Genomic DNA, 57,671 nt, shown 5'->3' on the forward strand with positions numbered 1-57,671 from the left:
TTAAGAAAATATATGTCTACAAGCTCAGACTTGAAGATAAATTAGGCCATAGCATTCATCAAATACTGTCGAATATTTTATAACGTATTTTTGATTTTTACTATTTTCACATCTTTGCGATGTGGTGGACGCCCTACGCCCGAAAGCAGGAGGCTATTATGAAAAAACCTAAGCATTACTCACGCATTGCGATAGCGGTATCAACCGCGTTAACGTCAATGGTATTTTCAACCCACGCGGCCTGGATTGATATTGATAGTCTTCCTGCCAGTGGAATGGTGAGCAGTCTTTCGCCGGAGTTGCAGGCTTTATTTCCTGCACAGGCGAATGCCAGTTTCGAAAAAAAAAGCGCAACGCCGAATTATGTTTATCAGTGGAGTGCCGGTACCATTCCCGTTTTTGGTCATGGGTTAACGCTCAATGGGCCCGGGGCTGAAGCTTTTGAACACTCTGTTACCGTTATTCAGAACAGCGCAACGGGTAGCCCGGGCGTTATTTTCGGTGACGACCTGACGATTCGCACACAGTCAAAGAATGCCGCTAATAATGGTAAAGATGTTGACGGTATCCGCACGCACGGGGCTAATACGCCGGATAATCCAGTCTTTATTATCACCGGGGATCGCACCAGTATTTATGTGGACGGCCAGGATGGTGATGGTATTAACGCCGGTTACAACGCCTATAATGGTGGGCAGGGTTGGAAAGGCTCGGCCAACATTTACGTCGGCGACGATCTGTATATTCAAACCACCGGTAACCAGGGGCGTGGCATCACGGCAAACGCGATGAGAGACGAAACGCTGGCTAAAAATACGATTATCGTCGGCGACCGGGCACACATTGTGACGACCGGTAGCAGCTCAGAAGGTCTCCGCACCGGGCAGAGCGGGTCCTCAATCCGCCTTGGCAATGACGCCACCATTGAGACGTCGGGTGCTTCCTCGACAGGGATTTATGCCGCCTCATCTTCCAAAACGGAACTGGGCAACAACGCCACGATTACGGTCAACGGCGTCAGCGCACATGCGGTTTATTCCACCAATGCAACCGTGAATCTCGGCGAAAATGCTACGATCAACGTCAACAATTCGGCGAAAGCGGCGTCATACAGCAAAGCGCCACGCGGCCTGTATGCGATTTCACGCGGTACGATAAACCTGGCAGGTGGCGCCGCCATTACCATGGCGGGCAATCACAGCAATGAAAGCTATGCCATCAGTACAGAAACGGGCGGCATCGTCGACGGTTCTGCTGGCGGGCGTTTCCTTATCGACGGCGATCTTCACGCCGCCGGTGCTACTGCCGCAAACAACACCCAGCCGCAGCAAAACAGTACCATCAACCTCAATATGACCGACAACTCGTTGTGGAGTGGGGCGTCATACGTCACCAGCGCCACTGCCGGGACGGGGGTTATCTCGCTGCAAATGAGCGATGCGACCTGGAACATGACCAACAGCTCAACGCTCACTGACCTGACGCTGAACGGCGGGTCAGTGGTGAACTTTGGGCATGCTGACGGCGAACCGTGGCAGACGCTTACTATCAATGAAGATTTTACCGGCAACGGCGGAAAACTCGTTTTCAATACCGTCCTGAATGACGATGCCTCCGAAACCGACAAGCTGAAAGTGCTCGGCAACACCGCGGGTAACGCATTTGTGGCGGTGAACAATATTGGCGGAACCGGGGCGCAAACCGTTGAGGGAATTGAGATCATCGAAGTGGCCGGTAATTCTGACGGTACTTTTGAGAAAGCGGGCCGTATTGTTGCCGGTGCGTACGACTATAACGTGGTGCAAAAGGGCAGCAACTGGTATCTGACCAGCTTTATTCCTGCTCCGCCGGATCCGGAAGAGCCGGACCCCGTCGATCCGGACCCGGTTGACCCTATTGACCCAGACCCCGTTGACCCGGACCCGGTTGACCCAGGTCCTGTTGACCCAGACCCGGTCGATCCTGTCGACCCGATTATCCCTGAGCCGGAAGAACCTGTTGCGCCCCCTGTCACTGAGCAGCAGTACCGCCCGGAAGCAGGCAGTTATCTGGCGAACAACTACGCTGCTAACACGCTGTTCATGACCCGACTCCACGATCGTCTGGGCGAAACGCAGTACGTCGATATGCTGACGGGCGAGAAAAAAGTCACCAGTCTGTGGATGCGTAACGTCGGGGCACATACCCGCTTCAAAGACGGTAGCGGGCAGTTGAAAACCCAAAGCAACAGCTATGTCTTGCAGTTAGGCGGTGACCTGGCGCAGTGGAGCAGCGACGGTCTCGACCGCTGGCACCTCGGCGCGATGGCTGGTTATGCCAACAGCCAGAACCGCACGCAGTCCAGTCTGACCGGCTACCATTCACGTGGTCAGGTCACCGGTTACAGCGTGGGGCTGTACGGCACCTGGTATGCCAATGACGCTGACAAGACCGGCACTTATGTAGACACCTGGATGCTGTACAACTGGTTCGATAACAAGGTGATGGGTCAGGAGCAGGCGACGGAGAAATATAAATCCAGCGGGATCACCGCTTCTGTTGAAGCCGGTTACAGCTTCAAACTGGGTGAAAACGAGCGCAACAGCTATTGGCTGCAACCGAAAGCGCAGGTGGTGTGGATGGACGTGCAGGCCGACAGCCACCGGGAAGCGAACGGTACCCGCGTGAAGGACAACACCGATGGCAACCTGATGACCCGTCTGGGGGTAAAAGCCTTTATCAACGGTCACAACGCTATCGACGACGGTAAATCTCGTGAGTTCCAGCCGTTTGTTGAAGCCAACTGGATCCACAACACGCAGACGACTCGCGTGAAGATGGACGATGTGAGCAACGACATGCGTGGCACCAAGAACATTGGCGAGCTGAAAGTCGGCGTTGAAGGTCAAATCACTCCGCGCCTCAACGTGTGGAGCAACGTGGCCCAACAGGTCGGCGATAAAGGCTACAGCGATACCCGCGGTATGCTGGGCGTGAAATATAACTTCTGACGTAGTTGCAGGTAATGGAAAAGCCGCTGATTAATGGGTCAGCGGCTTTATTTTTTGTGGGGGGGAGGCCGGATAAAGATTTCAGCAATCCCCCCACCTGTTGCGCCAAAGCCGTTTTTTTCTGTGGAGTTCCTTAAAGATATAGAAGAATAATTTAAGGAAAATTGTATGTATAAATCATCAGGACTATTTTTTTACTTTCAAAGCAAACTGCTTCGGTGTAATGCCAAAGAACTCTTTAAAATTACGAATAAAATAAGATGTACTGGTGTAGCCCACTTCATTCGCGATTCTATTAATATGCTTCTCGGTAGTGGTGATGAGTTTTGCCGCCTGATGCATGCGAATATCCAGCACTAGTGTATTAAAATTATTACTCTCTTTCTCCAGCTTTTTACGAATCGACACCTCCGACATATGTAAAATGCTCGCCAGATCTGCCAGCTTCCAAGATTTAGAGAGATCAGCTTCAATGATTGACTTCAGCCGCTCAGTAAAGGTGGTATCCGTTGATACTGACAAGGAATAAACTAACGATTCTATATCCCTCATTTTAGAAAGAAGATAAGTTATTTTATAAACTTGTCGGTGTTGTGGGACATCGCTTCCAGTTAATCGTTTGAAAATTTTTGTATCTGTTTCATCAACAGGACAAGTAAATATTTTACGCCGCATCTGGTTAACGCTTTGCGGATCCAACAGAAGCGGTTCCATCACTTTACAGATACAACTCAATACATCACTGTCAACTTGATAGAGCTCATAGGGAACACCTTTGCCTAACACTTTTAATGCAATATCAATCACGGTGTTTTTTTCGACGTAACAAAGTGATTCAGGGGGAACATTAAAGGACTGCCCATCTTTTGTTTTTATAAGCAGTTGCGCATCCCGCAGATAGATAATCGCACAGTTATAAAAACGGATTTTTTTCAGCACCAACAGATTGTTGTGTGCAAAATTTTCCTTAGCCGGAAAAATAAGGTTACTTAAAGCACTTTGGCTATTCATACAGTCACCCCCATGCTTTGTATGCATATAATTTCATGGGTTATCAGCCATGTAAACTCGGAATTTTTTAATAATAGGAAAAATGTATAATTCTAATTATTTGTTTTTTAACTATGTATTTCTTTAAAATACAAAGAGTTACCCAGTGGCTTTGGTGAGATAATTAACAATTTTAATATTTTCAATGAGAAATAGTGCGAAAATATGGCAATCACACATTCGGTGCAAGAAAAAAATTCTTAAGCAATATCGGAAGCTTTCGGCTGGATTCTGCCCCCAGTTTGCGTTTAATAGATTGTATTTTATAATAAATACTGCTCTCTTTTAGCTGCGTTAGCGTCGCGATTTCTCCGATTCTCTTCCTCTTAAAAAAATACAGATAGACTATTTTTCGTTCATCATCCGTCAAGCCATTGAACACTGAAGCAGGCGAAGGTGTTCGGCTTGAGAACACACGCAGCTTCTCATTCTGGTATGATACCTGCTTAAAGCAGAGGCAGGTTACCGGGAATTTTTCCATCAAAAAGCAGTAAGATAAGTAATCATCCCTGTCACAAACCAAATAGACTTTTTTATATTTATTCAGTATTTCATGAGCAGAATAAAAATTCCTGTACTCGTAACATTTAAAATCTGAATTGTCATTGGCGAGCAATGATAATCCGTAATTGAAAAAAGCATTTTTACTTGCCAATAAAAAAGCAGTGGACATAAGAACTATTCGCTATCAAATGTATTAGACACCTTAACTAAAAGTGACTATAAGGTATGAAAAGTACAAAAACCACCCTAAAAAATAATCCAATGCGATAAAATTATGTACCACAACTTATAGTGTAAATGGATTTAATTATCACTTGCAATTAATCCATAAAAAAGCCTGAACTATCGATTCAGGCTTTTACTTGCTCAAAATTTAAAATCAAAATGAATAACGAATATTGGCGTTAATTGCCTTATCAATATCGTAATGACCAAACGCCGAACGCTCAACATTAAGACTAATCCTGGTGTTTTCTTTTATTTCAGCATTGACACCGAAATTAAAGTTTACCCGGCTATCTTTACCATTTCTGATGGACGTTTTCCCGGCAAAATCACGAATGACCGTCTTCGCAGGATTAAACAGGTCATACTGATAATGAACGCCCGTCAGCGCGGTCAACTTCCAGTCTTTACCTGTGAAGGTTTTACCGATATCAACGCCGGTACGACCTATCAATGGATTATCCTGCTTACGCTGCATACGGATGTCTGAGCCTGCAGACTGCCAGTCAAACCGGTTTCCTGACACCGAGCCATAAACCAATTCCGTCTGCGGCTGAATAAAGGTTTCGTCAGGTAACGAGAAGCGCCAGCCGGTTTCTGCGCCCAGATACCAGGAATGTGAGCGGTAATCCTGCTCCGGCATTTCGATTTCGCTTGCCGAATAGTGGTTATCGTGGCGGACATATTTACCGATTGCATCCACATACAGCCCGGAGTCAAACATCGCGGAAGCATAGAAACCGATACCGGTTGATTTTGTCTGACCGGACCAGCCATCACCATGGCTGCTATTGTGAGTGAACGTTGCCGTCACACCGGTAAACAGATCACCGCCGTCAAACGCGTGCTTTCTGTCGGCTCCAATCTGCAGATGTGTCCAGCTGTTGGAATTGCCCGCCTCAGCGGAACCCGTACCGCTGAAGATTCGCGCCCACGCCCCGGTTTCACCGTGGGTGTTGCGCAGATCGCCCATGCGGTAGTTCAGGTTGTTCATCTCTGTCAGGAAGTTTTTAAATCCCGCATTCATAATTGATTTGCTGGCCTGCAGCGCCGCGTTGTCCTGCTGCACGTCAAATCCTTCCAGCCGCCATTGTTTACTGTTTTCGCTCTCCACGATGCCCAATTGCGGCGTGAAGGTATGAATACCCGCGCGCTGTGTCACTGGTTTGAGCGTGAACACATCGGCAGCCGTCGTTTTCGGCGCTGTGACTAACGCTACGGATGACATTCCCTGGCTCACTGAAGCCACAGACGGGACAACAACTAGCGCATTGTTTTTACCGGACAGCGACTGGTTAACCGTTACCGTATCTGCCGTTTTTCCATCAGTGTTCATGACGAATTGGCTGTTGCTTGCAGTCAGGGTGTCTACTGTCAGAGAGCCTGGTGAGCCGGCTTTGCTGAAGCGCACTTGCGAACCGTCCAGGTTGAGGGATTTCACCATGGACTGTCCGTCTGCCTGCCAGAGAGTATTCGTCATCGTCGCACCGGCGAGGGGCGCATTCAGGTTGCCACCATAAGCCGTGAACAGATTCTCACTGGCTTCCTCTGCTGTACCAAAATTCAGGTTGGCAGTATCATTCGCCTGAATATTTCCCGTTATTACGCTACCCGTGCCGACATTCAGCGTGGTGCCTTGGCCGTTAAAGCGCCAGCGCTCAGCCGAGTACTGTCCGGACAACAGCGAAAGTGTCGATCCCGCACCGGCAGCCACTTCACTGTCAGAAATCAGACCCAAGGTTGCCGTCAGCTTCGCGCCATCCGCCAGCGACAGCGATGAGTGGCTGAAGCTGCTTTTCTGGTTGAGAACGGCATCGGTGGACGCCACCGTCACCGAGCTGTCTGCGCTGTCAATCCCGCCGGTAAAATGCTCATTAATGTTAAGAGTAGAACTGTTATTCAGCTGTACGCGGCCGGTGAAACGGCTCCGATCGGCGTCGTTTGTCGCTTTAGACTGCCCGAATGACGACGTGGTTTTCACACCGTTACCGTCATTGAGGTCGATATAGAGATCTTCACTACCCAGCGTCACGGCAGAATGGTCTGCAAAAAGCGTTGTATTGAGGCTGGCATTCCTCGCCAGACTGAAATCAGTATTGTAAAGATTAAGCTGTTTCAGGCTGAACTGGCGGGTCTCCCAGTCACTTTGGGTAAAGGAAACCGGCTGAGTGAGGACAGAATTGTCGCCAAGCGCCTTCAGCTTATCCGCGACAGCCTGAGTACTGACGGCATGTACAACCGGATGCCCCTGAATAAACAGGCGGCCATTATGCTGGGTGAAGTTTCCCTCCGTGTTCATCCCACCATCCATGACAAAGTCGTTCTGCGTTCCGGGCGTCACGGTATTTTTAACATCAACATTACCGGTAAAATGGCCGTGCCAGATGTTGGCAACCGCCGTCGTGGCATCTGGCTTGTTGAAATCCAGGTTGACGGAGGCCTGACTCCCGCTGTTGGTCAGAATCGCCCCATCGTCGGCGCCGTTCAGCTGATGGAAGGTGAGGCTGTTACCGTTGATATCGAGCTTACCGCCGCGATAGCCCCATTTGATATTGTCGGGATTGACCTGTTTGTCATCGCTTAACACAACGGTTGGGCGACCGCTTACAATACTGACATTATTAAAGGCCTGAACATTACCATCGCTATCCGGCCGTTGTGCCAGGACGACAGTTCCTTCGCCAACATTCAGCCCTCCGGGGTTGATTCCCGTGCCGTTAACTTTTAATGTCCCGACACCAAGTTTGTGCAGGTTATCGCCCTGAACACCATTTACTTGCCAGTCAACGCTATGATCGCCGTTGATAATGATCCCACCACCTTTCCAGGTCTGAGAGTCGAGCGGTTTGACCGTATAATCGTCATCAAAAGTCAGCGTTCCTGCACCCTGGTTAACGGCATGTTCTAATACAACGGTGCCACCGCCCTGGAAGGTGAGATCTTTACCGCTGTTTAATGAGGTTGGCGCAGTAGGGCCGAAATTGCCATGCATTGACCATGAGGCTGCACCCTGGGTTAATGTGCCAACGCCTGTGTTATCATCATATGACCAGCGAATATCTCCCTCATTTTGTTGTGATTTAATGGGAGCATCAGCGTCCTGTTTCATGGTATCAGCCACATCTCCGACAGGGATGATCGTATACCAGTTAGTTTTTCCATTCACACCCGCGTAAGAATTGAGCACGGCAGTGACAACCCATTTATTTTGCTTAGCATCCCAGGCAAAAAGTGGGGAACCACTGTCGCCAGGTGTGCCATAGGTGGAAAGTGGCGTATTTGTTGTATTAGTGACAAAACTCCAGTCCGAAATAAACGGATGATTTACGATCCCCCCGGTTTTATACGAGTATGCCCCTGACAGCTTAGTCAGTTTACCACTCTCATCTTTTACATATTGCGTTCCCGTACCGACCCGATAGAAAACGGGGAACCGTTCCTGATTCTGATATGTGCCTTTGGCCGTTCCCGCGTCAGTCATATCCAGAGCGCTAACCTCTGTCACAATTTTGTTTAGTCGGGGGGTATGGAAGTCTCGCTTGTGGTTATTTCTGTCAACCAGGGTGTAGGTAGTGTCGTCGTTGTAACCAAACTTCACCTTTTTATAGCCCACATTGTGCTTAACGCTGACGATATATTGTGGCGCAACTAATGTAGCAACCCCAGTCCTGTCATTAGAACTGAAATCTATCATGGGCGCTTTATTTAACGTGGTGACGACATTTCCATTTTTATCATATAGCGGGATGTTTTCTGCATCTGGTTTAAACGAGCCTTTATTTTCAGCGAAATCGCGATATGTTTGATAATTAACCCCACTGCTGACAACAGAAGCATTTGATGCAGCAGAACATAATATCCCCAACATACTCACTAGCAGTACGCTTATTGATACTCGTGGAGTGATGTTCTTCCTTATACCTTCACTGACTTCTGAAACGACAACCGCCTCACCTTTACTGTTCTTTTTTATCGCGTATATCTTATTCACGTTTCCCCCAGTCACTATCCGCTTAAATAAATGACATTTAAATGAAAATCAGATCCAGTCAATAAAAAAAAGCGTCTTTTTATTTTTTTATCCTGAAAGAGCATTGTAATGAGGAATTTACTGCCACCTTTTTCTATTTTTATCAGCTCTATTGAAAATAAAAGAGTTAGTTATAAAAATTGAAACAATACAATTAACCGAATCGCAAATAAAAAAAACCGATAAAAAAGTAACGATTGCTATTTTGGGGTTTGCCAGAGAGTTTCCAGAACAATATATTCTGTCTCGCTCATTAAGATTGTTATGAGCTTGACTTAAGAATTAAGCCTATTAATGGAGTATAAAATGAAAAAGCTGATTTTAGGTTCGGCAATTGTGGCAGTTCTGGGTGTAGCGTCTAATGCTATGGCTGCGCCAAACAGCGGTACTGTAAACTTTACGGGTAGCGTTACCACTGCAACCTGTGACTTTTCTTTAAAAGATAGTACCAACGGAGATATTGCGAATGTTGATTTAGGTCTATTATCAACGACAAGTGCAGGTAATGGCACTCCGGTTGTGTTTAAGCTTGTGCCTTCAGATAATGCTTGTGTTAGTAAAACTGCTGCTAATGTAAGTTGGACATCTCCAACGCTGGCTCCTACTGGTATTACTAATGACATAAAAACAGGCGGAACCAATGCCTATCTGAAGGTGGCTGCAACAAACGCCACCCAAAAAGGTAACGCAGCTTTCATTCAGCAAGGTCAAACCGTCTTCGATTATACAGCCACGGCAGGAAAAATCCCATCATTTGATTATTCTGCAGTACTTACAAAACCAGCTACTGGTTTAACTGCTGGTGCATTTAACGCGTCAGCAAGCTATGTTGTAGCCTATAAATAATTATCTTTTGATTAAAAGGGAGTTACCGCTCCCTTCTTAAATAAGATACATGTCGGCAAGGTTTTAAAATGAAGATAAAAGTATTATGTGTCGCTATCATTTTTCATTTATGGTCGAATGAAATTCTTGCCGACGATTTTAACTACAGTTTTATCCGTGGTGGCAGTAAAGATGTACCTGAGGTGTTGAAGAATACCGGGCAAAACATACCCGGAAATTATGTTGTCGATTTACTATTTAATGGCTCCAAGACAGCGACCTCTGTAGAATTAGCTATCAGCAATGATGATGTTGATCATATTTGCCTTTCTGATAAATGGCTACAGGAAAAAAACATTCATATCAATAAAGAATTCTATAAACTGTATCTTAATCCCGCACGCAACTGCTATCTTATCGATAAAGAAAAGAACAGTCGGGTAAAATTTGATCCTTCCTTGCAGGAGTTATCAATTGATATACCTCAGGCCGGTTTTATCGATTCAAAAAAGGAAGGCGGCACCTGGGATTATGGCAGTACCGGTTTCAAACTCGCCTATGATCTTAATACGTCAAAATCTACTGACCAGGATCGGACAACATACGGTAACATCGAAGGCCAAATCAATATCGGCGAATGGGTCCTGTTGGGTAGGGGATATGCATATCAGGGAGAAAAGTTTGAGAGCAATAACCTGCTGTTAACACATGCGATAAAATCGATTAAATCAGATATTCTTATCGGTAAAACCCAGTCCTACAATACCCTGAACGATGGTTTTACCTTTTATGGCGCGCAGTTAAAGTCTAATCAGGATATGTATCCCTGGGACTCGCAGTCTTATGCTCCGGTCATTAATGGTATTGCCAGAACACATGCCCGTGTCACTGTCGAACAAGGCGGATACACATTAAAGTCGTTCGTGGTTCCACCGGGTCCTTTTGTGATTAACGATCTGACCGGCGTATATTCTGGCGACATTATCTTAAAAATTTATGAAGAGGATGGTTCGGTAAAAGAACAGCGATTCCCCGTCGCCGTGCTGCCAAATTTATTAAAACCCGGAAATTATAATTACAATATCGCGGTGGGGAGTAAAGTTGACCAATACAGTAACAAGCGTGATGATGACAGCTTATTCGCGCAAATCACTTATGATTACGGTTTTGAGCCCTTTACGCTCAATACCTCTGCACTGGTCGATAAAAACTATAACAACATTGGTCTGGGTCTTATCCGCTCTTTCGGCTGGTTTGGCGCGGTGGCAATGAGTGGCAATCTGTCACAGGCAAAATACCATAATGGTAAAGCCATGAACGGCTTTAGCGCATCGGTGAAATATGCCCGCACCTTAGGGGAAAACGCAAATTTACAGTTGATTGGTTATCGTTTTAACTCAGAAAACTATATTGATTACACGGATTTTAACTATCGCTATTACAGCCTGTTAAACAACAGGCCTAAACAGCGATACGAATCGATTATCACCTATCAGCTTCCGGAAATGAATGTGTTCTTCAACATGTCGGCCTGGAAGGAAGACTATTGGGACAGTTCCAGTGAGGTAGGTGCAAACCTGAATCTCAGTAAGAGCTTTAATAATATTTCTGTCTCTCTGAATGCCGGGTATTCCCGACTGCAGGGGATGGATAACGATTATAACACCGGTATTTCACTGAGCGTGCCCTTTAGCGTGTTTGATAAATCGCACTATAGCTTCTCTGGCATAAATTACGATCGCCGTAATGGTACGAATTTCAATACCGGTGTTTCGGGAAGCATTAATTCTCGCCTGAGTTATAACGCATCCATCAGTCAGTCACGCAACACCACGGGAAGCGCGATTTCAGCTTCTTATCTGTTTGATGAGGTTCAAACCTCGGCCAGCTATTCGCAAACGGGGAGCTCGTCCAGCTCTTCCTTCCAGGTTGGCGGAAGTGTTATCGGACTGCCAGATGCAGGTATTCTTTTTACGCCAGTGAAAAATGATGAAATTGCCGTTGTACAAATGGAAGATGTTCCAGGCGTCAGATTTAATGGTTCCATGCCTGGCGATAAAAAAGGGCGCGCTGTCATACCGTTAACCGCGTATAACAATAATACCATCACCGTCAATGCGGATAACTTGCCACAGAGCGTTGAGTTAACAGAAAACGCAATCAATGTGACGCCGACGGAAAACGCGATTATCTATAAGAAAGTGAAATACAGAAAAATTAACACGTATATCGTAAAAGTCATCAGCAGTAATGGTTTTGTTATTCCAATGGGAAGCATCGCTAAAAATGCAGAAAATCAGGAAATTGGTTACGTCAACAACGGCGGGATTCTGTTAATGAATCTTGAAGATAAAGATGAAGGGATCATTTCTGTTGGTGATTGCAAATTCGATTCACGATCGCTGCAGAAAGATATGGGTAAAGTACAGGAGATTAAGTGTGGCTAAGAACAATAAACTGAGAAAGTTTTTCATTTCTGCATCACTGTTGTTATTTACAGCATCAAGTCATGCGGCGTTTGTCCTTAACAGCACACGTTATGTGTTTGATGAAAAAAGAGAGAATATCTCTGTACAGGTTGATAACCAGTCTACTCAGGAATATGGCGGACAGATATGGATTGAAAACCAGGACCAAAACGACAAGAACGTCTATTTTGTACCCAGCCCCACGTTCTTTAAAGTGGCCGATCAGCACAAACAGATCCTGCGTATCCTGAAAATTAATGATGCGCTACCAAAAGATAAAGAATCGCTTTTCTGGATCAACATCCAAGAGATACCCAAAGCACCAAAAGACGGCGTGAATGCATTATCCATTGCGCTACATACTCAGGTCAAAATGTTTTATCGGCCTGATGCCCTGAAAGAGAAAAGGGAAAACGCCGAACAGAATATTAAAATGATAAGCAGTGAGGACAATACCGTTCTCTGGAACGACACCCCTTATTATTTTGCAATCATCAGTGTTAAACAAAACGGAACGCCCATTAAAGTTAGCGATGATATTAAAGATAAACTGTCTGTTTTTGCTCCAGGTGAAAAAATTTCGCTGGGTAAGTTAATTTCCAGTAACAGCCTCAGTATTGTAGCATTTGATGATTATGGCGTTGACAAAGAGTATAAATTAAACAAATCCTGATTCGTGTAAGGTTTTTATTATGTGTAAATTCATATTTACTCTTTTTATCGCTTTATTATCACTATCTTCCTTACCTTCCAAAGCAGCTAACTGTAGTGGAGGTTCCATACTTTTTGATACAGATCCCAGTGATAAAAGTTACTGGAGGTATGGTTATACATCAGCAAATGATGATCCATTGTTAATAATGCGAGTAATCCTACAAGGTAAAATGACTTGTGATCCGGATTATACTGATGGTGCTGGACGATCGGTGAGTGAAATGCGCATGAATCTAACCAGTGGAACTTGTAAAAACTCTACCACCATAACGACACCCTATCCAGGTATTGAATGGAAACTGGAGGGGATGCGCTGTGAAGGCAATAATATTATCTCCAACAATGTTCAATCTAAGCCATGGGGGGATAATAATAGATACAACTGGCCCTCAGGCACTGTCTTGGGGAAAGCCAGTATTGTCGTAAATGATCAATATTGGATACAAAATAAGCAAACCGGGCAATATACGGTTAATATCCAGCCGCTTTCGCAAGGAAATACACTAGTATACAGCACGGCGGTTAATGTAAGTTCTAAGTTAGGGGGATCGATTCCTTTTATTTTTAAAGATACTGCGACCTGCGCAATGTCACTTTCTACAGAAAATTTAGATTTTGGTAAATTAACACCAAGTAATGTCAATAGTAACTCTTTATATAAAGAGTTAAAAGTCTATTATTCGTGTAAAAATAAAGCACTGATAAATGGATTATATGTTCGATTCGACCCGGAGAATGTAGTTGATGCGGCAAATGGTATGTTTAGTGCCAGTGATAGTGATGGACGGAAGCTGAACTTCCAAATGACCAGGGTGTATGGAGATTTTCATACCGTCCCCCTTAATGCGAATTATAAAATATATGAGCCGTCCAAAAAAGATCTTGATGCTACTGCGACATTCAGAATCTACGTCAAGCCTTCAACCCCATTTCCCGCCGGTAAGGTTTCTACCTACCTGAATGTTTCGCTAATATACCGATAGGCTGGATTAATTATGCACAAATGGTTAATCTTTTTTTTGATAATTTTTCCATTTCACAACGCATCTGCGTCGAAATCAGTGCAGAGGAGAGTGACGATAAACGCCGAGTTAGCCTTAAACACGTGCGCATTGTCACTCTCTCCGGCAAACCTGAACTTTCAACAAATCAGCTTTAGCCAACTTGAAAACAACGCAACTACACCACAGACAGTTGATTTGAATATTGCTTGCAGTTGGCCCGCAACCGGGATCTCACTAAAATTCTCGCCTGCTGCTGGCGTTTCCAAGAGCAGCACTAACCTGATGAATACGGGGTTATCCGGCGTTGGGCTTGCGTTGTCATGGAAAGATCCAGCCGGCACAGATTTTAAGTCGCTAGAATTAAATAAGCCTTTTGCGCTCCCAACTGCATCAAGTAACAAAAATGAAACGCTTGGTCAGTTTCAGCTGTTGCCTAAACAAATTCCGGGTGAAACGCTCCAGGCAGGGAATATTTCCACCAGTCTGACTGTCGAGGTGACCTATGATTGACAGGAGATGTCTTTTTTTCCCATTGCTGGCGGGACTGTTAAGCACATTAACGGCGTTTAATAACCAGGCCGCACAAAAGGCAAGCGTAAGTCTCCCCATTGCAATGCAGGTCACTAATCCTCAGTGCCAAATCAATAAAGGGCTTGGCCTGCCTGAAACCGTGCAACTTCCGCTAATCACAACTTCAGGTGCCTTATTAGGTGATAGTAACGTTGAAGTTCCCATTGTGATTGACTGTGCCAGTGATATCACCAAATTTGAAGTTACTCTGGCAGGGGGCAGTAATTCGAAACTCAGCACGTCAAATAATAAGGTTGATATCACCTTGTCATGGAAGAAAGGTGGAGGAGCCGTAGAATTCGGGAAGCCGATCGAGCTGAGTAAAGCACCGTTTCTTGTGAGCCAAAAGCAATTTGATGGCTCCTTATTGGCCAGAGTGTCTCCACATACAGGGAACATACCGGCAGGTAATTACACAGCCAGTTTACCGGTGACGTTTACTTATTATTGAGATAGCATAATAAAAGCTGGGGAAATTCCCCAGCTTGTTAATCAATTAATCAAACACGCCATTGATAATTGCGGTCACTACTGAGGTACTCAGTGCAATAAGAACGAAATCATTCCTTACTATTTTCCATTCATAGCCAGGATAATAAGGCCGTTGCCCCAACATCGATGCCGGAACCGTTTTTTTCGCAATGCCTGGTGGTAAGGAGCCACACCCCGTCAGGCCATAATTCACCGCCAAATGTCGGGCAGCCGAAAAACTGATATCAGAATCGACATGATCCGGTTTGCCATATTTTTTACGGTGATCGGATGATGCGTTATTTTTCTGACCCGCATTGCCTTTCTGCGCATTCCCTTTATTTCCGTGATTATCACTATTATTGCCATGGTTGCCACTATTACCATTGCCGTTCCCATTGCCTGGATTCGCCAGTGCCGTGGTGGCAAAGAGCGAAAGAGAAATGAGGGTTGCCAGTACAACTTTTAAACCATGCCGTGTACCTATGCCCCTGTTCATCACCCGTGCTGAGTGGCAGGTGCAGCGCTGAATCATCCAGTTTGCGGGTCGCCACCAGCAACACCCGGAATCCTTGCGCGTTGTAATCTTTCGTTTTCGCCAGCAGTAACTCACGACGGTTTCATTCAGCGCGACCACCTTGTCACCATCAGCATCTCTTCCACTGCGCCTTTGCAAATCAGACTATTATCACCGTTACGTACATCCTCTACCGACGCAGATACTAGGGTTATTTCTCTTTTTTTATCAGGTATTACAGGGGTTTTGTTGACTTCGAGGGAGCTCAGGAGAGGCATTTTGGCGGAAGATCACAGGAGTCGAACCTGCCCGGGAACGCTGGCGTCCCCAACTGGATTTGAAGTCCAGCCACCTCACCGGAGATGACGATCTTCCGCGCCTCGATTGCTACATGGAGGCGGGGCGCATTATAGCTACTTCCAAACGTTTCCACACCCCCTCACTCACTTTTTTAACTTCCGTTTCTCTATACCATGACCAGTTTCAAATAAATCCCCGCAAAATCCATTACTTACACTTAGACACATTTTTAGACGCTACGCTGATCACAGAAAACAAGAATCGTAATTTGATAACGAGATATCGGAATACCCGCGCTCACAGGGATGGTTTACAAGAACTGTAACCGGTATCAGGGCGTGTGAAAGTGCTAACAAGGATGCGTAATGAAAAGTGAAATTCTGTCTGTTAAAGAGAAGATTGGCTACGGAATGGGCGATGCGGCTAGCCACATTATCTTCGATAACGTCATGTTATATATGATGTTCTTCTATACCGATATTTTTGGTATCCCAGCCGGATTTGTTGGCACCATGTTCTTACTGGCCCGCGCGCTGGATGCCATCTCAGACCCTTGCATGGGGCTGCTGGCCGACCGTACCCGTTCGCGCTGGGGGAAATTCCGTCCGTGGGTGCTGTTTGGCGCACTTCCGTTTGGTCTGGTTTGCGTGCTGGCCTACAGCACGCCGGATCTCAGCCTGAACGGCAAAATGATTTATGCCGCAATCACCTACACGCTGCTGACCCTGCTTTATACCGTGGTCAATATTCCCTACTGTGCGCTGGGCGGCGTGATCACTAATGACCCTACGCAGCGTATCTCTCTGCAATCATGGCGCTTTGTGCTGGCGACGGCGGGCGGCATGCTCTCCACCGTGCTGATGATGCCGCTGGTGAATCTGATTGGTGGCGAGGATAAAGCGTTCGGCTTTCAAGGTGGGATTGCGGTGCTCTCCGTGGTGGCGTTCCTGATGCTGGCGTTCTGCTTCTTCACTACCAAAGAACGCGTGGAAGCGCCGCCGAGCACCACCTCTATGCGTGAAGACCTGCGCGACATCTGGCAAAACGACCAATGGCGCATCGTCGGCCTGCTGACCATCCTCAATATTCTGGCCGTCTGCGTTCGTGGCGGGGCGATGATGTATTACGTCACCTGGATTTTGGGTAAGCCGGAGGTGTTTGTCGCCTTTCTCACCGCCTATTGCGTCGGCAACCTGATCGGCTCTGCGCTGGCAAAACCGCTGACCGACTGGAAATGCAAAGTCAGCGTCTTCTGGTGGACCAACGCTGCGCTGGCGGTGGCGAGCCTGGCGATGTTCTTTGTGCCGATGCACGCCAGCATCACCATGTTTATCTTTATTTTTGTCATTGGTGTACTGCACCAGCTCGTTACGCCAATCCAGTGGGTAATGATGTCCGACACCGTTGATTACGGCGAATGGTGCAACGGTAAACGCCTGACGGGGATCAGCTTTGCGGGCACGTTGTTCGTGCTCAAGCTGGGTCTGGCGCTCGGCGGGGCGCTGATCGGCTGGATGCTGGCGGGCGGTGGCTACGACGCCGCCGCGAAAACCCAGAACAGCGCCACCATTAGCATCATCATCGCCCTGTTCACCATTGTCCCGGCGATTTGTTACCTGCTGAGTGCCGTGATTGCCAAACGTTTCTATACCCTGAAAACGCCGTATCTGACGGAAATTATGAGTCAGTTGGCTCAGGGCGCGCGCCGCAACCAGCAGGATTTCACGACGAAAGAATTACAGAACTAAGGAACTGACGATGAAAATTAGCGATGGAAACTGGCTGACCCAACCTGGCCTGAATTTAATACACCCAATTCAGGTGTTCGACGTTGAACAGCAGGGTAATGAGATGATTGTCTACGTTGCGCCGCGCGACGTGCGTGAACGTACCTGGCAACTGGATACCCCACTCTTCACCTTACGCTTTTTCTCGCCGCAGGAAGGGGTGGTGGGCGTACGTATGGAGCACTTCCAGGGCGCGCTGGATACCGGCCCACATTACCCGTTGAATGTGTTGCAGGACGTCAATGTTGAGATGCGAAACACCGCTGAATTTGCCGAACTGAAGAGCGGCAATCTGAGCGTTCGGGTGACCAAAGGTGAGTTCTGGTCGCTGGATTTCCTGCGTAATGGTGAACGTATTACCGGCAGTCAGCTAAAGAATAGCGGTTACGTGCAGGATACCCACAGCGGGCGTAACTATATGTTTGAGCGTCTGGATTTGGGCGTGGGGGAAACGGTGTACGGGCTGGGGGAGCGTTTTACCGCGTTGGTACGTAACGGCCAGACGGTGGAAACCTGGAACCGCGATGGGGGCACCAGTACCGAGCAGTCTTACAAAAACATCCCGTTTTATCTCACCAACCGCGGCTACGGCGTGCTGGTGAACCATCCGCAGTGCGTGTCGTTTGAAATCGGCTCTGAGAAAGTGTCGAAAGTGCAGTTCAGCGTTGAAAGCGAGTATCTGGAATATTTCGTCATCGACGGCCCAACGCCGAAGGCGGTGCTGGATCGCTATACCCGCTTTACCGGCCGTCCGGCGCTGCCGCCAGCCTGGTCGTTCGGTCTGTGGCTAACCACGTCATTCACCACCAATTACGACGAAGCGACGGTGAACAGCTTTATCGACGGCATGGCCGAGCGCAATCTGCCGCTGCACGTCTTTCACTTCGACTGTTTCTGGATGAAGGCCTTCCAGTGGTGCGACTTTGAGTGGGACCCGGTGACCTTCCCGGACCCGGAAGGTATGATCCGCCGCCTGAAAGAGAAAGGGTTGAAGGTGTGCGTATGGATAAACCCCTACATCGGTCAGAAATCCCCGCTGTTCAATGAACTGAAAGCGAAAGGGTATCTGCTCAAGCGCCCGGACGGTTCCCTGTGGCAATGGGATAAATGGCAGCCGGGCCTGGCGATTTATGACTTCACTAATCCACAAGCCTGCGAGTGGTATGCCAACAAGCTGAAAGGTCTGGTGGATATCGGCGTAGACTGCTTCAAAACTGACTTTGGCGAACGCATCCCCACGGATGTGCAGTGGTTTGACGGTGCCGATCCGCAGAAAATGCACAACCATTATGCGTACATCTACAACGAACTGGTGTGGAACGTGCTGAAAGAAACCGTCGGTGAGGAAGAGGCGGTGCTGTTCGCCCGTTCGGCCTCCGTGGGCGCACAGCAGTTTCCGGTGCACTGGGGCGGCGACTGCTACGCCAACTATGAATCGATGGCGGAAAGCCTGCGCGGTGGCTTGTCTATTGGCCTGTCCGGCTTTGGCTTCTGGAGCCATGATATCGGCGGCTTTGAGAATACCGCTCCGGCGCACGTCTACAAGCGCTGGTGTGCGTTTGGGCTGCTCTCCAGCCACAGCCGCCTGCATGGCAGTAAATCCTACCGTGTGCCATGGGCGTACGATGACGAATCCTGCGATGTGGTGCGCTACTTCACCGAGCAGAAATGCCGCATGATGCCGTACCTGTATCGTGAAGCAGCGCGCGCTAATGCGCAGGGCACCCCGATGATGCGCGCGATGATGCTGGAGTTCCCGGACGATCCGGCGTGTGATTATCTCGACCGCCAGTACATGCTGGGCGATAGCGTGATGGTCGCGCCGGTGTTTAGCGAGGCGGGCGATGTGCAGTTCTATCTGCCGGAAGGACGCTGGACGCATCTGTGGCGTAATGATGAGGTGGCCGGCAGCCGCTGGCATAAGCAGCAGCATGACTTCCTGAGTCTGCCGGTTTATGTGCGTGACAATACCCTGCTGGCGCTGGGCAGCAATAACCAGAAGCCGGACTACGCCTGGCATGAAGGAACCGCGTTCCAGCTGTTCCATCTGCAGGAGGGGCGGGAAGCACTCTGTGAAGTTCCGGCTGCTGACGGCTCGGTTATCTTCACGCTGAAGGCGGTGCGCACGGGTAATACCATCATCGTGCAAGGTAGTGGAGATGCGCGTAACTGGACGCTGTGCCTGCGTAATATTCCACAGGTTAGCGGTGTGAAGGGTGGTTCATCTGCGGGCAGCGAGTGGGGAACGGTTGTCACGCCGGATGAAGATGTGCTGACGATAACCCTGTAAGCGAATCTGAACGTGGTGCCGGATGCGTCTTATCCGGCCCACGCCGCGAGCAGCGTTCCAGATCTGAAAATCAAAAACATCCCGACTTAAATTTTTACCTCACCATATTTGCGAGCGCTATCACTCTAATTCCCGCGAAAAATGTGATCTGCGCCGTAAATATCTCACTATTTCCTCTTTTTGTCTTATTTCTGTCCGGAATACAGGACACGATTTAGTATTGTTGGCGCATCGTAGTCCTCTTATATTTATCATCACGGATTACACGTGGAGCATAAATGCTTCTTTATTACCTAAATAATTCGAGTTGCAGGAAGGCGGCGACGTAGCGAGTCCCCTGAGCGTACATAAGTACGTGACAGGAGTGAGCGAGGAAAGCCAACGCACATGCAGCTTGAAGTATGACGGGTATAGATATTTAATCTGGTATGTAATAAGGGTAAATAATGCAAATGATTACCTCGCGACAAAACAGATTATTAAAGTTTCTTCTGTCCCGGAAGGAATATGTTACGCTGCTAAAAATTGCCGAGTATTTATCTGTTTCAGAGAAAACCGTCCAGCGCGATCTGCGGTTACTGGAACAATGGTTATCGGAATGGAAAATATCCATCGATAAACGTGCCGGTGCGGGCGTGATATTAAGTGCCGATAACATTACTGACCTTTTATATCTGGATCAGTTATTAGGGTCGGAGGGTGATGATGCTGACGGCATGATGAATAATTCACGGCGGGTTAAGATAGCCTCGCAATTATTAAGTGAAACGCCGCATGAAACATCGATCAATAAATTATCCGAACGTTATTTTATTAGTAGTGCATCGATTGTTAACGATCTGAAAGTGATTGAATCGTGGATTACCCCGCTGGGCCTGTCGCTGATTCGCAGCCAGAGCGGCACACACATTGAAGGCAGCGAGAGCGGGGTGCGCCAGGCGATGGCGTCGCTGATTAACGGTGTGATTAACCATAATGAACCTGGAAGCGTGATTTATTCACGACTTGATCCGGGCAGTTATAAAGCGTTAGTGCATTACTTTGGCGAAGAAGACGTTTTATTTGTCCAGACGCTGTTGCAGGAAATGGAGAACGATCTGTGCTGGTCGCTGGGCGAGCCTTATTACGTCAATATCTTTACTCATATTCTGATCATGATGTACCGCATTACGCGGGGCAATGCGCTACCGAGAAAAGAAGAAAGCATCACGTCATGTGATGAGAACATCTTTTCCATTGCCAGTCGCATGATTCAGCATATTGAAAAACGCATTGCCCACCCGCTGCCGGAAGACGAAGTCTGGTTTATTTATCAATATATTATCTCCTCCGGTATGGTGATTGAAGAGCATAACGATGTGAGCGTGATTGGCCATATGCACTCCAGCGACGAAGCACGCTTGATTACCCATCGGCTGATTGCCACCTTCGCCGAAATGGTTGACTGCGATCTTAGCCAGGACACTGCGCTGTATGACGGATTGCTGATCCATATTAAGCCGCTGATTAACCGCCTGAACTACCAGATCCGCATTCGTAATCCGCTGCTGGAGGACATTAAAGGCGAGTTGCAGGACGTCTGGCGTCTGACTCAGTGCGCGGTGAATCGGGTGTTTAGCGGCTGGGGCGAGCGGGCTGTGTCGGATGATGAGGTGGGATATTTAACCGTGCATTTTCAGGCCGCGATGGAGCGTCAGATAGCGCGTAAACGTGTGCTGCTGGTTTGCTCAACCGGTATCGGCACCTCTCACTTACTCAAAAGCCGCATTCTGCGCGCCTTTCCGGACTGGACCATCGTCGGCGTGGTGTCGGCAGGCAGCTTGCCCTCCGTCCTGACGGACGATATTGAACTGGTGGTATCGACGATCAATTTACCTGCCGTTGCCATGCCGGTCGTGTATGTCACCGCCTTCTTCAATGATGCGGATATTAAGCGGGTAACAGAAACGGTTATTACGGAAAAATTACATCGGGCGACGTCGCTGGTCGTTGAAAATTAATGTCATGAACTCCATGAGGTATGATTTATGGACATCACGAAAATACTCAATACAAATCGCGTTATTTTGGACATGAAGGCCACAAACAAAACGGAGGTTATTGAGGAACTGACGGATATTCTGCAAAAAGATGGGGCAATTAGTTGCCGGGAAACGTTTATTCAGGATGTCTGGCAGCGTGAATCAGAAGGCTCGACCGGCTTCGAAAATCATATTGCGATTCCGCACGGGAAATCCTCGGCGGTGGTCAATACCACGCTGGCGATTGGGCGTACCCGCCAGGATATTCCCTGGGAAACCCTGGACGGCAGCAACGTGCGCTGCATCATTCTGTTTGCCGTACGCCTTGAAGATCAAAACACTACCCATATTCGTCTGCTTTCGCAGGTTGCTGGCGCGTTGGCGGATGACGACATTATTGAACAACTGTTAGTCGAAAGCAGTCCACAGAAAATTATTGAGCTTTTTAGCCAATATGCTGAATCCAATGTCTGCTAAATAAAACGTGGAGCATGTTATGAATATTGTTTGTGTTGCCGCCTGTACGGCGGGTATTGCGCACACCTATATTGCCCGTGAGAAGTTAATTAAAGGTGCTAAAGCGCTTGGTCATAATATAAGAGTAGAAACCCAGGGGACTATCGGCACGGAAAACGAACTGCTGACAGAGGACATTTCTGCTGCTGATGTCGTGATTCTCGCTGTGGATGTAAAAATAAAAGGGGAGGAGCGATTTTTAAATAAACGTATTGTGCGAGTGAAAACCGAAATTGTCATAAAGTCGCCCATTCAGTTTCTTGAAAAGGTCGAAAAATCATTAGTTAATAATAACCAGTAGCGATCCCCATTCTGGAGGGATTTCACATGAGTGAAAATAAAATTCCGCTATCTCAGGAAATAAAAAGACATTTATTAACGGGGATTTCGTGGATGATCCCGTTAATTGTTGCCGCCGGGATCTGTATTGCTCTCGGGCAAATACTTGGCGGCACTAACGTGGGTGAAAAAACAGGAACCATACCCTGGATGCTCAACCAGATTGGCGGCTGGGGGATGGGGTTAATCGTACCGCTGATTAGCGCGGCGATTGCGTACTCTATTGCTGACCGCCCCGGATTCGCACCGGGTCTGATTGTCGGCTTTGTCTGCGGTGAAATTCATACCGGTTTTATCGGCGGGATGCTGGGCGGTTTTCTGGTCGGTTATACCGTCCTGCTGCTCAAGCGCTATATCCGTTTGCCGCAGTCGATGCAGGGGTTAATGCCCATCATGGTGCTGCCGGTACTGAGTACCGTCATTGGCGGCCTGTTGATGATGACGCTCATTGGCAAACCGATAGCCTGGCTGCAGGACGCGTTGATTCATCTGCTGGAGTCCATGCAGGGCGGGTCACGCTTTTTAATGGGGGCCATCCTTGGCGCAATGGCGACATTCGACTTTGGCGGACCGGTGAATAAAACCATGTCGCTATTTGCTGACGGCATGTTGGTCAGCGGCGTGTACGGTCCGGAAGCGGTGAAGTTTGTCGGTTCGATAATCCCTCCGTTCGGCATTACGCTCTCCTTTTTGCTGACGCGTCACAAGTACACCCGTGCGGAGCGCGAGGCGCTGAAAGCGGCATTCCCGATGGGGATCTGCATGATTACCGAAGGGGTCATTCCCATTGCGGCGCGCGACCTGCTGCGCGTGGTGGGGTCCTGCGTAGTGGCCTCGGCGATAGCGGGCGGTCTGATTATGGTGTGGGGCGTCGAAAGCCCGGTACCGCACGGCGGCATGTTCGTGGTCCCGCTCTTTACGCATCCGCTACTGTTTTGCCTGGCGCTGGGGATCGGCACGGTGATTTGCGGCGTCATGCTGTCGTTGTGGAAGAAGCCGGTGACCGAACGTGACGAAGAGTTTGATGAACTTAGCGATCAAAAGCTGAAAGACGAAGAGATCACCTTCACCCTGGAATAACCGGAGGCCGTATGTTTGCCGATATGAAAAGCATGGTGACGAAAGCCTGGCGCGAGCAGTACGCGCTGCTGGCCATCAACTGTATGAACCTGGAAAGCGCCCGTGCGGCGGTGCGGGTGGCTGAGAAACACCGTGCGCCCATCATTCTGAATCTGTATCAGGGACATCTGGGCCATTTTCCTGCACCGATAGCGGTGGCGGTCGTCAAAACGCTGGCAGAGGAAGCGTCGGTACCGGTCGCGCTGGCGCTGGATCATGGAAAGGACCCAGTGCGCATTCGCCAGGCTTTTCGCGCCGGATTCAGCGGGTTAATGATCGACGCCTCTGCCTTTGCGCTGGAGGAGAACATTCGCCAGACCCGGGCGGTGGTTGAGCTCGCGACCAGCGTTTCTCTGTGCGTGGAAGGTGAGCTGGGGCATCTGGCCGACGCCCCGCGCTATGATCACGCAGCTAACGCTGATTTGATGACCCAGGCCGCCGATGTGGAGCCCTTTATCCAACAGACCGGTATCGATTTACTGGCGGTCTCGGTCGGCACGGCACATGGCATGTACGCGCCCGGTGTCATACCCGCCATTGATTTCCAGCGACTGGAGGAAATTGCCCGTTTATCAACGGTGCCGCTGGCGCTGCATGGCGGCAGCGGGACGCCGTTTGACCAGCTACAGCGCTGCCCGACGTTTGGCGTCGCCAAGATAAACGTTGGCGCGGCGGTTTTCGAAGCCGGAAAGGCTGCACTACTGCATACCCTGTGTCGCGACACATCCGGTGAACTCGTTGATGCCCTGGCCCTGATGGAGCAGGCCTGCGAGGAAGCCATTATTCCGTACCTGCAGGCCAGCGGCGCTATCGACAAAGCCTGATTCGTTTTCTGTAACGCCTTCTATGCCTCTGCGACGACGCACTGGCAGGGCTTTCTACACCCTGAAACTGGAGAATTAACATGTTAGTTTCGATGAAAGAATTACTGCAACCTACCCGTCAGCACGGTTTCGCCATCGGCGCATTCAACGTGGCGGACAGCTGCTTTGTACGTGCAGTAGTGGAAGAAGCGGAAGCAACCAATACCCCGGCGATTATCTCCATTCACCCCAGCGAACATGATTTTGTAGGCGATGCGTTTTTTAGCTACGTCCGTGATATCACTCTGCGCAGCCCGGTTCCCTTTACTCTGCATCTGGACCACGGCGCTTCGGTCGAGCATGTCCTGCGGGCGATTCAGTGTGGGTTTACCTCGGTGATGATTGATGGCTCGCTGTTGCCGTATGAAGAGAACGTGGCGCTGACCCGTGAAGTGGTCAAGCTGGCGCATGCGGTAGGCGTTTCGGTGGAAGGGGAACTGGGTACGATTGGTCAAACCGGGACGTCAGTGGAAGGCGGTGTATCGAAGGTCACTTATACCGATCCTGATCAGGCACAGGATTTTATCGCCCGTACCGGCGCGGATACGCTGGCGGTGGCGATTGGAACTGCACACGGCATCTACCCGAAAGGGATGCAGCCAGAGCTGCAAATGAACATCCTGCGTGACATCGCCGGGCGAGTGGACATTCCGCTGGTGCTGCACGGAGGTTCCGCGAACCCGGATGCGGAAATTGCCGAATCCGTTACGCTGGGCGTTGGCAAAATCAACATTTCCAGCGATATGAAATACGCTTACTTCCAGAAAGTCCGCGAAATCCTGGCGAAAGAAACCTGGTGGGACCCGAACATTATTTACCCGGAAGCCATTAGCGCCGCGCGGGATGTGATCCGTCACAAAATGAAACTGTTCGGCTCAACCGGCAAAGCGTCACTTTACTAACCGCATACAGGCGGGGTGACCCGCCTTTTTCGCAACAAGGAAAAGTGGAATGAAGCGTTCACACATTAATTATGCCGTCGATAAAGCGCATGCCATCGCCGAGACTTTTCGGGTTTGCCTGCCTGACTTTGCGTATTTTACGGCTGACGCCTGGCGGCAACAGGATCACACTCTGTGGCGTGAAGTGCTCGATCTCCAACTGGGCTGGGATATAACCGACTTTGGGCGCGGAGATTTTGCGCAAACGGGGCTGACGTTACTGACGTTGCGCAATGGTCAGTTAGGGTCAGCCAGCTACCCCAAACCGTACGCCGAAAAGATGCTGCAGATTCAGCAGGATCAGCAGACGCCATGGCATTTTCATCGCCATAAAATGGAAGATATCGTTAACCGCGGCGGCGGTGATTTATGTATGCAGTTGGCGTGGGCTACGCCTGATGACGGGTATGATGCCCGGCGTATTGTTGAGGTTAGCGTCGATGGTCAGCGGCGTTCCGTTGACGCTGGCGAGACGCTGGTATTGAAACCGGGGCAGGGGGTATGCCTGCCGCCGCGGTTGTATCATCGCTTTTGGGCGGAGAAAGCGTTCGTGCTGGGCTGGGAGATCTCGATGGTCAATGACGACCTGCATGACAATCACTTCCTTGAGCCAGGCGGTCGCTTCCCGGCGATAGAAGAGGACGAGCCGGTGAAGTGGCTGTTGTGCAGTGAATATGCGCGCTTACAGCGATAAACGGCGACCCGGCAGGCAAAGCGCCGCCGGGCCGTCAGATTTTACTGCGCAGCGGGTGGGGCGGTAACTTCACTACCGGATACCACGCCCGCCTGCATGGTTTGCGTTACCTGCTGTTTCTCCACGTTCACCGCATGCAACTTGCCGCTGACCGTTGGCTTGAGTGGCGCATCGGCTTGAATATTGCCGCTGGCGGTAAGCTGGATGTTACCGTCACCGGAAAGCGGCAGTGCGGGCCATCCCCACTGCTGCAGAATCGTCATTGGCACGCCGCGCCCGTTCAGGCTGACCTGAGTTTGACGCTGAGGCAACTGTGAAATACTGGCAGTGGCCTCCAGCAACCCTTTTTCCGTATAGGCGCTTAGTTCGCTGATATTGATGGTGCTGCTGTTCGCCGTCAGCGCCAGCGAAGGACGACGCACGTCGGTGCGGTTAAAGGTGCCGGCAGCGGCGTTGAGGTTAGCGCTCCCGCTCCAGATCCCCCACTGATTGTTCTGCACCAGCCCGAGGTTAGCACCGTAGCCGTCCAGCGCGGTGAGCTGCCATGGGAAGCTCGGGTCGATATCAATCACCAGATTACGGCTGGCGCTGAATTTCTTCAGCGTCAGGCTGGCTAGCCAGGCTGGTAGAGGTTTCATCCACAGCTGTTTCCAGTTTTCCGGCAGCGTGTACTCCAGACCGGCAATGGCGGCATCATCGAGGACCAGCGCTTTGTTGTTGCGCTGCCAGTTTCCGGATGTTCTGACCATTCCCCCTTCCCAGCGGGTGGTGAACTGACGCAGCGCTATGCCCTGCGGCGAGAACTCGGCATTCATAATCGGATCGAAAAAGTGCAGAGAGCCGTAGATAAACTCGCTGGCGTTCATCGACAGTTTTCCTTCCTGAGTTTGCCAGTCGTCCTTGCTGAAGGTCATGTTGCGCAAGCTCAGATCGAGATCCGTCACCGCCCAGTCAGGGCCTTGCAGACGGGCATCTGTTACTTCCAGACGACCAATTTGCAGGGAAGGAATAGTGCTTAACGGAGCAAAAAACTCGGCCAGCGATTTGTCGCTTTGCAGCCGAATATCGTTCAGACGTAGATTCTCCACTACCCAACTACCGTCGGCATTGCGTTGCGCCACGCCGGTTAATGCCCCACGCGCCACGTCTGCGCCAATATTGCTCAGCGTCACACGGTCGTGGTCAATACTGCCTTCAATCAATACGTTGGTCGTGGGGACGTCGTTCAGCGTCAACGAACTGGCGCTGAGCCGAATTTGCGCTTTACTCCCGAGAATTTTACCCGCCTCAGGACTCCAGGGAATGACTCCGCCGTTAACGCGCTGCGCGCTCAGGGTCCACTCGCTACCGGGACTATTAAGCGCCATATCATGCAATTGCAGGCGATCGGCCTGGAACGGCAGCGGCGCAGTTTGCTGGGAAAGATTCAGCGTGCCGTTTTGCAAAAGGATGGTGTCTACGTGCAGCGGGTCGGTGATTTGGCGGCTGCTCAGTCCAATATCGACCGTTTTGGCGACCAGCGTTGCGGGCTGACCATCCCGGCCAAAGGTGACGTTTTCCAGCAGAATATGGGAAGGAGAAGAAAACCGGTGATCGATGGCATCAAATGCCAGATGGTAGCTGCTGTTCTGCGAAACCCAGGCGCTGACGTGCTCTGCGCCCCAGCGGGTTTGCAGTAGAAAATATAAGCCGAGGATCGCCACTGCAAGGGCGATCAGCACGTAAAGAAGCAGCTTTCCAATAAATTTCATGGTCTTCCATCCCGCGAAGTGCACATAGTCAAGTTATGCACGATTTAGGCGCAATGCTCAAGGCGGGAATGGTGAAAGAGCGTTACAGCGGCGTTGATTCAGAATCAACGCCGCATTTTGCTTATTGCTTCTCTGGTGGGAACACCAGATTCAGAACGATAGCGGTAATACCGCCTGCGGCAATGCCGGAAGAGAGCAGGTTTTTCACCCAGTCCGGAGCGAACTGCAGGATCAGCGGCTGCTGGGAAACGCCGAGGCCGACGGCCAGCGACAGCGCGATAATCAGAATTGCGCGGCGGTTCAGCGGTTCGCGGGATACGATACGCACGCCGGATGCCGCGATAGTACCGAACATCACCAGCGTAGCACCGCCGAGTACTGGCTCAGGAATATGCTGTACAAAACCGCTGACCGCCGGGAACAGGCCCAACGCGATCAGCATCAGCGCAACCACAAAACCAACGTAGCGGCTGGCAACACCTGTTAACTGAATAACCCCGTTGTTTTGTCCAAAACAGGAGTTCGGGAAGGTGTTGAATACGGCTGAAACAAACGAGTTCAGACCGTTCGCCAGTACGCCGCCTTTCAGGCGTTTCATATACAGCGGACCAGAAACGGGCTGCTCGGAGACATCGGAGGTGGCCGTAATATCACCGATGGTTTCCAGCGAGGTAATCATAAACACCAGCATCAGCGGCAGCAGTAAGCTCCAGTCGATACCCAGGCCATAATACAACGGCGTTGGCACCATCAGCAGGTCCTGACTTACCGGCGCGGTATTTTGCGGCAGCATATCCATAAACCACGCCAACAGGTAACCTGCCGCCATCGCAATCACCAGTGACGCAACGCGCAGGTACGGGTTGCGCTGGCGGTTAAGCAGGATAATCAGCGCCAGCACGACGCCAGCCAGCAGTAAATTCTTTGGTGCGCCAAAGGTGTTGTCGCTCATTGCAGCATAGCCGCCGCCAATCGACGTCAGCCCCACCTGAATCAGCGACAGGCCGATAATCATCACCACCACGCCTGAGACCAGCGGGGTAATGATACGACGCGCCAGATGCAGTACGCGTGAGATAACCATCTCAGTGCAGCTTGCCAGCATCAGTGTACCGAACAGCGCCGCCATCATGGTTGGGACATCAGCACCACCGGTTTTTAGCGCTGTACCGCCCATAATCAGTGGCGCAACAAAGTTAAAGCTGGTGCCCTGAATGGATAATAGCCCTGAGCCGACCGGCCCCCAGGCTTTGATCTGAATGATAGAAGCCACGCCGGATGCGAACAGCGACATACTGATAATGTGTTGAGTATCCTGAGCCGGTAAACCGAGCGCTTGGCAAATTAACAGCGCTGGGGTGATTACCGCGACGAACATGGCCAGCAGGTGCTGACAGGCGGCAAACAGGGTCTGGGCTAGCGGGGGGCGATCTTCAAGACGGTAAATCAGTTCACTGTTGTGAGTCTGCGCAACCGGTTGCGCATTTGTTGACTCTACGGCGTTAACGGACATCAGAGGCAATCCCATGGTGGAAAAGCGGTGATTTTATCTGACCATGGCGGAAATGCAAACGTTTGCTACCAGGTGTTCTTAATATTTAAAACGGATAAACAAACATTTTTATATAACTTTTCATGATTTTCTGCTTAAAATCCACACCGAAAACTCAATAAGAGCTAAAAATCGGTCTGGAATGCATCGTGCGTGATTGTGCTAAACGCACTAATGGAGTTGTAAATGTTTTATCTCGATACGTTATCAACGCTGGTTGCGGCAACCCTTGTGTTGCTGCTGGGACGTAAGCTCGTCCAGTCTGTTTCCTTCCTGAAAAAATACACCATTCCCGAACCGGTAGCTGGCGGATTGCTGGTGGCGATTGCGCTGCTGGTGCTGAAAAAAAGCATGGGTTGGGAAGTGAACTTCGATATGACCCTGCGCGATCCGCTGATGCTGGCATTCTTCGCCACTATCGGCCTGAACGCCAATATCGCCAGCCTGCGCGCGGGTGGCCGCGTGGTGGGTATCTTTCTGATTGTGGTTGTTGGCCTGCTGCTGATGCAAAACGCCATCGGTATTGGTATGGCGACTCTGCTGGGTCTGGATCCGCTGATGGGTCTGATCGCCGGTTCGATAACCCTCTCTGGCGGGCATGGAACCGGGGCTGCATGGAGCAAACTGTTTATTGAGCGCTATGGTTTCGCTAATGCGACTGAAGTGGCGATGGCTTGCGCAACGTTTGGCCTGGTGCTGGGCGGATTGATTGGCGGCCCGGTGGCCCGCTATCTGGTCAAACACTCTACCACGCCAGACGGCATGCCGGACGATCAGGCTGTGCCTACCGCATTTGAAAAGCCAGATGTTGGACGCATAATCACTTCGCTGGTGCTGATTGAAACCATTGCGCTGATCGCTATCTGTCTGACGGTGGGTAAAATCGTTGCACAAATGTTGGTCGGAACGGTGCTGGAACTGCCGACTTTCGTCTGCGTGCTGTTTGTTGGGGTGATCCTCAGTAACGGCCTGGCGTTAATGGGTTTTTATCGGGTATTCGAGCGCGCGGTTTCGGTGTTGGGTAACGTTAGCCTGTCGCTGTTCCTGGCGATGGCGCTAATGAGTCTGAAGCTGTGGGAGCTGGCTTCTCTGGCCCTGCCGATGCTGGCAATCCTGGTTGTGCAGACCATTTTCATGGCGCTGTACGCGATATTCGTCACCTGGCGCATGATGGGTAAGAACTACGATGCCGCCGTGCTGGCAGCCGGACACTGCGGTTTTGGCCTCGGTGCGACACCCACGGCGATTGCCAACATGCAGGCAATTACAGAACGTTTTGGACCATCCCATATGGCGTTTCTGGTGGTGCCGATGGTGGGGGCGTTCTTTATCGATATCGTCAATGCGCTGGTGATTAAGCTGTATCTGCTGCTGCCGATTTTTGCGCAATAATGTCTGTGCGGCGGAGTCACATCCGCCGCTGCTATGAATCTACTATGCGTTGGAGTAGCGCTCGGTTTCCGGCATCCAGCGTTCAATCAGCGCCACAGCTTGTTGCGGGTAACGTTCGTGAATATGACGGGCAATGCGCTGAACTTCCGGGATAATCGCCTGATCGCGCAGCAAATCTGCAACTTTGAATTCTGCCGTTCCGGTCTGGCGCGTACCCAACAGCTCGCCGGGCCCGCGGATCTCCAAGTCTTTTTGCGCGATCACGAATCCGTCGTTGCTGTCTCGCAGAACCTGCAGACGTTTTTGCGCGGTTTTTGACAGCGGCGATTTGTAGAGCAGGACGCAGTGGGAGGCCACCGCGCCACGACCTACGCGACCACGTAGCTGGTGCAACTGCGCCAGGCCCAAGCGCTCCGGGTTTTCAATAATCATCAGGCTGGCGTTAGGTACGTCTACGCCCACTTCAATCACCGTGGTGGCAACCAGCAGCTGCAATTCGCCCTGCTTAAACGCCGCCATTACCGACTGCTTCTCTGCGGGCTTCATACGGCCGTGTACCAGGCCAATATTCAGCTCTGGCAGCACCAGTTTAAGCTCTTCCCACGTGGCTTCAGCGGCCTGAGCTTCTAACAAATCAGACTCCTCAATCAGCGTACAGACCCAGTACGCCTGACGCCCTTCATGGGTACAAGCGTTGCGCACGCGGTCAATAATATCGCTGCGGCGGGTATCCGGAATCGCCACCGTGGTGACCGGTGTACGCCCCGGAGGGAGTTCGTCAATGACCGATGTGTCGAGATCGGCATAGGCGGTCATCGCCAGCGTGCGCGGGATTGGGGTGGCGGTCATGATTAGCTGGTGTGGATGGAAACCCTGCTGCTGACCTTTCTCCCACAGCGCCAGGCGCTGATGTACGCCAAAACGGTGCTGTTCGTCGATGATAACCAGTGCCAGTCCGTTGAACTGCACCTGTTCCTGGAAAATTGCGTGCGTGCCGACAATCATCTGCACCTCACCGCTGGCGATAGCTTCCTGCTGTGCCAGGCGCGCTTTGCCTTTCTGTTTACCTGCCAGCCAGCCAACTTCAATGCCCAGTGGCGCGAACCAGTTGCGGAAGTTATTGGCGTGCTGTTCAGCCAATAGTTCGGTGGGGGCCATCAGCGCAACTTGCTTACCATGTGCGATGGCACGTAGGGCGGCCAGCGCCGCAACCAGCGTTTTACCTGAGCCGACATCGCCCTGTACCAGACGCATCATGGGGACATCCAGTGCCATATCGCGTTCGATCTCAGCGGTAACGCGGGCCTGGGCGCCGGTGGGTCTAAACGGTAGAGCCGCCAGCAGCTTATCTTTCAGCGCGTTGTTTGCGAGCAGCGGCTGGGCGTGGAAATGTTGCGCCCCGGCGCGTAGTGCCAGCATGCTGAGGTTATGCGCCAGCAATTCTTCCAGTATCAGACGTCGCTGTGCTGGATGCTGACCGGTTTCCAGATCGCTCAACTGCAGTGACGGCGGTGGACGGTGCAATGTGCGCAGAGCTTCCGGCAGGCTCATCATGCCCTGCAACAGCTCTGGCGGCAGCAGTTCGGCAATGGCGCAGGTATCGAGCAGGTCCAGCGCTTGATCGGTCAGTTTGCGCAGCGTGGCCTGCTTCACGCCTTCGGTGGTTGGATACACCGGTGTGAGCGTTTCCTGCAATTCCGGCGTGCTGAGATCGCCCTGCACGCGATACTCCGGGTGGATCATCTCTGCGCCGTATTTTCCGCGTTTGGCTTCGCCATAGGCCAGCACCCGGCGACCGGTGGCGAGACTGTTTTTCATTGCGGCGCTGAAGTTGAAAAAGCGCATGGTGAGAATGCCGGAGCCATCACTGATCTGACAGGTCATCATCCGGCGTCCGCCGAAGGTGATATTGCAGTTCAGCACTTCGCCTTCTACGGTGGCGTAAACGCCCGGCAGCAGTTCGCCAATCGGGTACAGGTGCGTGCGGTCTTCGTAACGCAGAGGGAGGTGGAGCAGAAGGTCCTGCACGGTGTGCAGGCCAATTTTCGCCAGTTTACTGCTTTGCGCTGCGCCAACGCCGGTCAGAGAATTGAGTGGGATGGCATCCAGTAAACGGCCTTTCATCGCGTTTATCTCGCAGATTGCATAGTGGCCCACCACGTTGCATCGGCTTCAATTTCGCCCTGCGTGTTTACGTGGGGGTAGGGAAGACCTTTGCGCTTAGCGACATTCGCCAGCACCGGATAACCGCCTTCAAACAGCAAACGCTGCTGCTCATCTTGCGCCAGCATGCTGTTTTCTCGTCGGTACATGCCGGCGTTTTGCCGCTGGCGCTGTGCTTCGTACAGAATCAGCGCGGAGGCGACCGAAACGTTCAGCGATTGCACCATGCCAGTCATGGGAATGATGATGTCCTGATCCGCCAGATCCAACGCTTCCTGAGTGATGCCGGTTTTCTCCTGGCCCATCAGGATGCAGGTGGGGCGCGTGTAATCAATCTCGCGAAAATCCACGGCTTTATCTGACAGATGTGTTGCCAGAACCTGCATACCCTGGCTTTTTAAATGTGTGACCGCATCGCCAATAGTGCGGTGAGTCTTCACCTGTACCCAACTGTTGCTGCCTGCGGCAGAAGAGGCCATGGTGCGCATACGGCTACCAGGCCAGACGGCGTGGACTTCATGCACGCCGACCGCGTCTGCAGTACGAATGATTGCAGAAACGTTATGAGGTTTGTGGACCTGCTCCATGCAGACGGTCAGATCGGGCTGACGACGTGCGAGCATCTCGCAAATACGTGCATAACGTTGAGTATTCATAAAACGTGTTCTAGTTACGGTTACGGGTGACTTTTATCACGTCCGGCATGACGCGGATTTTGCGCATGATATTCGCCAGGTGCACGCGATCGCGAGCGGTCAGGCGAATAAAGGCGCTATAGACGCGGCCATCTTTCTCTTCCGTATTCAGACTTTGAATGTTGGAGGTAGTCGTGTTGATTGCCGCCGTCAGGTTCGCCAGAGCACCCTGGTGGTTAAACATATCCACCTTAATCTCGGTGATGAACTCCTGCTCTGTCTCTTTATCCCATTCCACCGCCATAAACTTCTCTGGCTCTTTTTGATAGCCACGAATGTTACGGCAGGATTCATGGTGAATCACCAGACCTTTACCCGGACTGACGTGGGCAATGATTGGATCGCCAGGAATCGGACGACAGCATTTCGCGAAGGTGATCAGCACGCCATCTGCGCCTTTGATCGGCAGATGACCGTGGCCTGATTGCGCTGGCACGTTTGCCGTTGCTTCGCCCTGCTGGAGGTTTTTCGCTACCACCACGCTCATGGCGTTACCCAGACCGATTTCCGCGAGCAGATCGTCAAGCGTGGCGAGCTTCATGCGCTCAAGCTCACGCTGGATGCTCTCTGGCGGGATCTCAGCCAGTTTACGGCTACCGCCTAAGGCATGGTTGAGCAGTCGACGACCCAGACTGACGGAATCATCGCGCTTGAGGTTTTTCAGCAGTTGGCGAATTTTGGCGCGCGCTTTCGAACTGACGACGAAGTTGAGCCACGCTGCATTCGGACGGGCGCCCGGAGCGGTAATAATCTCAACGGTCTGGCCGCTAAAGAGCGGCTGCGAAAGCGGGTAAGGTTGTCTGTCGACGCGTGCGCCGACGCAGGCGTGACCGATATCGGTATGCACGGCGTAGGCGAAGTCGACAGGCGTTGCACCGGCAGGCAGTTCGACAATGCGCCCTTCCGGTGTGAAAACATAAATCTCATCCGGGAAGAGATCAGATTTGACGCTTTCAATAAATTCAAACGAGCTACCGGCGCTCTGCTGCAGTTCCAGCAGGCTTTGCATCCAGCGTTGAGCGCGGATTTGTGCGGTGGTGCTGCTTTCGCCGCCGTGCTCTTTGTAAGCCCAGTGCGCTGCTACACCCATCTCTGCCATCTGGTCCATGTCTTCGGTACGAATCTGTACTTCAACCGGGACGCCGTGAGGGCCGATCATTGAGGTGTGCAAAGACTGATATCCGTTCGCTTTCGGAATGGCGATATAGTCTTTCACGCGACCAGGACGAGGTTTGTACAGGCTGTGCATCTGGCCGAGTACGCGATAACAGGTATCGGAATCATGAACGATAACGCGAAAAGCGTAGATATCCATGATGGAGTGAAAACGCTGCTCTTTGAGCACCATTTTGCAGTAAATAGAGTACAGGTGCTTCTCGCGGCCACTTACGCGACACGGAATACCTGCCTCTTGCAAACGCCCTTCGATTTCCGAGAGGATTTTTTGGATCATCTCTTTGCGGTTGCCACGAGCGGCTTTAACCACTTCTTTAATCACGCGATAGCGGTTCGGGTACAGCGCTTCAAAACCCAGCTCTTCCAGCTCGGTTTTAATGTGATGAATACCTAAACGGTGTGCCAGCGGACTATAGATTTCGAGGGTTTCACGGGCGATGCGGCGACGCTTGTCCGGGCGTAATGAGCCCAGTGTGCGCATGTTGTGGGTACGGTCAGCGAGTTTGATGAGAATGACGCGGATATCCTGCACCATCGCCATAATCATCTTGCGAAAGTTTTCAGCTTGCGCCTCTTTCTTATCGCGAAACTTAAGCTTATCAAGTTTCGACACCCCTTCTACCAGTTCAGCAACGCTTTTACCAAAAAGCTGTTCCATGTCCTGGTAGGTGGCAGGGGTATCTTCAATCACGTCATGCAGCAGCGCAGCCATCAGCGTTTCATAGTCGAGTTTCATCTCGGCCAGAATGCAGGCTACCGCTACCGGGTGCGTGATATAGGGTTCACCGCTTGAACGTGTCTGGCCCTCGTGAGCGTCACGTGCAACGAGATACGCCTGCCGAAGACGCTTAATCTGGTCTTCCGGCAGGTAGTTTTGAATCAGTTGATTCAGGCTTTCAAACAGATACAAGGGCGACCCGCTTTGTGATTAACGACGACCTTCAGCAATAGCGGTAACGGCTTGTAATTCAGCGGCTTCCTGCTCTTGCTGTTCCTGGCGCTCACGCACGTCGAGGATCTGGTTGTTGATCAGACCTTCTTCGATTTCGCGCAGCGCGATAACGGTAGTTTTATCGTTTTCTTCCGGTACGAGCGGATCCTTTCCGCCTACCTGCATCTGACGAGCGCGACGCGCGGCGACCAGTACCAGGTCAAAACGGTTACCAATTTTCTCTACAGCGTCCTGAACAGTTACGCGTGCCATACTTAAAATGCTCCACAGGTGAAGAAATGACTGGGCATGATACTGAATGTGGGTTCAGTCTGCCAACAGTTTGCTGATTAAAGCGTCATGACGCTGCTTTTGGCGGCTCATGCGCAGACGTTCGGCGCGAATGATAGTTTTCAAATCGCCCAGGGCGGTATCGAAATCATCATTCACAATAAGATAATCATATTCGGCGTAATGGCTCATTTCTGCAACAGCTTGCGCCATACGTTTTGCGATCACGTCTTCGCTATCCTGACCGCGGCCACGAAGACGGCGATCCAGCTCAATCTTAGATGGCGGCAAAATAAAAATACTGCGCGCATGCGGCATTTTTTGACGAATTTGCTGCGCACCTTGCCAGTCGATATCTAAAAAGACGTCTACGCCGGATGCTAATACTTGCTCAATGGTCTCACGCGAGGTGCCGTAGTAATTACCGAAAACCTCAGCGTGTTCCAGGAACGCGTCTCTGCCAATCATGGTTCTGAATTCGTCATGGTTCACAAAAAAATAGTGTTCACCGTGCACTTCCCCCGGGCGCGGTGCGCGCGTGGTGTGCGAAACAGAAACCTGGGTGTCATACAACGGTTGGGTCTTTAATAAAGCCTGAATCAGGCTGGATTTACCCGCGCCACTGGGGGCAGAAACAATATAAAGCGTGCCTTGAGCCATGAGTATCTTAATGTATGTGATTGTCGAAAGAGAGCCTACATACGGGCTTATTATACACGTAGCCGCTATGTGACGTAGCCCTTGTCACACTTTTTGCGCATGTTTATTGCGCTTTGCGTACCAGTTTCCTGTTTTATCCGCGATTTGCAGCAATTCGTGCAAATGTCAGGAACGTTGCTCGCAGGATGATTTTTTGCCTCTCTGTTTCCATTTCAATTCGCGTTATACCTGCCGGGAAACGTACTGTTCAGCGGAGATAGCATGGGATTATGGAAATGCATAGGGCTGGTTTTGCTAATGTGGTATCAACCCTCATGGGCGGTATGCCCCGTCTGGTCGCCTGCCAGGGCACAAGAGGAAATTTCACGACTACAGCAGCAGATAACACAGTGGAATGACAGTTACTGGAAACAAGGGGAAAGTGTCGTAGACGACGCCGTTTATGACCAGCTCAATGCGCAGCTCATCCAGTGGCAGCGCTGTTTTAGCGATGAAGCCCCACCAGATCTATCTGCGCCCCCAATAAGTGGAACCGTCTCGCACACCGTTCCCCACACGGGAGTTCGAAAACTTGCCGATAAGCAAGCGCTACAACAATGGATGCATGCTCGTAGCGATCTCTGGGTGCAGCCGAAGGTGGATGGCGTGGCGGTCACGCTGGTCTATCGCAATGGCAATCTGATACGGGCGATTAGCCGTGGTAACGGTCTGAAAGGCGAAGACTGGACGCAAAAGGTTCTTCAGATCCCCTCCGTTCCACGTACTACCAGCGGGCAGCTCTCTAACAGTACGTTGCAGGGGGAGATATTTTTGCAGCAACAAGGGCATATTCAGCAGCAGAGAGGGGGAATGAACGCCCGCTCAAAGGTTGCTGGAATGATGATGCGCCAGAGCAACCCGGAAATGTTACGTTCGCTGGCTATTTTTATCTGGGCCTGGCCTGATGGTCCAGTTGCCATGTCGGAAAGACTTGAGCAACTCACTGCTGCCGGGTTCAGTTTCACGCAACGATATACTCAGGCCGTGAAGAGTGTGGATGACGTCGAGCAGGCGCGTGCCAGGTGGTGGACTTCAGCGTTACCTTTTGTGACGGATGGTGTGGTGGTGCGAACGGGAAAAGAACCGCGGGCGCAATACTGGCTACCCGGACAGGGAGACTGGCTGGCAGCGTGGAAATATCCTCCCGTGGCCAGGGTATCTGAGGTGACGGGTATTCAGTTTTCCGTTGGCAAAAGCGGGAAAATTGCGGTGGTTGCATTGCTGGTCCCCGTCATGCTGGATGATAAGCGGGTGCAGCGCGTCAATATTGGCTCAGTCCGGCGCTGGAATGAATGGGATATTGCGCCTGGCGATCAGATTCTGATAAGTCTGGCCGGACAGGGGATCCCCCGTATAGATGAGGTGGTCTGGCGCAGCATCCAGCGTAATAAGCCAGCACCACCTGAGGGGCGCTTCAATTCACTAACTTGTTTTTATGCCACAGCGGAGTGTCAGGAACAGTTTGTTGCCAGGCTCGTCTGGCTGGGGGCCAAAGATGTGTTAGGGCTGGAGGGTATGGGCGAGGCGGGATGGCGGGAGCTACATCAGACGTATCGCTTTGAACATATCTTTTCCTGGCTTGGATTAACGCAGGAGCAGCTACAGTCCACATTTGGCGTGAACAAAGGGGGGAAGCTGTGGCATCAGTTCAATCTGTCACGCCATCTTCCATTTACGCGCTGGGTGATTGCCATGGGAATACCGTTAACACAGGCAACGTTGAATGCCAGTCGGGATGGTTCGTGGCAGCAGTTACGGGAGCGCAGTGAACAAAGCTGGCGGCAGCTTCCTTTCATGGGGGAGCGACGGGCACGACAGGTTATTCAATGGCTGGAGGATAAAGAGATCATAGCGCTGAGCAACTGGTTAGCTGCTCAGCGGATCACGGGCTTTATGCCTTAATGGCCTTCATGGCGATAGTAAAATACCGGCAGCCCCAACTTCAGGCGCAGGGCCAGTAATCGGGCGGTAAAGCCGAAGAGCAGGGTAGAGATCACCACCACATCGTGGCTGGAGACATAATGTTGCAGCACGATATACAGCACAGCAGCGGCAAATGAAACGCCGGCATACAGTTCTTTCTGGAATACTAACGGGATGCGTTTGCAGAACATGTCACGTAATACACCACCAAAGACCCCGGTAGTGACCGCAGCGACCACGGCAATAATCGGTCCATGACCCATATCCAGCGCCACCTGGGCACCAATAATAGAAAAGACCACCAGGCCCAGCGCATCCAGGACGAGGAATATTTTACGCAGATAGGGCATGACGGGGGCAATAATGGTGGTGAGTACCGCAGCGGTCGCCACGATAATGACGTATTCAGGGTGCTTTACCCAGCCGAGCGGATAGTGGCCGAGAAGAATGTCGCGTACCGAGCCGCCGCCAATGGCCGTCGCGGTGGCAATGATAATGACGCCAAATGTATCCATACGACGACGCCCAGCCGCAAGCGCACCGGTCATGGCTTCGGCAGTAATACCAATTAAATATAAAACGTGTAACAGCATGTATTCCCCCTGATTTGCTGGGGCTAAGGTTAACGATTTGTGCGCATTGTCACGATTGAGATTTTCTAAGGTGAAGCAATTTTAATAACTACAGCTAATGTGATTTTGCTGTAAATGCGTTATGGCATGCGCTTTACTTTATGAATGGTGACAATAAATGATGAGAAAATATAATTCGAACTGGATGGGTCACAACCGAAGTGTTGGGAAAAACACGTAGCCCCGTCGTTTATGGGTGGGCTACGTATCATATTTCACCCAAACTATCACCCTCGACCACTGGACAAATTGACACTCCGGTTCGTATTTCAGTCATACCTTGAATGTTGCAGCGAGAGATTAGTAGGTGTGGTATGTGCTTTGGTGCGCTGCAAAAATGATATTTCTTAGAACCACTTCACTCCAGATGTCATTGGGGAAGTTATTCTGAGTAAAGTCTGATATTCAGCGGCTTCTATTCTGAAAAATGACTTCCTCAGCTATCGCTTCTATGTGGATGGGTGCATTTACAGCAAAATCTTCCGCATTTAGTGCGTTGGAGTGCCAGGTATGAGCGTAAGAGAAGAAATTCAGGATGGCAGAGAGGCTGGAAATTTAAGAAGCGGGATAATATACACCGAAGTTTTGGGTTGGATAGATATGGGACATGCCCGAGGAGATTATGTCAGAAAGTTACTCTCGGATATGCACCAAGGCGAGCATTCATGAGAACAGTGATACCTTACGGCGATTTTAGTTCTGGTAACGTTAAAATAGTTTCCAGAGATGGAACGGTCGTTAACTCGTAAAACAGGGAAACATATGAAACAGGCAGTCATAATAGTGCTGATGGTAATAGCTATATGCAGCTCTTATTTCTGGCCTAATATTAAAATGAGACTTGCAGGTAACGCACAATATACAGAGTTTAATAAAGCCAAATATGATTTTTACACTCCCCAAGTTTTAAAAAAAATGCCGAGAATATCCCAAGTGTATGACTTTAATTATACGAATATTTCTGGTCCTAAGGCTGATGTATGGAGTGTGACGTTCCATGATACCAGGGATACGGGGAGGATTAGTAAATATCTCTCAATGGCGGGCTATGAAAAACAGGTAAAATGCGATGTTGAGGCAGAGTGCTGGCGTCTCAGGGGATCCGATGAAGTACTGACAGTCGTGAATATGAACAGCAGTAATGCTGTTCGGGTTGATATTCTGAAGAGTATTTATAACGACAAATATATGCCAGATAAATAAGTATTCAATTTTATATCAATCAGCACTTACTGGCGGTACGGATAGCCTGCATTGAGCAGGCTATCTAGTACGTTACGATAGCATAGGCATGGTACGCAAAATTACTCGATATTCTGAATTTGCTCGCGCATTTGCTCGATCAATACCTTCAGTTCAATTGCGGAATTAGTCACCTCGGCATTGATAGACTTGGATGCAAGAGTGTTCGACTCACGGTTGAATTCCTGCATCATGAAGTCCAGACGACGGCCAACAGCCTCTTTTTTCTTCAGAATGTTGTAGGTTTCTTTGACGTGGGCTTCCAGACGATCTAACTCTTCTGCTACATCGATGCGCTGCGCCATCAGCACCAGTTCTTGCTCAAGGCGGTTATTCTCCAGTTGCACCTGGGCGTCTTCCAGTTTGGCTACCAGACGCTCACGCTGCCATTGCAGAATTTCCGGCATATGTGCACGCACTTTAGCGACTTCAGTGCTGACGCCTTCCAGACGCTGCTCGATCAGCGCTTTCAGCGCCTGACCTTCGGTTTCACGCGCGACGATGAAGTCATCCAGCGTACCGTCAAGCGCGGCGAGGATTTCAGCGGCAATGGCGTCCAGATCTTGCTCCTGGGCAGCCATTACGCCTGGCCAGCGCAGGATATCAACTGGGTTAATTTCACCTTCATCACTCTGCATTTTGACCCAGTTAGCAGCGCTAACGAGCTGTTTAGCGAGCTTTTCATTTAGAATCAGCTCGCCCTGGGCGCTGGCATCAGGCTCAAAACGCAGCGTACACTCGACTTTACCGCGCGTCAGACGCGTGCGTATGCGTTCGCGAACAACGGGTTCAAGACTACGGAACTGTTCCGGCAGGCGAAAATAAGTTTCCAGATAACGCTGGTTTACCGAGCGCATTTCCCAGGTAGCGCTACCCCATTCACCCTTGATTTCACGCCGGGCGTAGGCGGTCATGCTGCGGATCATAGACGTTCCTGTTTTTAAAGATGAGATGGGAGGATTATAGCCATCCACGTCTTGTCAGGATAGGAATAACAGTCGGAAGTCCGTATAATGCGCAGCCACATTCGTTTCAAGCCGGAGATTTTATCATGCGTCCAGCAGGTCGTAGTGCCAACCAGGTGCGTCCCGTCACCCTGACCCGTAATTATACAAAACACGCTGAAGGCTCCGTGCTGGTCGAATTTGGTGATACCAAAGTGCTGTGTACCGCCTCTATTGATGAAGGTGTACCGCGTTTTCTGAAAGGTCAGGGCCAGGGCTGGATCACCGCAGAATATGGCATGCTGCCACGCGCCACGCACACCCGTAACGCCCGTGAAGCGGCGAAAGGTAAGCAGGGCGGTCGTACCATGGAAATCCAGCGTCTGATAGCTCGTGCGCTGCGCGCCGCCGTTGATCTGAAGACGCTCGGTGAATTCACTATTACGCTGGACTGCGATGTTATTCAGGCAGATGGTGGTACGCGCACTGCATCAATTACCGGCGCATGTGTGGCGTTGGCTGATGCGCTGAACAAGCTGGTAGCGAGCGGTAAACTGAAAACTAACCCGATGAAAGGGATGGTCGCCGCGGTTTCCGTGGGCATTGTGAACGGTGAAGCGCTCTGTGACCTCGAATACGTTGAGGACTCTGCCGCAGAAACCGACATGAACGTGGTGATGACTGAAGACGGCCGCATTATAGAGGTGCAGGGCACGGCAGAAGGCGAGCCGTTCAGCCATGAAGAACTTCTCACCCTACTGGCGTTAGCCCGAGGGGGAATCGAATCCATTGTAACGACGCAGAAGGCGGCGTTAGAAAATTGATTTTAAAGGCGACTGATGAGTCGCCTTTTTTTTGTCTGTAATAAAGTGAGATGAGGAGCGAATCCATGAAACCGTATCAGCGCCAGTTTATTGAGTTTGCGCTTAGCAAGCAGGTACTAAAGTTTGGCGAGTTTACGCTGAAATCCGGGCGTAAAAGCCCCTATTTCTTCAACGCCGGGCTGTTTAATACCGGGCGCTGCCTGGCACTGTTAGGCCGTTTTTATGCCGAAGCGCTGATGGATTCCGGTATTGAGTTCGATTTGCTGTTTGGTCCGGCCTACAAAGGTATCCCGATTGCGACCACCACGGCTGTTGCGCTGGCGGAACACCACGATAAAGATTTGCCGTACTGCTTCAACCGTAAAGAGGCGAAGACCCACGGTGAAGGCGGTAATCTGGTAGGTAGCGCACTTGAGGGGCGTGTAATGCTGGTGGATGATGTTATCACTGCAGGTACGGCTATTCGTGAGTCGATGGAAATTATTCAGGCTAACGGCGCTACGCTGGCGGGGGTACTGATTTCTCTCGATCGTCAGGAACGCGGTCGCGGCGAGATTTCAGCGATTCAGGAAGTGGAACGCGATTATGGCTGCAAGGTGATTTCTATCATTACCCTGAAAGATCTGATTGCGTATCTGGAAGAAAAACCAGAAATGGCAGAACACCTGGCCGCAGTACGGGCGTATCGCGAAGCATACGGCGTATAAGAACTGCCGGATGGCGCTGCGCTTATCCAGCCTACGCACCGCGGAGTTCGTAGGCAAAATAGGCGAGGTCGCCATCCAACAACGGTGTTACTGCAATTGAGCGGCAACCAACGGCCAGCGGATGTCGAAATCATCCGTTGGGCGGTATTTAAATTCGCTACGTACAAACCGGGACAGCATACCTTCGCAGAAAGCCAGTAACTGGCTGGCCAGCAGCGTTTCATCCACGGTGTAGCCTTCACCTTCACGCATTCTTTTTTCTCGCAGAACCTGGCGTAACTGCGCCTCAATTCGCTCAAAAAGCTGGTTAATACGGCCTTGCAGACGGTCTTGCTCGAACATCAACGCGTGTCCGGTCAGAATTCGCGTCAGGCCAGGATTACGTTCACCGAACCCTAAAATCAGCAGTACGATCAGACGCAATCGCGCGTTAGTGTCTTTTTCATCTTTCAAAATCAGATTGATACGGGTAATCAGACTATCTTCGATAAACTCAATCAGGCTATCGAACATGCGGGTCTTGCTGGGAAAATGGCGATACAAGGCCGCTTCGGAAACGCCCACAGAGGCCGCCAGTTTAGCTGTCGTGATGCGTTGGCTACCATCGCTGGACTCAAGCATCAGTGCCAGAGACTGAAGTATTTCTTCGCGACGATTCCTTTTCGCAGTTTGCTTTTCTACCATGTTACAAAATACCCCTGAAAATAAGCTCTTGCCAGGCAGGCATCCACACAGCGACCGCAAACTGGTGTTTGCGGTGTGTTATTGCGTTATTACGCTGTGAGATGCTTTTCTGCGGGTTACTTGCGCCCGGAATGGCCGAAGCCACCTTCGCCACGATCGGTGGCTTCAAACTCTTCCACCAAATTCAATTCAGCCTGGACGACCGGTACAAATACCATCTGCGCGATACGTTCGCCCGGTTCAATAGTAAAGTTGTCCTGACCACGGTTCCAGATTGAAACCATCAGCTGGCCCTGGTAGTCGGAATCAATCAAACCGACCAGATTGCCCAGTACGATCCCGTGCTTATGGCCCAGCCCGGAGCGCGGGAGCATCACTGCCGCAAGAGAAGGATCGGCAATGTGGATAGCTAACCCGGTTGGCACCAGCGTTGTTGCGCCAGGCGCCAGTTCTACGGCGTCATCAAGACAGGCACGCAGGTCAAGTCCGGCAGAACCAGAAGTGGCGTACGTCGGGAGCGGAAATTGTTGCCCTACGCGCGGGTCCAGAATCTTAACGTCGATTTTTTTCATCATAACGGGTCACGATCTCGTCGAGTAATAATTGGCCCAGGAGTTCTTTGCGCTCAAGCGGTAAGACTTTATCTCCATCCTGCCAAAAAAGGTGTAATGCGTTGCTGTCGCTGTTAAATCCTTGAGTAGACAGCGAAACGTCGTTCGCACAGATCACATCAAGGTTTTTGCGGATGCGTTTTTGCCGGGCATATTCTTCCACATTATTTGTTTCGGCGGCAAACCCAACGACAAAAGGACGATTAGCATCCAGTGCGGCAACACCAGCGATGATGTCCGGGTTTTTGACCATTTTTACTGTTAATTCATCACCCTGCGTTGCCTGTTTTTTGATTTTTTCACTGGCGACAGTTTCAGCGCGATAATCAGCGACTGCGGCGCAGCCGATAAAAATATGCTGTTGTTGCACCGCAGATTGCACGGCGGCTTCCATTTCCAGCGCGGTCATCACATCAATGCGCTGGACAAAAGGCGGTGTAGGTAACGAAACCGGACCTGATACCAGCGTGACGTTTGCCCCGCGTTTTGCGGCAGCGGCCGCGATAGCAAATCCCATTTTCCCGGAGCTGTGGTTGGAAATATAACGCACGGGATCAAGCGGTTCACGCGTCGGGCCTGCTGTAATCATGATGTTGAGATGTTGCAGATCTTTGACAGGTGAAAAATGTTCTGCCGCCATATCCACAATTGTTAACGGATCCAGCATACGTCCAGGACCGACATCACCACATGCCTGACTACCGCTGTCAGGACCCCAAATGAGCAAACCGCGCGAGGCAAGAATGCCCAGATTGTGTTGGGTAGCGGCGGCGCGGTACATCTGCTGGTTCATAGCCGGCAGCACGGCAACAGGCGCTGGCGTTGCCAGACAGATCGTAGACACCAGATCGTTGGCCATACCTGCGGCAACGCGGGCAATCAGATCTGCCGTCGCTGGGGCCAGTATAACCAAATCGGCCCATTTCCCCAGTTCAATATGGCCCATCGCGGCTTCGGCTGCGGGGTCAAGCAGGCTGTCGGAAACGGGATAGCCCGAAACCGCCTGTAAGCTCAGAGGAGTAATAAACGCTTTTGCTGCTTCGGTCATCGCCACGCGGACGTCTGCGCCGCGTTCCCGTAAACGACGCACCAGCTCAGGGGTTTTGTACGCAGCAATCCCGCCACTGACGCCAAGTACGATTTTTTTACCGGCCAGGCTCATCATGATCTTTCCTGTTGGGTTTCACCAGAAGGCGGATATTTTATCACAATCCGCAATGTGTCGTGCTTTTGCCCGCGCTCCAGTTTGCGAGGCTCTACGAAGAAGTGAAAACAGAGCGTCGATTCGCCGCTGGCGTTATGCCATTATGCGGACGCGAAAGGAGGGGTAAAGCATGGAAAATACAGGACGTATAATGCCTCGGGAAAAGCTGTTGGCGCAGGGGGCCAGTTCGCTGACCGACGTAGAGCTACTCGCTCTTTTTCTACGCACCGGGATACTGGGTAAAGATGTGCTTACTCTGGCGAAAGAGATGCTTCAGCATTTTGATTCGTTGTATGGTCTGTTGTCTGCTGATTACATGGATTTCAGCTATGTTCAGGGCATCGGTATCGCGAAGTACGCACAGTTGAAGGGAATAGTGGAGCTGGCAAGGCGCTACTACAACGTACAGGTGATAGAGGAGCGTGCGATACTTAGCCCGGAAATGGCGCGTGAATTTCTGCAAAGCCAGCTTTCGCAAGAGGAACGCGAGATCTTCTATGTGATCTTTATGGATTCTCAACATCGCGTGATTAAACACCGTAAACTTTTTTCTGGAACGCTAAGCCACGTTGAAGTGCATCCGCGAGAAATTGTCCGCGAAGCGATAAAAATGAATGCTTCTGCGGTGATCCTTGCACATAATCACCCTTCGGGGTGTGCAGAGCCGAGCAAAGCAGATAAACTCATCACCGAGCGTGTTGTGAAATGCTGTCAGTTCATGGATATCCGGGTGCTTGATCATCTGGTCATTGGGCGCGGAGAGTACGTTTCTTTTGCGGAACGCGGTTGGATTTAACGCACTTTACGCGATCCATCGGGATCTTTGTCTGTTCGGGACTTGAGCACATCGCTGACTCAGCGTATACTACGCCACCTTTGAGAATCTCGGGTTTGGCATTTGGGCCTGGCAATCGAGAGTTCGCAAATACGCAAAATCATTCTTGTTGCGTCCAATGACGAGGCAACGATGAAAGATTTAGTGTATTGAACTGCGATAACCGGGCTGAGAAGCCTGACGAGGCGCCAATACCCCATACGAAGCTCGAGCTAATTTGATTTTTGGAGAATAGACATGTCCCGAGTCTGCCAAGTTACTGGCAAGCGTCCGGTGACCGGTAACAACCGTTCCCACGCACTGAACGCGACTAAACGCCGTTTCCTGCCTAACCTGCACTCTCACCGTTTTTGGGTTGAGAGCGAGAAGCGTTTTGTCACCCTGCGTGTATCTGCTAAAGGTATGCGTGTTATTGATAAGAAAGGCATCGAAACAGTTCTGTCTGAACTGCGTGCCCGTGGCGAAAAGTACTAAGTACTAAGAGGAAATAAATCATGGCTAAAGGTATTCGTGAGAAAATCAAGCTGGTTTCTTCTGCTGGTACTGGTCACTTCTATACCACCACGAAGAACAAACGTACTAAGCCGGAAAAACTGGAGCTGAAAAAGTTCGATCCAGTTGTTCGTCAGCACGTTTTATACAAAGAAGCGAAAATCAAATAATTTCCGCTTTGATGTAAAGAAAAACCCTGCCTCGGCGGGGTTTTTTGTTTTCTGGCCGTCCCCATATTAATGAGACCTGATACACCGCCGGAGATACTATGCCTGAATTACCTGAAGTCGAAACCAGCCGCCGCGGTATTGAGCCGCATCTGGTGGGGGCAACGATTATGCACGCAACTGTGCGTAACGGTCGTTTGCGTTGGCCTGTATCAGAGGAAATCTATCGTCTGAGTGATAAACCTGTCCTGAGCGTACAGCGGCGCGCGAAATACCTGCTGCTGGAGCTATCAGATGGCTGGGTAATCATTCACCTGGGGATGTCGGGTAGTTTGCGTATCCTTTCTGAAGAGCTTCCGGCAGAAAAACATGACCACGTCGACTTAGTGATGAGTAACGGCAAAGTCCTGCGCTATACCGATCCGCGTCGTTTTGGCGCCTGGCTGTGGACTAAAGAGCTGGATGGGCATAATGTCCTCGCCCATCTTGGCCCTGAGCCGCTGAGCGACGATTTCAATGCTGGTTATCTGCAGCAGAAATGTGCGAAGAAGAAAACTGCGATTAAACCCTGGCTGATGGATAACAAGCTGGTCGTGGGGGTGGGAAACATCTATGCCAGCGAGTCGCTGTTTGCGGCTGGTATCCATCCTGACCGTCTGGCGTCATCTTTGTCGCAGGATGAGTGCGAACTGCTGGTGCGCGTTATCAAGGCAGTTTTGCTGCGTTCTATCGAGCAGGGCGGGACCACGCTGAAGGACTTTCTGCAAAGTGACGGTAAGCCGGGTTATTTTGCCCAGGAGCTGCAGGTCTATGGGAGAGAAGGTGAACCCTGTCGCGTATGCGGCGCGCCAATCATTGCGACAAAACACGCTCAGCGCACAACGTTTTATTGCCGTCGCTGTCAGAAATAACACCATTATCGGCCGGACGTAGCGTATGCCTCATCCGGCCAGACGCATTACTTCAGTTTACTCAATAATGCCTGATGAACGTTTTCCGGCAGAAAGTGCGCTACGTCACCCTGGTGGCGGGCAACTTCTTTCACCAGTGACGATGAGATAAATGACCACTCTTTAGACGGCATCAGAAAGACGCTTTCCAGTTGTGGCATCAGATGACGGTTCATATGGGCCAGCTGCATTTCATACTCAAAATCGGCTACCGCACGCAGGCCACGGATCAGAATGTTAGCCTGATTATCGCGGGCAAAGTTTGCCATCAGATCGCTGAATCCCAGAACCTCCACATTACCGAGATGCGCCGTTGCCTGCTGTGCCAGCTCAACGCGCTCTTCCAGAGTAAACATCGGTTTTTTACTGGGACTTGCGGCAATTGCCAGGATTACGTGATCGAACATGCTTGTCGCTCGTGTCACGATATCGAGGTGGCCGTTAGTAATGGGATCAAAGGTTCCTGGATAAATCGCCCGTTTTTGCATGACTTGCCTCAATGCGTTTTGGGTGGCAGATAAGGTTCCAGCAGCTGCAGCAGACGCTGAAGCGCGCCCTGATTTTGATACAGAACTTCAACTGCGTGACGGCCATAAAAATTACGATAATCTGCATCGGTCAGTAAAGAAGAGACCTCTTTCACCAGCGTAGTTGCGTCGGTGACGGTGATCAATCCGCTTGCCTGTTCGAGGCGGGCGCAAATATCTTTAAAATTAAAAGTATGTGGCCCCATCAGTACCGGAATGGCGTGCGCCGCGGCTTCCAGTGGGTTGTGTCCACCGCGTTCAACCAGCGAACCGCCAACAAAAGCAAGGTCAGCAATGCCGTAAAGCAACATCAACTCGCCCATGGTGTCGCCGATTACGACCTGGGTTCCTGATGACGGAACTTCGCCCGAAGAACGTGTCGTATAGCTTAGCCCAGCTTGGCGTACGAGGTTAATGGCATCCGGGAACCGTTCAGGATGTCTGGGTACCAGAATCAGTAAAAGATTAGGGAACTGGTTTAATAACGCCTGATGGGCGGCAATGATAATGCTTTCTTCGCCGTCGTGCGTGCTGGTTGCAATCCATACCGGGCGGTGAGGTGCCCATTGACGACGCAATGTAATCGCTTTTGCGGCCAGCTGCGGCGTGACGGAAATATCAAACTTCAGGCTACCGGTAACGGTGACCTGATTGCTTCTGGCACCAAGCGTGATAAAACGAGCGCCATCTTCTTCGTTCTGGGCGGCAATCAACGTAATTCGGCGCAGTAGCCTGCCAACAAATTTACCTAATTTAGCGTAGCCAGCAGCTGAGCGAGCGGAAAGACGTGCATTGGCAATGACCAGCGGAATATGGCGCTTATGCAGTGCCGCGATCAGATTCGGCCACAGCTCGGTTTCCATAATTAACACCAGCTTGGGGTCAACTTTATTCAGGAAACGGTTTAGGGCATCCGGTAAGTCGTACGGCAGATAAATATGCTGAACGTCAGGGCCAAAAGCGGATTGTACGCGCTCGGAACCGGTTGGTGTCATGGTGGTGACCGTGATCGGCAAGTCGGGGTAACGATGTCGCAGAGCGCGGACTAATGGGATAGCTGCCAGCGTTTCGCCCACGGAAACCGAATGAAGCATGATGCCGCCTGGTTTTAGCGGACGGCGGTAAAAGCCGTAGCGTTCACCCCAGCGTTTACGGTAGGCCGGAGCCTTACGTCCGCGCACCCAAAGCCGTACCCAGATCAAAGGCTGAATAAGGTAGAAAAGGGCGGTGTAAAGCAATTCGAGCATAATGGTAGCTGACTTATGAATGTGCTGGGGATTCTATGTATTTAGCTGTGGCTTTACCAATACTTTTCCTATTTTTAAATTAAATAGCGTCCCTCGCGGGGGATGTCCAGGGTACCAGCATCTTTTGCATCTTTACGTTTTCTGTTGATATTTTCCGGTTTAGTCGAGATAGATGGCTAAAAATCAAAAGGTCTGAACATCTTAATTCATTGATTTATATGTTTTAAAATCATTGGCTGTGCAAGAATTATTCGAGTCGGAACATGGCGAAAGAAGTGATACACTAGCGCGTAAAAAATCAGTGCGATATCAGTAATCAGGTAGCTGTTGAGCCTGGGGCGGTAGCGTGCTTTTTTCTGCTTAACTTTACCGGACACTCACGATAAAAGAGCCGCTTGTGGATAAGCCAATTAATAGAATTCTGGTCATAAAAATGCGTTTTCACGGAGATATGTTGTTAACAACTCCGGTCATTAGTACGCTAAAGCAGAACTATCCTGATGCGAAAATCGACGTGCTTCTCTATCAGGATACCATCCCAATTTTGTCGGAAAACCCAGAAATTAATGCCCTTTATGGTATTAAAAATAAAAAGACAAAAGTAACTGATAAAATAACTAATTTTCTGCACCTGATCGGAACGTTGCGCGCAAATGGGTATGATTTAGTTGTAAACCTTACCGATCAGTGGATGGTTGCGATACTGATGCGGCTACTGAACGCGCCAATCAAAATCTCTCAAGATTATGCACATCGGCAATCTTCTTTTTGGAAAAATAGTTTTACATGTCTGGCTCCGCTTAGCGGTGAAAATGTGGTGGAAAGCAATCTGTCTGTGCTGGCCCCGTTGAAACTTAAATCGACTGTTACGCATACAACAATGAGCTATCCGGAGGATAGCTGGGAACGTATGCGCACAGAATTAAATCGGGCTGGAGTTGGTGATGAATACGTTGTAATTCAACCAACGGCACGCCAACGCTTCAAGTGCTGGAATAACGAAAAGTTTTCACAGGTAATTGACGCCTTACACCAGCGTGGTTTGGAGGTAGTTATGACCTCTGGCCCAGGCGAAGACGATCTGGCTTGCGTGAATGAAATTGCACAAGGTTGCAAAGAAAGGCCCGTTACTGCGCTGGCGGGAAAGATGAGCTTCCCCGAGCTAGGAGCGGTCATCGATCATGCGCAGTTGTTTATTGGGGTGGACTCTGCTCCGGGACACATTGCTGCTGCGGTTGATACACCATTGATATGCCTGTTTGGCGCAACGGATCATAATTTTTGGCGACCATGGTCAAAGCAGATGATTCAATTTTGGGCTGGTGATTACCGTCCGATGCCTCCACGCGAACAGCGCGATCGCAATGAAATGTATCTTTCGGTGATACCCGCTGACGATGTTATTGCTGCTATCGATAAATTATTACCGGGTAGACTTGTGCCGCCACAAGCGGGGAGTCCCGTATGATTGTTGCTTTCTGTTTGTATAAATACTTCCCATTCGGTGGGTTACAGCGTGATTTTATGCGCATTGCGCAAACTGTAGCGGCACGTGGTCACCATGTTCGTGTCTATACGCAGTCCTGGGAAGGTGAGTGTCCTGACGTTTTTGAATTGGTTCTTGTACCGGTCAAGTCCCGGACAAACCATGGTCGCAATGCGGAGTATTATTCCTGGGTCCAGGCACATTTACTTCAGCACCCTGTCGATCGGGTTGTTGGTTTTAATAAAATGCCAGGGCTGGATCTCTACTATGCTGCTGACGTTTGCTATGCCGAGAAAGTGGCACAAGAAAAAGGTTTCCTCTATCGGTTAACTTCACGATATCGGCACTATGCAGCGTTTGAACGCGCGACGTTTGAGCAGGGTAAACCGACGCAGCTATTGATGCTAACTGATAAGCAGATTGCTGATTTTCAGAAGCACTATCAGACAGAAGCTCAACGATTTCATATTCTTCCTCCAGGGATTTATCCGGACAGGAAGTATAGCCAGCAGATTCCGAATAGCCGTGAAGTTTATCGCCAGAAAAACGGTATAACAGAGCAACAAAATCTATTATTGCAGGTAGGCTCTGATTTCACTCGTAAAGGTGTGGATCGTTCAATACGTGCAGTGGCCTCGTTACCAGAAACGCTTCGGACTAATACGCTACTGTATGTTGTTGGACAAGACAGACCGAGAAAATTTGAGGCGCTGGCGGAAAAACTTGGCGTACGCAGTAATGTCCATTTCTACTCTGGCCGTAATGATGTTGCAGAATTAATGGCTGCGGCTGATATATTGATGCATCCAGCTTATCAGGAGGCGGCAGGTATTGTTTTACTAGAAGCAATCACTGCCGGGCTGCCGGTGTTGACCACAGCCGTATGCGGTTACGCGCATTATATTGTTGATGCTAATTGTGGTATGGCAATTACAGAACCATTCCGGCAAGAAACGCTGAATGAAGCCTTACGTAAAGCGCTGGTAGAGCCTTCATTGTGTTCGGAATGGAGGGCAAATGCACGACACTATGCGGATACGCAAGATTTATACAGCCTACCGGAGAAAGCTGCGGATATGATTACGGGTGGTTTAGATGGTTGAATTAAAAGAACCGTTAGCCACACTATGGCGCGGGAAAGATGCATTTGAAGAAGTTAAAAATTTACAAGGTGAAGTATTCAGAGAACTGGAGACTCGCCGTACTCTACGATTTGAACTAACGGGTAAAAGCTATTTTTTAAAATGGCACAGAGGCACTTCTCTGAAAGAGATTGTTAAAAACCTACTTTCATTACGCATGCCAGTATTAGGTGCTGATAGAGAATGGAATGCCATTCATCGCCTGAGTCAGTTAGGTGTGGATACAATGACAGGCGTGGGATTTGGTGAGAAAGGGTTGAATCCACTGACTAAAACCTCGTTTATTATTACTGAGGATCTCACACCAACTATCAGCTTAGAAGATTACTGTGCTGATTGGGCCACAAATTCTCCCGATGTGAAAGTGAAGCGTATAATTATTGATCGTGTTGCCACCATGGTGCGTAAGATGCATGCTGGAGGTATCAATCATCGCGATTGCTATATTTGCCACTTTTTATTACATCTGCCTTTTTCAGGGCGTGAGGACGATCTCAAGATTTCAGTGATTGATTTGCACCGTGCTCAGATTCGGTCGACTGTTCCCCAACGCTGGCGCGATAAGGACTTGATCGGTCTCTATTTTTCTTCCATGAACATTGGATTAACCCAGCGTGATATTTATAGATTTCTACGCATCTATTGCGAGTTGCCGTTGAAAAGCATCCTAAGTCAGGAGGCTGATTTGTTCAAGGAAGCTCAGGTTAAAGCTAATAAAATACGCGAAAGAACAATCCGTAAATCTCTATGATTAATTTATCCTGAACTATTTGAAATGCATCATGTGAGAACATGGTCTATTTCTCAAAAATTGGTAAGAGTCAAATGTCTCAATTTAGCGATAAAGAAGTTATCCTTTCTGTTTTTGAGTACGATTTTCGGGAAAATGCTTCTGCAGACTGTTTTAATATCGGTTATGGTATTGACAGGAATTTTTTATTTGGCTGCGGTGTATCAATAGCCTCTGTATTATTGTCGAATAAAAAAATCGATTTCACATTTCATATATTTACTGATTATTTCGATGAGAGTGATAAAGCCAGATTCGCCGATCTTGCTAAACAATATCAATCCTGTATCAAAGTTTACCTAATTGATTGCAATAAATTAAAAGACTTACCTAGTACAAAAAACTGGACTTATGCAACATACTTCCGTTTTGTTATTGCAGATTATTTCTATAATAAAATAGATAAATTATTATACCTGGATGCCGATATTGCTTGCCAGGGTAGTGTACGAGAACTGGTCGATTATAAGTTTTCCGCAGATGAGATCGCTGTCGTTGTAACGGAAAGAGATTCCGAATGGTGGCATAATCGTTCTGTAACGCTGGCCACTCCAGAATTAATCGCCGGATACTTTAATGCTGGATTCTTACTTATCAACATCAACGCATGGCACAGTAATAATATCTCTTCCCGAGCCATCGAAATGTTGCGAGTTCCAGAATGGGTGGAAAGAATAACTCATCTTGATCAAGATGTCCTTAATGTGTTGTTAGCCGGAAAAGTAACTTTTATCAATGGTAAATACAATACACGCTTTAGCATTAATTATGAACTGAAAGATGAAGTAGTCAATCCTGTGAATAATGAAACTGTCTTCATTCATTATGTGGGACCGACAAAACCCTGGCATGAGTGGTCCAACTATCCGGTATCGAAGAGTTTTTTAGTTGCGAAAGAGGCCTCGCCCTGGCATTCAGTAGCGCTTCTCAAACCGACCAATAGCAATCAATTCAGATATTGTGCAAAGCATAAATTTAAACAAGGGTTATACGTTCAGGGACTGTGTAACTACTTTAATTATTATCTGACCAAGTTGAAAGGTTAACTGCTGGCTAAGTACATTGTTAAAATAATCAACAGCAATGCATATCTTAGCCGCTGGAAAATATAGCTGAAATAATTAAAGGTAATTAAATTGGACTTCAAAAGATTAACTAACTTCAAAGATATTATTGAGTTAGACAGACGTGTTACACCATGTGATGATCGTGACACTTTTAATATCTCATGGGGAATCGATAAAAATTACCAAACTGGCGCGGCAATTTCTATTGCATCAATCCTTGAAAATAATAAACAGAATAATATTAATTTTACTTTTCATATTATTGCGGATTATTTAGACCAAGAATATATTGTACTATTGACACAATTAGCAGAACAGTATAAAACAGTTATTAAGCTATATCATATTGATTCTGAACCGTTGGTGTCACTACCTAAAACAAATATATGGCCAGTGTCAATATACTATCGCTTGCTTTCATTTGATTATTTTTCTGAACGATTAGATCGACTGCTATATCTTGATGCTGATATTACGTGTAAAGGCTCTTTAGAGGATCTTGCCGCACTGAAATTTGATGGGGAATATGGTGCGGTTGTAGTAGATGTTGATTCAATGCAGGATAAAAGTGCAGAGCGTCTACATAATCCTGAGTTTAAAGGCAACTACTTTAACTCGGGTGTCATGTATATAAACTTGCAGCAATGGCTTAACTCTAATTTGACAAAGAAATTCTTCGAACTATTGTTAGATGAAAGTATAGTTTCCAGAGTAAAATATCCTGATCAGGATATTTTAAATATCATGTTTTTGCATCATGCGGTATTACTACCGAGGAAATATAACTCAATTTATTCATTGAAGTCTGAGTTTGAGATTAAAAATAAAAATTACTATAAATCAGTGATTAATGAAGAGACAGTATTTATTCATTATACTGGTGTAACAAAACCATGGCACGAGTGGGCTGACTATTCCTCAGCACAATTTTTCCGCACAGTATATGAGAATTCACCATGGAAGAATCAGCCTTATCAAGTTGCAAAACAAAAGCACGAATATAGAGAAGAATATAAACACCTTCTTTATCAAAATAAAATAATTCCAGGCCTGATCGCAGCAATTAAATATAAAACAATGTAATGGTGATCTTTATGATTGATAAAATCATATTTACTGTAACACCTATTTATTCTATTCCACCACGTGGTGCCGCAGCAGTTGAGACCTGGATGTATCAGGTTGCCCAGAGAACTAAATTCCCTAATCGTATTGTCTGTATAAAGAATGAAGGATATTCTGATTATTCTTACGTAAACGAAAGATGCAGTATTCATCGTATTGGATTTAGCTCAGTATATAAGCGTATTTTCCAAAAGTGGACTCGGCTGGATCCGTTACCTTATTCAAAGCGCATACTGAAAGTTGCCGAAAAATTTGAGATAACCGATCAAAGTGTGATTGTTGTCCATAACAGTATGAAGCTATATCGACAAATTCGTTCGCAAGCTCCTCAGGCTAAAGTTGTGATTCATATGCATAATGCGTTTGAACCTAAGTTGCTTGATAAAAAAGTTAAGATGATCGTACCAAGTTTGTTTTTGAAGAACTATTATCAATCTTATCTTCCTGAAGCTGATATTGTTATTGTGCCTAATGGTATTGACCTGGATATCTATCAATCGTCATATGAATCAATATCAAAAAATAAATTAAATATTTCCCCTGAAAGCAAGGTGGTATTTTTTGCTGGACGCATAGTACCTGATAAAGGTGTTCTCTTGCTTCTGCAGGCTTTTGAAAAGTTGCTGCATGAGAATAAAAATCTGAAGCTTGTGGTCGTTGGTGATCACATGGAAGTAAATAAGAACGATAAAGGTGATTATCAGCGTGAAGTTCGGGAAATAGCTGAGCGCCTCAAACCACATTGTATTATGTTAGGTAGTATCTCACCCGAGAAAATGCACTATTACTATCCACTGGCAGATATAGTTGTGATTCCTTCTCAATTTCAGGAGCCATTTTGTATGGTGGCTATTGAGGCTATGGGCGCTGGAAGACCTGTATTAGTCAGTACTCGAGGCGGCATGGTTGAGTTTGTTAAAGATAAAATTACAGGCTATCACCTTACAGAGCCGATGACTGCAGAAACTATTGCTCAGGATATTACCAGGGTAATGGCGGAAAGTTGTTTAGCGGATACCGCCCAACGAGGTCAGCAATATGTCTTTGGAAACTATAGTTGGTCTGCGGTTACACAACGGTTTGAAGAGGTTATTTGTAACTGGTTCGAGTGATAAAAAGGCTACATAAAGTAGCCTTTTTTACTATTTTATTTATTCTTCAGCGCTAACAGAAAACCTGCAAAAATACCCAACAGATCTAACTCAATCTGCTCAACGTTGCCACGTATAATAAAATAACCGACAAATGAAAGTAAAATTATTATATAAGCATTGTATGGGGAATAGTAATTCTCCCTAAAAGCATGCGTAACACATTCCCTCACAATGCTAGTGTACACCAGTATTAAACCCACAAGTCCAAGTAATCCTGTACCAAACCATACAAAGAGAATAAGGTTGTGTGGTCCAATTGACTCGCGGAATGTCCAGTTTGGATAATCAACAACACGCTTGTTGTATACAATTTTATAAGCGTTATTACCAAAACCATAACCAATAACTGGGTTTTCTAAGATTAGGTCAAACGCACTTCCTTGCGTACCGTTAGTATAGCGGTATGAGCTGTCAGTTTGCTGTAATTTAACGGTCAGGTTTTCTGACATATCTTTGTATGAAAATATAGCTGTCAGAGCAACAATGGCTACGAGGATTCCTACAGTAAGCAATCGCCATTGTTTGTACATGATTATCCATGTAAGAGCAATAATAAATACAGATAACCATGCGCCACGGGACAATGTTCCAAGAATTAAAAAGGTGTATATCGCCCCTAACAACAGGAATAATATACGGTATTTCGCTGATTTAATGAGCCATAGATTCAGAAGCACTGGGAATAAAAACACCATTGCATCTGAAATTCCGCGATGTTGGTAATTAGTAAAAGGCATGATTCCTTGCTTATAGTCCTGATAATAAAGGACAAATTCTGAAAGGCATCGCAAACTAAGAGCTGTAAGGAACGAGAAGAATATCAACTTTGAAATGGTTTCTTTGCTTTCTTCTCTTAGTAATACAGGGATCGCAATAGTGCATAATAAGACATTTTCAACAACTGAGTTGTTTATCTCTTTCAGGCTAGCTTTTAGTTCAGGAGTGAACACTAAAGAGACGAAGGTAGCGATTACAAGAAATGATACACTTGCAAAAACAAATGTTTTAAAAATAGGAATATAATGTCGAG

The 57,671-nt window shown here is 49.3% G+C and carries 50 protein-coding genes, 1 tRNA gene and 1 pseudogene (2 of these 52 cut by a window edge); 32 read left to right on the forward strand and 20 right to left on the reverse strand.

All coding sequences use genetic code 11. The features are described from left to right. Nucleotides 1-83, forward strand: the 3' portion of a protein-coding gene (locus OGV52_RS09285) for a helix-turn-helix transcriptional regulator (RefSeq protein WP_016155022.1). Its footprint begins 535 nt before the window's first position; the window shows 83 of its 618 coding nt (coding positions 536-618); its start codon lies off the left edge, out of view; its stop codon occupies nucleotides 81-83. Between the two features lie 75 nt (nucleotides 84-158). Next, the gene (gene misL, locus OGV52_RS09290) at nucleotides 159-2,990 is read left to right on the forward strand and encodes an intestinal colonization autotransporter adhesin MisL (protein ID WP_287108405.1); all 2,832 of its coding nucleotides are present in this window, start codon (nucleotides 159-161) and stop codon (nucleotides 2,988-2,990) included. A 186-nt stretch (nucleotides 2,991-3,176) separates the two neighbouring features. Here the strand turns inward: misL and OGV52_RS09295 are convergent, their stop codons facing one another. After that, the gene (locus OGV52_RS09295; protein WP_103767033.1) at nucleotides 3,177-4,001 is read right to left on the reverse strand and encodes an AraC family transcriptional regulator; all 825 of its coding nucleotides are present in this window, start codon (nucleotides 3,999-4,001) and stop codon (nucleotides 3,177-3,179) included. Between the two features lie 922 nt (nucleotides 4,002-4,923). Further along, on the reverse strand, nucleotides 4,924-8,760 hold the full coding sequence (locus tag OGV52_RS09300; protein ID WP_287108406.1) for a S6 family peptidase: 3,837 nt from the start codon (nucleotides 8,758-8,760) through the stop codon (nucleotides 4,924-4,926). A 345-nt stretch (nucleotides 8,761-9,105) separates the two neighbouring features. On the opposite strand from OGV52_RS09300, the gene OGV52_RS09305 reads away from it, so the two are divergent. The 6 genes from OGV52_RS09305 to OGV52_RS09330 all read left to right on the forward strand — a co-directional run bounded on the left by OGV52_RS09305 (nucleotide 9,106) and on the right by OGV52_RS09330 (nucleotide 14,831). Then, complete coding sequence (locus tag OGV52_RS09305; protein ID WP_153689887.1) at nucleotides 9,106-9,645, forward strand: fimbrial protein; 540 nt, start codon at nucleotides 9,106-9,108, stop codon at nucleotides 9,643-9,645. A 68-nt stretch (nucleotides 9,646-9,713) separates the two neighbouring features. Further along, on the forward strand, nucleotides 9,714-12,071 hold the full coding sequence (gene pefC, locus OGV52_RS09310; RefSeq protein WP_287108407.1) for a PefC/AfrB family outer membrane usher protein: 2,358 nt from the start codon (nucleotides 9,714-9,716) through the stop codon (nucleotides 12,069-12,071). After that, entirely contained in the window at nucleotides 12,064-12,765 is a 702-nt protein-coding gene (locus OGV52_RS09315) for a fimbrial chaperone (protein ID WP_200046800.1), read from the forward strand. Before pefC ends, OGV52_RS09315 begins: the two co-directional genes overlap by 8 nt. Nucleotides 12,766-12,784: 19 nt before the next feature. Further along, nucleotides 12,785-13,789, forward strand: a complete 1,005-nt coding sequence (locus OGV52_RS09320) for a fimbrial protein (protein ID WP_200046801.1) — start codon at nucleotides 12,785-12,787, stop codon at nucleotides 13,787-13,789. Nucleotides 13,790-13,801: 12 nt separating this feature from the next. After that, on the forward strand, nucleotides 13,802-14,320 hold the full coding sequence (locus OGV52_RS09325; RefSeq protein ID WP_200046802.1) for a fimbrial protein: 519 nt from the start codon (nucleotides 13,802-13,804) through the stop codon (nucleotides 14,318-14,320). Then, a complete protein-coding gene (locus tag OGV52_RS09330; RefSeq protein ID WP_287108408.1) occupies nucleotides 14,313-14,831 on the forward strand; it encodes a fimbrial protein in 519 nt (172 codons plus the stop codon). Before OGV52_RS09325 ends, OGV52_RS09330 begins: the two co-directional genes overlap by 8 nt. A 45-nt stretch (nucleotides 14,832-14,876) precedes the next feature. On the opposite strand, the gene OGV52_RS09335 is transcribed toward OGV52_RS09330, so the two are convergent. From OGV52_RS09335 to OGV52_RS09345, 3 genes and pseudogenes are all read right to left on the reverse strand, one after another. After that, nucleotides 14,877-15,338 (reverse strand): anti-virulence regulator CigR family protein, encoded by a 462-nt coding sequence (locus OGV52_RS09335; protein ID WP_235117027.1) that lies wholly within the window; start codon nucleotides 15,336-15,338, stop codon nucleotides 14,877-14,879. A gap of 7 nt (nucleotides 15,339-15,345) precedes the next feature. Then, nucleotides 15,346-15,574: pseudogene (locus OGV52_RS09340) on the reverse strand (hypothetical protein); the annotation flags it as partial. A 74-nt stretch (nucleotides 15,575-15,648) separates the two neighbouring features. Further along, nucleotides 15,649-15,743, reverse strand: a tRNA-Sec gene (locus OGV52_RS09345). A gap of 290 nt (nucleotides 15,744-16,033) precedes the next feature. Here OGV52_RS09345 and OGV52_RS09350 point away from each other — a divergent pair. The 9 genes from OGV52_RS09350 to OGV52_RS09390 all read left to right on the forward strand — a co-directional run bounded on the left by OGV52_RS09350 (nucleotide 16,034) and on the right by OGV52_RS09390 (nucleotide 26,238). Further along, nucleotides 16,034-17,416 carry a glycoside-pentoside-hexuronide family transporter gene (locus OGV52_RS09350; protein ID WP_016155017.1) on the forward strand — a complete coding sequence of 461 codons (1,383 nt, stop codon included), beginning with the start codon at nucleotides 16,034-16,036 and terminating at the stop codon, nucleotides 17,414-17,416. 10 nt (nucleotides 17,417-17,426) lie between these two features. Beyond that, nucleotides 17,427-19,745, forward strand: a complete 2,319-nt coding sequence (gene yicI / locus OGV52_RS09355; RefSeq protein WP_287108409.1) for an alpha-xylosidase — start codon at nucleotides 17,427-17,429, stop codon at nucleotides 19,743-19,745. Nucleotides 19,746-20,191: 446 nt separating this feature from the next. Further along, nucleotides 20,192-21,745, forward strand: coding sequence for a BglG family transcription antiterminator (locus OGV52_RS09360; RefSeq protein ID WP_016155015.1), 1,554 nt, complete (start codon nucleotides 20,192-20,194; stop codon nucleotides 21,743-21,745). Nucleotides 21,746-21,772: 27 nt separating this feature from the next. Next, nucleotides 21,773-22,243 carry a PTS sugar transporter subunit IIA gene (locus OGV52_RS09365; RefSeq protein WP_003842172.1) on the forward strand — a complete coding sequence of 157 codons (471 nt, stop codon included), beginning with the start codon at nucleotides 21,773-21,775 and terminating at the stop codon, nucleotides 22,241-22,243. A gap of 19 nt (nucleotides 22,244-22,262) precedes the next feature. Beyond that, entirely contained in the window at nucleotides 22,263-22,583 is a 321-nt protein-coding gene (locus OGV52_RS09370; RefSeq protein ID WP_016155014.1) for a PTS fructose transporter subunit IIB, read from the forward strand. Between the two features lie 26 nt (nucleotides 22,584-22,609). After that, nucleotides 22,610-23,701 carry a PTS fructose transporter subunit IIC gene (locus OGV52_RS09375; RefSeq protein WP_016157774.1) on the forward strand — a complete coding sequence of 364 codons (1,092 nt, stop codon included), beginning with the start codon at nucleotides 22,610-22,612 and terminating at the stop codon, nucleotides 23,699-23,701. Nucleotides 23,702-23,712: 11 nt separating this feature from the next. After that, nucleotides 23,713-24,564, forward strand: a complete 852-nt coding sequence (locus OGV52_RS09380; protein WP_047415757.1) for a class II fructose-bisphosphate aldolase — start codon at nucleotides 23,713-23,715, stop codon at nucleotides 24,562-24,564. 80 nt (nucleotides 24,565-24,644) lie between these two features. Then, a complete protein-coding gene (locus OGV52_RS09385; RefSeq protein WP_153689895.1) occupies nucleotides 24,645-25,505 on the forward strand; it encodes a ketose-bisphosphate aldolase in 861 nt (286 codons plus the stop codon). 49 nt (nucleotides 25,506-25,554) lie between these two features. Then, nucleotides 25,555-26,238, forward strand: coding sequence for a D-lyxose/D-mannose family sugar isomerase (locus OGV52_RS09390; protein WP_016155011.1), 684 nt, complete (start codon nucleotides 25,555-25,557; stop codon nucleotides 26,236-26,238). Nucleotides 26,239-26,279: 41 nt separating this feature from the next. Here OGV52_RS09390 and OGV52_RS09395 read toward each other — a convergent pair whose 3' ends face one another. Together OGV52_RS09395 and xanP are read right to left on the reverse strand one after the other, a co-directional pair. Further along, nucleotides 26,280-27,989, reverse strand: a complete 1,710-nt coding sequence (locus OGV52_RS09395) for an AsmA family protein (RefSeq protein WP_287108410.1) — start codon at nucleotides 27,987-27,989, stop codon at nucleotides 26,280-26,282. Nucleotides 27,990-28,110: 121 nt separating this feature from the next. Then, entirely contained in the window at nucleotides 28,111-29,502 is a 1,392-nt protein-coding gene (gene xanP / locus OGV52_RS09400) for a xanthine/proton symporter XanP (protein WP_003024026.1), read from the reverse strand. A gap of 225 nt (nucleotides 29,503-29,727) precedes the next feature. Between xanP and gltS the strand changes: the two genes are divergently transcribed. Further along, nucleotides 29,728-30,933 (forward strand): sodium/glutamate symporter, encoded by a 1,206-nt coding sequence (gene gltS, locus OGV52_RS09405; protein ID WP_016155009.1) that lies wholly within the window; start codon nucleotides 29,728-29,730, stop codon nucleotides 30,931-30,933. A 42-nt stretch (nucleotides 30,934-30,975) separates the two neighbouring features. Here the strand turns inward: gltS and recG are convergent, their stop codons facing one another. From recG to gmk, 5 genes are read right to left on the reverse strand one after another with little or no spacing between them, the layout of a single operon-like run. After that, nucleotides 30,976-33,057, reverse strand: a complete 2,082-nt coding sequence (recG, locus tag OGV52_RS09410; protein WP_287108412.1) for an ATP-dependent DNA helicase RecG — start codon at nucleotides 33,055-33,057, stop codon at nucleotides 30,976-30,978. 5 nt (nucleotides 33,058-33,062) lie between these two features. Then, entirely contained in the window at nucleotides 33,063-33,752 is a 690-nt protein-coding gene (gene trmH / locus OGV52_RS09415; RefSeq protein WP_016155007.1) for a tRNA (guanosine(18)-2'-O)-methyltransferase TrmH, read from the reverse strand. 10 nt (nucleotides 33,753-33,762) lie between these two features. Next, complete coding sequence (gene spoT / locus OGV52_RS09420) at nucleotides 33,763-35,877, reverse strand: bifunctional GTP diphosphokinase/guanosine-3',5'-bis pyrophosphate 3'-pyrophosphohydrolase (protein WP_003024038.1); 2,115 nt, start codon at nucleotides 35,875-35,877, stop codon at nucleotides 33,763-33,765. 18 nt (nucleotides 35,878-35,895) lie between these two features. Further along, nucleotides 35,896-36,171 (reverse strand): DNA-directed RNA polymerase subunit omega, encoded by a 276-nt coding sequence (gene rpoZ / locus OGV52_RS09425; RefSeq protein WP_000135058.1) that lies wholly within the window; start codon nucleotides 36,169-36,171, stop codon nucleotides 35,896-35,898. A 54-nt stretch (nucleotides 36,172-36,225) separates the two neighbouring features. Continuing rightward, on the reverse strand, nucleotides 36,226-36,849 hold the full coding sequence (gene gmk / locus OGV52_RS09430; protein ID WP_019078035.1) for a guanylate kinase: 624 nt from the start codon (nucleotides 36,847-36,849) through the stop codon (nucleotides 36,226-36,228). A gap of 261 nt (nucleotides 36,850-37,110) precedes the next feature. On the opposite strand from gmk, the gene ligB reads away from it, so the two are divergent. Further along, a complete protein-coding gene (ligB, locus tag OGV52_RS09435) occupies nucleotides 37,111-38,790 on the forward strand; it encodes an NAD-dependent DNA ligase LigB (protein WP_287108413.1) in 1,680 nt (559 codons plus the stop codon). On the opposite strand, the gene OGV52_RS09440 is transcribed toward ligB, so the two are convergent. Next, a complete protein-coding gene (locus OGV52_RS09440) occupies nucleotides 38,787-39,404 on the reverse strand; it encodes a trimeric intracellular cation channel family protein (RefSeq protein ID WP_003024049.1) in 618 nt (205 codons plus the stop codon). The two genes, ligB and OGV52_RS09440, sit on opposite strands and share 4 nt — an antisense overlap. An 801-nt stretch (nucleotides 39,405-40,205) precedes the next feature. On the opposite strand from OGV52_RS09440, the gene OGV52_RS09445 reads away from it, so the two are divergent. After that, a complete protein-coding gene (locus tag OGV52_RS09445) occupies nucleotides 40,206-40,646 on the forward strand; it encodes a hypothetical protein (RefSeq protein ID WP_103767018.1) in 441 nt (146 codons plus the stop codon). A gap of 101 nt (nucleotides 40,647-40,747) precedes the next feature. Here the strand turns inward: OGV52_RS09445 and OGV52_RS09450 are convergent, their stop codons facing one another. Continuing rightward, entirely contained in the window at nucleotides 40,748-41,611 is an 864-nt protein-coding gene (locus OGV52_RS09450) for a YicC/YloC family endoribonuclease (protein ID WP_019078038.1), read from the reverse strand. Between the two features lie 125 nt (nucleotides 41,612-41,736). On the opposite strand from OGV52_RS09450, the gene rph reads away from it, so the two are divergent. Further along, on the forward strand, nucleotides 41,737-42,453 hold the full coding sequence (rph, locus tag OGV52_RS09455) for a ribonuclease PH (protein WP_016154991.1): 717 nt from the start codon (nucleotides 41,737-41,739) through the stop codon (nucleotides 42,451-42,453). A gap of 65 nt (nucleotides 42,454-42,518) precedes the next feature. Continuing rightward, the gene (gene pyrE / locus OGV52_RS09460) at nucleotides 42,519-43,160 is read left to right on the forward strand and encodes an orotate phosphoribosyltransferase (protein ID WP_016157763.1); all 642 of its coding nucleotides are present in this window, start codon (nucleotides 42,519-42,521) and stop codon (nucleotides 43,158-43,160) included. An 87-nt stretch (nucleotides 43,161-43,247) separates the two neighbouring features. On the opposite strand, the gene slmA is transcribed toward pyrE, so the two are convergent. From slmA to coaBC, 3 genes are all read right to left on the reverse strand, one after another. After that, nucleotides 43,248-43,844, reverse strand: a complete 597-nt coding sequence (gene slmA, locus OGV52_RS09465) for a nucleoid occlusion factor SlmA (RefSeq protein ID WP_016154989.1) — start codon at nucleotides 43,842-43,844, stop codon at nucleotides 43,248-43,250. A gap of 116 nt (nucleotides 43,845-43,960) precedes the next feature. Continuing rightward, complete coding sequence (dut, locus tag OGV52_RS09470) at nucleotides 43,961-44,419, reverse strand: dUTP diphosphatase (RefSeq protein ID WP_287108414.1); 459 nt, start codon at nucleotides 44,417-44,419, stop codon at nucleotides 43,961-43,963. Next, complete coding sequence (gene coaBC, locus OGV52_RS09475; protein WP_088583168.1) at nucleotides 44,397-45,617, reverse strand: bifunctional phosphopantothenoylcysteine decarboxylase/phosphopantothenate--cysteine ligase CoaBC; 1,221 nt, start codon at nucleotides 45,615-45,617, stop codon at nucleotides 44,397-44,399. Before coaBC ends, dut begins: the two co-directional genes overlap by 23 nt. Before the next feature lie 172 nt (nucleotides 45,618-45,789). Between coaBC and radC the strand changes: the two genes are divergently transcribed. From radC to mutM, 4 genes are all read left to right on the forward strand, one after another. Then, on the forward strand, nucleotides 45,790-46,455 hold the full coding sequence (gene radC / locus OGV52_RS09480) for a RadC family protein (protein WP_016154986.1): 666 nt from the start codon (nucleotides 45,790-45,792) through the stop codon (nucleotides 46,453-46,455). Nucleotides 46,456-46,731: 276 nt separating this feature from the next. Continuing rightward, on the forward strand, nucleotides 46,732-46,968 hold the full coding sequence (rpmB, locus tag OGV52_RS09485; RefSeq protein WP_003024071.1) for a 50S ribosomal protein L28: 237 nt from the start codon (nucleotides 46,732-46,734) through the stop codon (nucleotides 46,966-46,968). A 20-nt stretch (nucleotides 46,969-46,988) separates the two neighbouring features. Next, nucleotides 46,989-47,156, forward strand: coding sequence for a 50S ribosomal protein L33 (gene rpmG, locus OGV52_RS09490; RefSeq protein WP_003024094.1), 168 nt, complete (start codon nucleotides 46,989-46,991; stop codon nucleotides 47,154-47,156). A 98-nt stretch (nucleotides 47,157-47,254) separates the two neighbouring features. Then, nucleotides 47,255-48,064, forward strand: coding sequence for a bifunctional DNA-formamidopyrimidine glycosylase/DNA-(apurinic or apyrimidinic site) lyase (gene mutM / locus OGV52_RS09495; RefSeq protein WP_019078041.1), 810 nt, complete (start codon nucleotides 47,255-47,257; stop codon nucleotides 48,062-48,064). Between the two features lie 47 nt (nucleotides 48,065-48,111). On the opposite strand, the gene coaD is transcribed toward mutM, so the two are convergent. Together coaD and waaA are read right to left on the reverse strand one after the other, a co-directional pair. Beyond that, on the reverse strand, nucleotides 48,112-48,591 hold the full coding sequence (coaD, locus tag OGV52_RS09500; RefSeq protein ID WP_016154984.1) for a pantetheine-phosphate adenylyltransferase: 480 nt from the start codon (nucleotides 48,589-48,591) through the stop codon (nucleotides 48,112-48,114). An 8-nt stretch (nucleotides 48,592-48,599) separates the two neighbouring features. Continuing rightward, a complete protein-coding gene (gene waaA / locus OGV52_RS09505) occupies nucleotides 48,600-49,877 on the reverse strand; it encodes a lipid IV(A) 3-deoxy-D-manno-octulosonic acid transferase (RefSeq protein ID WP_016154983.1) in 1,278 nt (425 codons plus the stop codon). Nucleotides 49,878-50,274: 397 nt separating this feature from the next. On the opposite strand from waaA, the gene rfaQ reads away from it, so the two are divergent. From rfaQ to OGV52_RS09535, 6 genes are all read left to right on the forward strand, one after another. Next, the gene (gene rfaQ, locus OGV52_RS09510) at nucleotides 50,275-51,345 is read left to right on the forward strand and encodes a lipopolysaccharide core heptosyltransferase RfaQ (RefSeq protein ID WP_200108485.1); all 1,071 of its coding nucleotides are present in this window, start codon (nucleotides 50,275-50,277) and stop codon (nucleotides 51,343-51,345) included. Beyond that, nucleotides 51,342-52,466, forward strand: coding sequence for a glycosyltransferase family 4 protein (locus OGV52_RS09515; RefSeq protein WP_103767016.1), 1,125 nt, complete (start codon nucleotides 51,342-51,344; stop codon nucleotides 52,464-52,466). The genes rfaQ and OGV52_RS09515 overlap by 4 nt, the downstream gene beginning before the upstream one ends. Then, nucleotides 52,459-53,256 carry a lipopolysaccharide core heptose(I) kinase RfaP gene (gene rfaP, locus OGV52_RS09520; RefSeq protein ID WP_216404227.1) on the forward strand — a complete coding sequence of 266 codons (798 nt, stop codon included), beginning with the start codon at nucleotides 52,459-52,461 and terminating at the stop codon, nucleotides 53,254-53,256. The genes OGV52_RS09515 and rfaP overlap by 8 nt, the downstream gene beginning before the upstream one ends. A 74-nt stretch (nucleotides 53,257-53,330) precedes the next feature. After that, complete coding sequence (waaO, locus tag OGV52_RS09525) at nucleotides 53,331-54,341, forward strand: lipopolysaccharide 3-alpha-galactosyltransferase (protein ID WP_146050126.1); 1,011 nt, start codon at nucleotides 53,331-53,333, stop codon at nucleotides 54,339-54,341. A gap of 90 nt (nucleotides 54,342-54,431) precedes the next feature. After that, nucleotides 54,432-55,445, forward strand: coding sequence for a glycosyltransferase family 8 protein (locus OGV52_RS09530; RefSeq protein WP_287108418.1), 1,014 nt, complete (start codon nucleotides 54,432-54,434; stop codon nucleotides 55,443-55,445). Between the two features lie 11 nt (nucleotides 55,446-55,456). Beyond that, on the forward strand, nucleotides 55,457-56,599 hold the full coding sequence (locus OGV52_RS09535; protein ID WP_287108420.1) for a lipopolysaccharide N-acetylglucosaminyltransferase: 1,143 nt from the start codon (nucleotides 55,457-55,459) through the stop codon (nucleotides 56,597-56,599). Between the two features lie 35 nt (nucleotides 56,600-56,634). Here OGV52_RS09535 and rfaL read toward each other — a convergent pair whose 3' ends face one another. Next, nucleotides 56,635-57,671, reverse strand: partial view of an O-antigen ligase RfaL gene (gene rfaL, locus OGV52_RS09540; RefSeq protein WP_287108474.1) — the 3' portion only. The gene runs 172 nt beyond the window's last position; the window shows 1,037 of its 1,209 coding nt (coding positions 173-1,209); the start codon falls outside the window, past its right edge — the gene reads right to left on this strand; it ends in the stop codon at nucleotides 56,635-56,637.

It is taken from the genome of Citrobacter sp. Cb041 (assembly GCF_030336655.1).
Classification (GTDB): domain Bacteria; phylum Pseudomonadota; class Gammaproteobacteria; order Enterobacterales; family Enterobacteriaceae; genus Citrobacter; species Citrobacter braakii.

Excerpts from the sequence above, each read along its gene's own strand:
- misL (WP_287108405.1), top strand. The coding sequence starts at position 159 with ATGAAAAAACCTAAGCATTACTCACGCATTGCGATAGCGGTATCAACC.
- OGV52_RS09295 (WP_103767033.1), bottom strand. The coding sequence starts at position 4,001 with ATGAATAGCCAAAGTGCTTTAAGTAACCTTATTTTTCCGGCTAAGGAA.
- OGV52_RS09305 (WP_153689887.1), top strand. The coding sequence starts at position 9,106 with ATGAAAAAGCTGATTTTAGGTTCGGCAATTGTGGCAGTTCTGGGTGTA.
- pefC (WP_287108407.1), top strand. The coding sequence starts at position 9,714 with ATGAAGATAAAAGTATTATGTGTCGCTATCATTTTTCATTTATGGTCG.
- OGV52_RS09320 (WP_200046801.1), top strand. The coding sequence starts at position 12,785 with ATGTGTAAATTCATATTTACTCTTTTTATCGCTTTATTATCACTATCT.
- OGV52_RS09325 (WP_200046802.1), top strand. The coding sequence starts at position 13,802 with ATGCACAAATGGTTAATCTTTTTTTTGATAATTTTTCCATTTCACAAC.
- OGV52_RS09330 (WP_287108408.1), top strand. The coding sequence starts at position 14,313 with ATGATTGACAGGAGATGTCTTTTTTTCCCATTGCTGGCGGGACTGTTA.
- OGV52_RS09350 (WP_016155017.1), top strand. The coding sequence starts at position 16,034 with ATGAAAAGTGAAATTCTGTCTGTTAAAGAGAAGATTGGCTACGGAATG.
- yicI (WP_287108409.1), top strand. The coding sequence starts at position 17,427 with ATGAAAATTAGCGATGGAAACTGGCTGACCCAACCTGGCCTGAATTTA.
- OGV52_RS09360 (WP_016155015.1), top strand. The coding sequence starts at position 20,192 with ATGCAAATGATTACCTCGCGACAAAACAGATTATTAAAGTTTCTTCTG.
- OGV52_RS09365 (WP_003842172.1), top strand. The coding sequence starts at position 21,773 with ATGGACATCACGAAAATACTCAATACAAATCGCGTTATTTTGGACATG.
- OGV52_RS09370 (WP_016155014.1), top strand. The coding sequence starts at position 22,263 with ATGAATATTGTTTGTGTTGCCGCCTGTACGGCGGGTATTGCGCACACC.
- OGV52_RS09375 (WP_016157774.1), top strand. The coding sequence starts at position 22,610 with ATGAGTGAAAATAAAATTCCGCTATCTCAGGAAATAAAAAGACATTTA.
- OGV52_RS09380 (WP_047415757.1), top strand. The coding sequence starts at position 23,713 with ATGTTTGCCGATATGAAAAGCATGGTGACGAAAGCCTGGCGCGAGCAG.
- OGV52_RS09385 (WP_153689895.1), top strand. The coding sequence starts at position 24,645 with ATGTTAGTTTCGATGAAAGAATTACTGCAACCTACCCGTCAGCACGGT.
- OGV52_RS09390 (WP_016155011.1), top strand. The coding sequence starts at position 25,555 with ATGAAGCGTTCACACATTAATTATGCCGTCGATAAAGCGCATGCCATC.
- OGV52_RS09395 (WP_287108410.1), bottom strand. The coding sequence starts at position 27,989 with ATGAAATTTATTGGAAAGCTGCTTCTTTACGTGCTGATCGCCCTTGCA.
- xanP (WP_003024026.1), bottom strand. The coding sequence starts at position 29,502 with ATGTCCGTTAACGCCGTAGAGTCAACAAATGCGCAACCGGTTGCGCAG.
- gltS (WP_016155009.1), top strand. The coding sequence starts at position 29,728 with ATGTTTTATCTCGATACGTTATCAACGCTGGTTGCGGCAACCCTTGTG.
- recG (WP_287108412.1), bottom strand. The coding sequence starts at position 33,057 with ATGAAAGGCCGTTTACTGGATGCCATCCCACTCAATTCTCTGACCGGC.
- trmH (WP_016155007.1), bottom strand. The coding sequence starts at position 33,752 with ATGAATACTCAACGTTATGCACGTATTTGCGAGATGCTCGCACGTCGT.
- rpoZ (WP_000135058.1), bottom strand. The coding sequence starts at position 36,171 with ATGGCACGCGTAACTGTTCAGGACGCTGTAGAGAAAATTGGTAACCGT.
- gmk (WP_019078035.1), bottom strand. The coding sequence starts at position 36,849 with ATGGCTCAAGGCACGCTTTATATTGTTTCTGCCCCCAGTGGCGCGGGT.
- ligB (WP_287108413.1), top strand. The coding sequence starts at position 37,111 with ATGGGATTATGGAAATGCATAGGGCTGGTTTTGCTAATGTGGTATCAA.
- OGV52_RS09440 (WP_003024049.1), bottom strand. The coding sequence starts at position 39,404 with ATGCTGTTACACGTTTTATATTTAATTGGTATTACTGCCGAAGCCATG.
- OGV52_RS09445 (WP_103767018.1), top strand. The coding sequence starts at position 40,206 with ATGAAACAGGCAGTCATAATAGTGCTGATGGTAATAGCTATATGCAGC.
- OGV52_RS09450 (WP_019078038.1), bottom strand. The coding sequence starts at position 41,611 with ATGATCCGCAGCATGACCGCCTACGCCCGGCGTGAAATCAAGGGTGAA.
- rph (WP_016154991.1), top strand. The coding sequence starts at position 41,737 with ATGCGTCCAGCAGGTCGTAGTGCCAACCAGGTGCGTCCCGTCACCCTG.
- pyrE (WP_016157763.1), top strand. The coding sequence starts at position 42,519 with ATGAAACCGTATCAGCGCCAGTTTATTGAGTTTGCGCTTAGCAAGCAG.
- slmA (WP_016154989.1), bottom strand. The coding sequence starts at position 43,844 with ATGGTAGAAAAGCAAACTGCGAAAAGGAATCGTCGCGAAGAAATACTT.
- dut (WP_287108414.1), bottom strand. The coding sequence starts at position 44,419 with ATGATGAAAAAAATCGACGTTAAGATTCTGGACCCGCGCGTAGGGCAA.
- coaBC (WP_088583168.1), bottom strand. The coding sequence starts at position 45,617 with ATGAGCCTGGCCGGTAAAAAAATCGTACTTGGCGTCAGTGGCGGGATT.
- radC (WP_016154986.1), top strand. The coding sequence starts at position 45,790 with ATGGAAAATACAGGACGTATAATGCCTCGGGAAAAGCTGTTGGCGCAG.
- rpmB (WP_003024071.1), top strand. The coding sequence starts at position 46,732 with ATGTCCCGAGTCTGCCAAGTTACTGGCAAGCGTCCGGTGACCGGTAAC.
- rpmG (WP_003024094.1), top strand. The coding sequence starts at position 46,989 with ATGGCTAAAGGTATTCGTGAGAAAATCAAGCTGGTTTCTTCTGCTGGT.
- mutM (WP_019078041.1), top strand. The coding sequence starts at position 47,255 with ATGCCTGAATTACCTGAAGTCGAAACCAGCCGCCGCGGTATTGAGCCG.
- coaD (WP_016154984.1), bottom strand. The coding sequence starts at position 48,591 with ATGCAAAAACGGGCGATTTATCCAGGAACCTTTGATCCCATTACTAAC.
- waaA (WP_016154983.1), bottom strand. The coding sequence starts at position 49,877 with ATGCTCGAATTGCTTTACACCGCCCTTTTCTACCTTATTCAGCCTTTG.
- OGV52_RS09515 (WP_103767016.1), top strand. The coding sequence starts at position 51,342 with ATGATTGTTGCTTTCTGTTTGTATAAATACTTCCCATTCGGTGGGTTA.
- rfaP (WP_216404227.1), top strand. The coding sequence starts at position 52,459 with ATGGTTGAATTAAAAGAACCGTTAGCCACACTATGGCGCGGGAAAGAT.
- waaO (WP_146050126.1), top strand. The coding sequence starts at position 53,331 with ATGTCTCAATTTAGCGATAAAGAAGTTATCCTTTCTGTTTTTGAGTAC.
- OGV52_RS09535 (WP_287108420.1), top strand. The coding sequence starts at position 55,457 with ATGATTGATAAAATCATATTTACTGTAACACCTATTTATTCTATTCCA.